54 protein-coding genes (2 of these 54 cut by a window edge) are annotated in these 57,671 nt (G+C 43.0%); 26 read left to right on the forward strand and 28 right to left on the reverse strand.

All coding sequences use genetic code 11. The annotated features are described in order from the left end of the window. The 5 genes from mrdA to L1D55_RS03120 form a co-directional block, all read right to left on the reverse strand. Window positions 1–78: the 5' portion of a penicillin-binding protein 2 gene (mrdA, locus tag L1D55_RS03100; protein ID WP_239916477.1), read on the reverse strand. It extends 1,821 nt beyond the left edge of the window; the window shows 78 of its 1,899 coding nt (coding positions 1–78); its start codon is at window positions 76–78; its stop codon lies off the left edge, out of view. Window positions 79–347: 269 nt separating this feature from the next. After that, complete coding sequence (locus L1D55_RS03105; RefSeq protein WP_239916478.1) at window positions 348–2,003, reverse strand: ABC-ATPase domain-containing protein; 1,656 nt, start codon at window positions 2,001–2,003, stop codon at window positions 348–350. Window positions 2,004–2,123: 120 nt separating this feature from the next. Then, on the reverse strand, window positions 2,124–4,031 hold the full coding sequence (locus L1D55_RS03110) for an EAL domain-containing protein (RefSeq protein WP_239916479.1): 1,908 nt from the start codon (window positions 4,029–4,031) through the stop codon (window positions 2,124–2,126). Between the two features lie 179 nt (window positions 4,032–4,210). Next, complete coding sequence (fabV, locus tag L1D55_RS03115; protein ID WP_239916480.1) at window positions 4,211–5,410, reverse strand: enoyl-ACP reductase FabV; 1,200 nt, start codon at window positions 5,408–5,410, stop codon at window positions 4,211–4,213. Between the two features lie 81 nt (window positions 5,411–5,491). Then, window positions 5,492–6,115 carry an arylesterase gene (locus L1D55_RS03120; RefSeq protein ID WP_239916481.1) on the reverse strand — a complete coding sequence of 208 codons (624 nt, stop codon included), beginning with the start codon at window positions 6,113–6,115 and terminating at the stop codon, window positions 5,492–5,494. Between L1D55_RS03120 and L1D55_RS03125 the strand changes: the two genes are divergently transcribed. The 3 genes from L1D55_RS03125 (at window position 6,114) to L1D55_RS03135 (ending at window position 11,215) form a co-directional block, all read left to right on the forward strand. Then, the gene (locus L1D55_RS03125) at window positions 6,114–6,788 is read left to right on the forward strand and encodes an ABC transporter ATP-binding protein (RefSeq protein ID WP_004738017.1); all 675 of its coding nucleotides are present in this window, start codon (window positions 6,114–6,116) and stop codon (window positions 6,786–6,788) included. The genes L1D55_RS03120 and L1D55_RS03125 overlap by 2 nt on opposite strands. A 1-nt stretch (window position 6,789) precedes the next feature. Next, on the forward strand, window positions 6,790–9,228 hold the full coding sequence (locus L1D55_RS03130; RefSeq protein ID WP_239916482.1) for an ABC transporter permease: 2,439 nt from the start codon (window positions 6,790–6,792) through the stop codon (window positions 9,226–9,228). A gap of 532 nt (window positions 9,229–9,760) precedes the next feature. Further along, on the forward strand, window positions 9,761–11,215 hold the full coding sequence (locus L1D55_RS03135; protein ID WP_239916483.1) for an FAD-dependent oxidoreductase: 1,455 nt from the start codon (window positions 9,761–9,763) through the stop codon (window positions 11,213–11,215). Between the two features lie 82 nt (window positions 11,216–11,297). Here the strand turns inward: L1D55_RS03135 and L1D55_RS03140 are convergent, their stop codons facing one another. From L1D55_RS03140 to L1D55_RS03150, 3 genes are all read right to left on the reverse strand, one after another. Continuing rightward, a complete protein-coding gene (locus tag L1D55_RS03140; protein ID WP_239916484.1) occupies window positions 11,298–12,248 on the reverse strand; it encodes a biotin-dependent carboxyltransferase family protein in 951 nt (316 codons plus the stop codon). Further along, window positions 12,241–12,987 carry a carboxyltransferase domain-containing protein gene (locus tag L1D55_RS03145; RefSeq protein WP_239916485.1) on the reverse strand — a complete coding sequence of 249 codons (747 nt, stop codon included), beginning with the start codon at window positions 12,985–12,987 and terminating at the stop codon, window positions 12,241–12,243. Before L1D55_RS03145 ends, L1D55_RS03140 begins: the two co-directional genes overlap by 8 nt. 93 nt (window positions 12,988–13,080) lie before the next feature. After that, the gene (locus tag L1D55_RS03150) at window positions 13,081–13,824 is read right to left on the reverse strand and encodes a 5-oxoprolinase subunit PxpA (RefSeq protein WP_239916486.1); all 744 of its coding nucleotides are present in this window, start codon (window positions 13,822–13,824) and stop codon (window positions 13,081–13,083) included. 170 nt (window positions 13,825–13,994) lie between these two features. Here L1D55_RS03150 and L1D55_RS03155 point away from each other — a divergent pair, with 170 nt between their 5' ends. The 4 genes from L1D55_RS03155 to galE all read left to right on the forward strand — a co-directional run bounded on the left by L1D55_RS03155 (window position 13,995) and on the right by galE (window position 19,640). Further along, window positions 13,995–16,058 (forward strand): TonB-dependent receptor, encoded by a 2,064-nt coding sequence (locus L1D55_RS03155; protein ID WP_239916487.1) that lies wholly within the window; start codon window positions 13,995–13,997, stop codon window positions 16,056–16,058. 49 nt (window positions 16,059–16,107) lie between these two features. Further along, on the forward strand, window positions 16,108–16,569 hold the full coding sequence (locus L1D55_RS03160; RefSeq protein WP_239916488.1) for a YfiR family protein: 462 nt from the start codon (window positions 16,108–16,110) through the stop codon (window positions 16,567–16,569). Further along, complete coding sequence (locus tag L1D55_RS03165) at window positions 16,569–18,551, forward strand: diguanylate cyclase (protein ID WP_239916489.1); 1,983 nt, start codon at window positions 16,569–16,571, stop codon at window positions 18,549–18,551. The genes L1D55_RS03160 and L1D55_RS03165 overlap by 1 nt, the downstream gene beginning before the upstream one ends. 75 nt (window positions 18,552–18,626) lie before the next feature. Next, window positions 18,627–19,640 carry a UDP-glucose 4-epimerase GalE gene (gene galE / locus L1D55_RS03170; RefSeq protein ID WP_239916490.1) on the forward strand — a complete coding sequence of 338 codons (1,014 nt, stop codon included), beginning with the start codon at window positions 18,627–18,629 and terminating at the stop codon, window positions 19,638–19,640. A 339-nt stretch (window positions 19,641–19,979) separates the two neighbouring features. On the opposite strand, the gene L1D55_RS03175 is transcribed toward galE, so the two are convergent. Continuing rightward, a complete protein-coding gene (locus L1D55_RS03175) occupies window positions 19,980–22,127 on the reverse strand; it encodes a TonB-dependent hemoglobin/transferrin/lactoferrin family receptor (RefSeq protein WP_239916491.1) in 2,148 nt (715 codons plus the stop codon). 226 nt (window positions 22,128–22,353) lie between these two features. Between L1D55_RS03175 and L1D55_RS03180 the strand changes: the two genes are divergently transcribed. Continuing rightward, window positions 22,354–23,241, forward strand: coding sequence for a LysR family transcriptional regulator (locus tag L1D55_RS03180; protein WP_239916492.1), 888 nt, complete (start codon window positions 22,354–22,356; stop codon window positions 23,239–23,241). On the opposite strand, the gene L1D55_RS03185 is transcribed toward L1D55_RS03180, so the two are convergent. Then, entirely contained in the window at window positions 23,230–25,914 is a 2,685-nt protein-coding gene (locus tag L1D55_RS03185) for a bifunctional acetate--CoA ligase family protein/GNAT family N-acetyltransferase (protein ID WP_239916493.1), read from the reverse strand. The two genes, L1D55_RS03180 and L1D55_RS03185, sit on opposite strands and share 12 nt — an antisense overlap. A 216-nt stretch (window positions 25,915–26,130) precedes the next feature. Here L1D55_RS03185 and L1D55_RS03190 point away from each other — a divergent pair, with 216 nt between their 5' ends. Together L1D55_RS03190 and L1D55_RS03195 are read left to right on the forward strand one after the other, a co-directional pair. Further along, window positions 26,131–26,694 carry an SPOR domain-containing protein gene (locus L1D55_RS03190; protein WP_239916494.1) on the forward strand — a complete coding sequence of 188 codons (564 nt, stop codon included), beginning with the start codon at window positions 26,131–26,133 and terminating at the stop codon, window positions 26,692–26,694. A gap of 179 nt (window positions 26,695–26,873) precedes the next feature. Beyond that, on the forward strand, window positions 26,874–27,869 hold the full coding sequence (locus L1D55_RS03195; RefSeq protein ID WP_239916495.1) for a D-alanine--D-alanine ligase: 996 nt from the start codon (window positions 26,874–26,876) through the stop codon (window positions 27,867–27,869). A gap of 98 nt (window positions 27,870–27,967) precedes the next feature. On the opposite strand, the gene L1D55_RS03200 is transcribed toward L1D55_RS03195, so the two are convergent. Beyond that, window positions 27,968–28,936, reverse strand: coding sequence for a tyrosine-type recombinase/integrase (locus L1D55_RS03200; RefSeq protein ID WP_239916496.1), 969 nt, complete (start codon window positions 28,934–28,936; stop codon window positions 27,968–27,970). A 100-nt stretch (window positions 28,937–29,036) separates the two neighbouring features. On the opposite strand from L1D55_RS03200, the gene L1D55_RS03205 reads away from it, so the two are divergent. Further along, window positions 29,037–29,405 (forward strand): DUF3319 domain-containing protein, encoded by a 369-nt coding sequence (locus L1D55_RS03205; protein ID WP_102425134.1) that lies wholly within the window; start codon window positions 29,037–29,039, stop codon window positions 29,403–29,405. Window positions 29,406–29,408: 3 nt separating this feature from the next. Then, complete coding sequence (gene yciH / locus L1D55_RS03210) at window positions 29,409–29,720, forward strand: stress response translation initiation inhibitor YciH (protein ID WP_008221404.1); 312 nt, start codon at window positions 29,409–29,411, stop codon at window positions 29,718–29,720. A 170-nt stretch (window positions 29,721–29,890) separates the two neighbouring features. Here yciH and L1D55_RS03215 read toward each other — a convergent pair whose 3' ends face one another. Next, window positions 29,891–30,259 carry a DUF3693 domain-containing protein gene (locus L1D55_RS03215; RefSeq protein ID WP_239916497.1) on the reverse strand — a complete coding sequence of 123 codons (369 nt, stop codon included), beginning with the start codon at window positions 30,257–30,259 and terminating at the stop codon, window positions 29,891–29,893. A 130-nt stretch (window positions 30,260–30,389) separates the two neighbouring features. On the opposite strand from L1D55_RS03215, the gene L1D55_RS03220 reads away from it, so the two are divergent. The 11 genes from L1D55_RS03220 to L1D55_RS03270 all read left to right on the forward strand — a co-directional run bounded on the left by L1D55_RS03220 (window position 30,390) and on the right by L1D55_RS03270 (window position 37,922). Beyond that, window positions 30,390–30,686, forward strand: a complete 297-nt coding sequence (locus tag L1D55_RS03220) for a hypothetical protein (RefSeq protein WP_239916498.1) — start codon at window positions 30,390–30,392, stop codon at window positions 30,684–30,686. A 2-nt stretch (window positions 30,687–30,688) separates the two neighbouring features. After that, the gene (locus L1D55_RS03225) at window positions 30,689–30,889 is read left to right on the forward strand and encodes a hypothetical protein (protein WP_108167716.1); all 201 of its coding nucleotides are present in this window, start codon (window positions 30,689–30,691) and stop codon (window positions 30,887–30,889) included. Continuing rightward, window positions 30,879–31,991 carry a replication initiation factor domain-containing protein gene (locus L1D55_RS03230; RefSeq protein WP_116871527.1) on the forward strand — a complete coding sequence of 371 codons (1,113 nt, stop codon included), beginning with the start codon at window positions 30,879–30,881 and terminating at the stop codon, window positions 31,989–31,991. The genes L1D55_RS03225 and L1D55_RS03230 overlap by 11 nt, the downstream gene beginning before the upstream one ends. Beyond that, entirely contained in the window at window positions 31,979–32,320 is a 342-nt protein-coding gene (locus L1D55_RS03235) for a DUF1293 family protein (protein ID WP_239916499.1), read from the forward strand. Before L1D55_RS03230 ends, L1D55_RS03235 begins: the two co-directional genes overlap by 13 nt. 15 nt (window positions 32,321–32,335) lie before the next feature. Further along, a complete protein-coding gene (locus tag L1D55_RS03240; RefSeq protein WP_239916500.1) occupies window positions 32,336–32,563 on the forward strand; it encodes a transcriptional regulator in 228 nt (75 codons plus the stop codon). 19 nt (window positions 32,564–32,582) lie between these two features. After that, the gene (locus L1D55_RS03245; RefSeq protein ID WP_239916501.1) at window positions 32,583–32,801 is read left to right on the forward strand and encodes a hypothetical protein; all 219 of its coding nucleotides are present in this window, start codon (window positions 32,583–32,585) and stop codon (window positions 32,799–32,801) included. A gap of 355 nt (window positions 32,802–33,156) precedes the next feature. Next, a complete protein-coding gene (locus L1D55_RS03250; RefSeq protein ID WP_239916502.1) occupies window positions 33,157–34,146 on the forward strand; it encodes a hypothetical protein in 990 nt (329 codons plus the stop codon). Window positions 34,147–34,149: 3 nt separating this feature from the next. Beyond that, window positions 34,150–34,494 carry a hypothetical protein gene (locus L1D55_RS03255; protein WP_239916503.1) on the forward strand — a complete coding sequence of 115 codons (345 nt, stop codon included), beginning with the start codon at window positions 34,150–34,152 and terminating at the stop codon, window positions 34,492–34,494. A 1-nt stretch (window position 34,495) separates the two neighbouring features. Then, window positions 34,496–35,920, forward strand: coding sequence for a zonular occludens toxin domain-containing protein (locus L1D55_RS03260; protein ID WP_239916504.1), 1,425 nt, complete (start codon window positions 34,496–34,498; stop codon window positions 35,918–35,920). 449 nt (window positions 35,921–36,369) lie between these two features. Further along, a complete protein-coding gene (locus L1D55_RS03265) occupies window positions 36,370–37,074 on the forward strand; it encodes a HipA family kinase (RefSeq protein WP_239916505.1) in 705 nt (234 codons plus the stop codon). Continuing rightward, entirely contained in the window at window positions 37,071–37,922 is an 852-nt protein-coding gene (locus L1D55_RS03270) for a DUF3037 domain-containing protein (protein ID WP_065608076.1), read from the forward strand. The genes L1D55_RS03265 and L1D55_RS03270 overlap by 4 nt, the downstream gene beginning before the upstream one ends. A 139-nt stretch (window positions 37,923–38,061) precedes the next feature. Here L1D55_RS03270 and L1D55_RS03275 read toward each other — a convergent pair whose 3' ends face one another. Beyond that, the gene (locus L1D55_RS03275) at window positions 38,062–38,673 is read right to left on the reverse strand and encodes a hypothetical protein (RefSeq protein ID WP_239916506.1); all 612 of its coding nucleotides are present in this window, start codon (window positions 38,671–38,673) and stop codon (window positions 38,062–38,064) included. Between the two features lie 196 nt (window positions 38,674–38,869). Beyond that, window positions 38,870–39,238 carry a phage protein gene (locus L1D55_RS03280; RefSeq protein ID WP_065608080.1) on the reverse strand — a complete coding sequence of 123 codons (369 nt, stop codon included), beginning with the start codon at window positions 39,236–39,238 and terminating at the stop codon, window positions 38,870–38,872. Window positions 39,239–40,452: 1,214 nt separating this feature from the next. Between L1D55_RS03280 and L1D55_RS03285 the strand changes: the two genes are divergently transcribed. Further along, window positions 40,453–41,718, forward strand: a complete 1,266-nt coding sequence (locus L1D55_RS03285) for a GGDEF domain-containing protein (RefSeq protein ID WP_239916507.1) — start codon at window positions 40,453–40,455, stop codon at window positions 41,716–41,718. A 701-nt stretch (window positions 41,719–42,419) separates the two neighbouring features. Here L1D55_RS03285 and L1D55_RS03290 read toward each other — a convergent pair. The 9 genes from L1D55_RS03290 to L1D55_RS03330 form a co-directional block, all read right to left on the reverse strand. After that, window positions 42,420–42,572 carry a YoaH family protein gene (locus tag L1D55_RS03290; RefSeq protein WP_004739134.1) on the reverse strand — a complete coding sequence of 51 codons (153 nt, stop codon included), beginning with the start codon at window positions 42,570–42,572 and terminating at the stop codon, window positions 42,420–42,422. A gap of 41 nt (window positions 42,573–42,613) precedes the next feature. Further along, window positions 42,614–43,762 carry a conjugal transfer protein TraF gene (locus tag L1D55_RS03295; protein ID WP_239916508.1) on the reverse strand — a complete coding sequence of 383 codons (1,149 nt, stop codon included), beginning with the start codon at window positions 43,760–43,762 and terminating at the stop codon, window positions 42,614–42,616. 50 nt (window positions 43,763–43,812) lie between these two features. Then, window positions 43,813–44,700: a DUF2861 family protein gene (locus tag L1D55_RS03300; RefSeq protein ID WP_239916509.1), complete on the reverse strand. Its 888-nt coding sequence runs from the start codon at window positions 44,698–44,700 to the stop codon at window positions 43,813–43,815. Then, a complete protein-coding gene (gene vxrB / locus L1D55_RS03305) occupies window positions 44,700–45,359 on the reverse strand; it encodes a response regulator transcription factor VxrB (protein ID WP_167480352.1) in 660 nt (219 codons plus the stop codon). The genes L1D55_RS03300 and vxrB overlap by 1 nt, the downstream gene beginning before the upstream one ends. Further along, the gene (vxrA, locus tag L1D55_RS03310) at window positions 45,334–46,812 is read right to left on the reverse strand and encodes a sensor histidine kinase VxrA (RefSeq protein ID WP_239916586.1); all 1,479 of its coding nucleotides are present in this window, start codon (window positions 46,810–46,812) and stop codon (window positions 45,334–45,336) included. The genes vxrB and vxrA overlap by 26 nt, the downstream gene beginning before the upstream one ends. Window positions 46,813–47,088: 276 nt before the next feature. Then, window positions 47,089–48,486 (reverse strand): Re/Si-specific NAD(P)(+) transhydrogenase subunit beta, encoded by a 1,398-nt coding sequence (pntB, locus tag L1D55_RS03315; protein WP_239916510.1) that lies wholly within the window; start codon window positions 48,484–48,486, stop codon window positions 47,089–47,091. Window positions 48,487–48,496: 10 nt separating this feature from the next. Further along, window positions 48,497–50,044: a Re/Si-specific NAD(P)(+) transhydrogenase subunit alpha gene (gene pntA, locus L1D55_RS03320; RefSeq protein WP_239916511.1), complete on the reverse strand. Its 1,548-nt coding sequence runs from the start codon at window positions 50,042–50,044 to the stop codon at window positions 48,497–48,499. Between the two features lie 387 nt (window positions 50,045–50,431). Then, the gene (locus L1D55_RS03325) at window positions 50,432–50,713 is read right to left on the reverse strand and encodes an HlyU family transcriptional regulator (protein ID WP_004739144.1); all 282 of its coding nucleotides are present in this window, start codon (window positions 50,711–50,713) and stop codon (window positions 50,432–50,434) included. Between the two features lie 40 nt (window positions 50,714–50,753). Beyond that, window positions 50,754–51,122, reverse strand: a complete 369-nt coding sequence (locus L1D55_RS03330) for a late competence development ComFB family protein (protein ID WP_105023500.1) — start codon at window positions 51,120–51,122, stop codon at window positions 50,754–50,756. Between the two features lie 390 nt (window positions 51,123–51,512). Here L1D55_RS03330 and L1D55_RS03335 point away from each other — a divergent pair, with 390 nt between their 5' ends. After that, entirely contained in the window at window positions 51,513–52,754 is a 1,242-nt protein-coding gene (locus L1D55_RS03335; protein ID WP_239916512.1) for a GGDEF domain-containing protein, read from the forward strand. An 88-nt stretch (window positions 52,755–52,842) separates the two neighbouring features. Here L1D55_RS03335 and L1D55_RS03340 read toward each other — a convergent pair whose 3' ends face one another. Together L1D55_RS03340 and L1D55_RS03345 are read right to left on the reverse strand one after the other, a co-directional pair. Beyond that, the gene (locus L1D55_RS03340) at window positions 52,843–53,853 is read right to left on the reverse strand and encodes a Solitary outer membrane autotransporter beta-barrel domain (RefSeq protein WP_239916587.1); all 1,011 of its coding nucleotides are present in this window, start codon (window positions 53,851–53,853) and stop codon (window positions 52,843–52,845) included. Between the two features lie 78 nt (window positions 53,854–53,931). After that, window positions 53,932–54,882, reverse strand: coding sequence for a diguanylate cyclase (locus L1D55_RS03345; RefSeq protein WP_128165245.1), 951 nt, complete (start codon window positions 54,880–54,882; stop codon window positions 53,932–53,934). A gap of 152 nt (window positions 54,883–55,034) precedes the next feature. Here L1D55_RS03345 and L1D55_RS03350 point away from each other — a divergent pair, with 152 nt between their 5' ends. After that, window positions 55,035–55,472, forward strand: a complete 438-nt coding sequence (locus tag L1D55_RS03350; protein ID WP_128164338.1) for a DUF3069 domain-containing protein — start codon at window positions 55,035–55,037, stop codon at window positions 55,470–55,472. A 290-nt stretch (window positions 55,473–55,762) separates the two neighbouring features. Here the strand turns inward: L1D55_RS03350 and modC are convergent, their stop codons facing one another. The 3 genes in view from modC to modA are tightly spaced (each overlapping or abutting the next) and all read right to left on the reverse strand, a layout consistent with a single transcriptional unit that may run on beyond the window. Further along, complete coding sequence (modC, locus tag L1D55_RS03355) at window positions 55,763–56,869, reverse strand: molybdenum ABC transporter ATP-binding protein ModC (protein WP_239916513.1); 1,107 nt, start codon at window positions 56,867–56,869, stop codon at window positions 55,763–55,765. Further along, a complete protein-coding gene (modB, locus tag L1D55_RS03360) occupies window positions 56,866–57,564 on the reverse strand; it encodes a molybdate ABC transporter permease subunit (RefSeq protein WP_105023504.1) in 699 nt (232 codons plus the stop codon). Before modB ends, modC begins: the two co-directional genes overlap by 4 nt. Next, window positions 57,565–57,671, reverse strand: partial view of a molybdate ABC transporter substrate-binding protein gene (gene modA, locus L1D55_RS03365; RefSeq protein ID WP_239916514.1) — the end only. Its footprint extends 652 nt past the window's final position; 107 of the gene's 759 nt are visible here — the last part of the coding sequence; the start codon falls outside the window, past its right edge; the stop codon is at window positions 57,565–57,567.

The following is a 57,671-nucleotide window of genomic DNA, read 5'->3' on the forward strand; positions in this document are numbered from 1 at the left end:
GAATGCGACAATAACACGGTTTCTAAACAGGTTTACTTCACTTTTATGATCACGCATTTTTACGCGTTTGTGGTACATCAAATCTTAGCCTGTTACATTTAGTTACACTTGTTTAGGCGGACTTTACCATAGCTTCGTAAAAACAATGTCATGTTTTATGAGCTTCTCAAAGATAACCAGAGTTCTATAAATTATGGAAAATGGATTGTAGGGCGCATCACCCGCTTATTTATCGTGCACAAAGTTCGTTACTTAACATTTGTGGCTCGATAGGGTGCTGTTCTAAGATTCGTAGAAATAAAAACGGCCCCCATTTTTGGGAGCCGTTATTTGTTATTAAATAGAACTTAGTTCGAAGGCTTGAACTGAGACTTACGCATGCGGTTAAGAGCCGCCATAACATCCAACGTTCTTGGTTTCGCTAAGTCACCGTAGTTAGGCATGTTTTGGTGCCAATCGTTACCTAGAATCGCGTTGAACTCTTTTGCTGGATTATTCGTCCAGCCAGGCGTTTGTGCAAACTGGAACCAAGCCCAACCAATCGCGTTGACTTCAGACGTTGATTCAAGTTGCTCTAGTGCAGACAAGTCTGCAAACTCTTTACCAAAACGCAGAGACTCTTTGCCTTTAGCACTTACACGGAACTTACCATCAGTAAGGATGTTCATCAGTGAAGCACGGTTCAATGAACGAGGAACAAACATCTCTAATGGCGTTTCACACTCGTTAGTACGCTGAGTAGGGTGCTGGGCAATCACGTCTTTTGCTTTCTCTGTCACATCTACCGCTTGGTAGTCGTGCATTTGGATCACAGTGTCTGCAACGTCAAGGTAATCACCAGAACCGCCCATAACGACGATGGTAGAGATTTCCATTTCATCACGTAGTTGGCCAATACGGTCTACAAGAGGAGTAATTGGCTCGTCACCTTTTGAAACCAATGCCTGCATGCGCTCATCACGGATCATGAAGTTGGTCGCAGATGTATCTTCATCAATCAATAACGTTTGAACACCAGCTTCAATCGACTCTTGTAGCCAAGCCGCTTGAGAGGTAGAGCCCGAAGCGTCTTGAGTACTGAAATCAGACGTACCTTTCTTCATCGGAAGGTGATTGATGTAGTTAGACAGGTTTAAGCTATGTACACATCGGCCATCTTCAGCGCGAATCTTCATGGTATCAATGGCAGTCACAATGCCTTCGCGGCCGTCACCAGGAATATGGTTGTAGATAGAACGCTCAACCGCATTCAATAGTGTCGATTTACCGTGGAAACCACCACCAACGATCAATGTAATCCCTTTAGGAATGCCCAAGCCTGTTACGTCGCCTTGGTTTGGCGTGTTTAACGTAACGCTCAGTGATTCTGGTGCTGTGAAAGGAACCGCATCTTTCATTGGAAGGTCACAGTTACCCGCGATACGTGGTAATACACTGCCATTTGCCACAAATGCCGCTAAGTTATGCTCATCTAGCTGTTCACGTAGCGCTTCTTGGTCTTCGATCGTTTCACAGTGTTTGATCATTGCATCAATGTTCAGCTCACGCTCTAGCGTTGCTCGGCGGATAAACTTCGGCAGGTAGAAGGTGATGATATTGTTCGCTTTCTTCGCAAGAATGCTACGACCATCAGCAGGTAGGTTAATACGGAAACGAATTTCGATACCGTGCTCAGTAAACACAACGGCGGTGTTGTCGAGTACTGTTTGACCCGTTAATGCAATAGAAACGGTCGCTTCTTGTTTTGCGAACTCAGCAAAACTACGTGCAATAAAGTCACGAGCCGCTACTTGGTATTCATAAGACTTTTCTTTCAGCCAATCTAACCCAGTTAACGACCACGCGCGTGTTGCACGAAAACGAGAAGCTGACGCGTATGGGTCACCTTGAATGTGGTCGATGTGTAATTCGAAATCAGCAAAGTCGTATTGACCTTTAATTTGTTGATATGCACGGTAGTTTTGTTTTTCGAGCTTTTTAAGCTTTGCAGTCAACTGATCCATAACGAGGAATGCCTATATAAAGGGGAAGATAAAAACAGAAAGGCGGCGATTATAAAAATCACCACCTATAGAGTAAAGAGAAACTAGGCCTAAATCCAAAACTAACTGTGCTTTTCTGCTTTAAGCGTAACGAGTTGTCCCTAAATAGTTTTGATTGACTAAGCTATGCTCGAATTCTTGGCATGGCATCGGTCTGCCATAAAGGTAACCCTGGCCAACGTCACAGCCCTCATCAATAATAAACTGCTCCTGAACTTCTGATTCAATCCCTTCAATCATCACTTTCAGATCCAACTTTTTCGCGATCTGGACGATGGAACGGACAATCTCAGAGTCTTCACTCGAGTCGAGCATCTGGTCGATGAAACTCTTATCAATCTTGATTGCATCAAATGGGAACTTCTTAAGATAACTGAATGACGCGTAGCCGGTTCCAAAGTCATCCAGTGACAATGTCACGCCTATGTCATGCAATGTTTCAAGCGTGTTCTTTGCCACCACTTCATCTGCAATGAGTCCGCTTTCTGTCACTTCGAGCTCTAAGAAATGAGGTTCAAGGTGATAGGTTTCCAGTAAATGGACGACTTGCTCAGCAAAGTGCGCGTTCTTGAGCTGCACCGCAGACACATTAACCGCCATCTTGAAGTCTTCAACGTATTCAGACCATTCTTTGGCTTTTTCAATCGCATTACGCAGTACAAAGCTACCGACTTCGAAAATCAATCCGTTCTGCTCGGCCATGTGTATTAAGGTTTCGTTTGAAATGTCGCCTAAAACTGGGTGTCGCCAACGAAGTAGAGCTTCAGCTCCCACCCAGCGGTGAGTTAACGGGCACACTTTAGGTTGGAAATAGAGCATCAAGTCATCGTTACGTACCGCTTGTAGCAAATAACCTTCGATCTTGTTGATATGACTTTGTTCATCAGTATGAGACTGAGAGTAATACGCAAACTTTTGTCCGGAATCTTTGCATGCGAGCATAGCTTCAGAGGATTTCTGGAGAATGCTCTCAGCATCATCTTCATTGTTGGTGGTCGCAATGCCAATAAACGCGTGCAGGTGAACTTTATCTTTATCAATGTCAAATTCGGAGTGGCCAACCTTTACTAGTGTTTGACAGAGCTCTTCGAGACGATGGTGCAAGTCCTTATCGCTGAACGCTAATACCAAGTCAACAGAAGTAGGGCGTGCTGTTAATACGTCGATATCAGAAATGCTGTCGATACGTTTTCGGTACTCCACCAAAACTTTGTCTAGCGCGTTGTAGCCGTATCGCGCTTGTATACGCCTGCCATTAGTGAAGCCGATATGAATGACGGCGAATGAACAATCAGTGAGTCGACGTTGTGATGATAGTTTGTGATTAAGGCGCGACTCAAACGCATTGCGGTTCAAGAAGCCGGTCCCGAGATCGTGGTTCTTTTGAAAATTGATTTTTTGTTCAGCCGCTTTACGCTTATCAACTTCTTGATTCAAAGAATAATTCAGACTAGCGAGATCTTTAGTTCGTGTGTATACGCGATTTTTTAGGTCGCGATTCATTTGAGCTAACTTTGCATGTTGGAAGAGGGTTTTAAGCTGAGATTCTATTGAGGTACGAAAGCTCTCAAGTAATTTGATATAAGTGGGCGTATAGTGATTTTCCTTCGAGTCCAAGATACAAATGGTTCCGAAGATTTCTCCATTTGGCCAAAGGAGGGGAATACCACAATATGAGACCAAGCCCAGTTCAATGTCGGGGTTGTTTTCCCATGATGGATCTTTGAGCGCATTCGGTACGAGTAGGCGCCGTTGCGATTCCATTACTGTTTCACAATAAAGGCCGTTGCCTAACTTTTCTGAGTCACCTTTATTGTAAGGATTGTTCTCGCTATGACTGGTTGAGAATACTTCAATGTAATTTGAGTGAACACGCATAATAAGCGCAGCTGGCACTTGAGTAATTTGAGCTAAGAGATCGACAATATTTTGCCAACCGTGCTCCATATCGTCTGGGATATCTAAATCGAGTGTTTTTATTTTCTTCATATGACTCCGAGTCAATTATGCTAAATGCATCAACACATCCTGTGTTAATTATGATGAACCAAATAAAACTGTGAATCTTACGTTAATTAAGTATAAGAAATGTTGCACAAAAAAACCTCGGCAATTTTGCAGAGGTTTTCAAATGTGAATATGGGTCTCAGTAATGAGATAAATTTCGACTAAGGCTCTAATTTTATAAAGTCTTCACTATTCAGCTTCTTAGTGTAGTCGACTGATGGTTGTGCAAAACCGTTTAGCTGCAAGAATTCATCTTTAAATCCTTGGTAATCACCTAGGGTTTGGAAGTTGTTTTCATCCATATTATCGAGCAACTCTGTCACATGAGCTTGCGTCTCTGGATCTAGTTCCCAGTCGTCCATTCGTATCAACCGCTCACCATCAAGCGGTACTTTGGATTGACCGTAGAGCTTAGTGCTAAACAGGCGCTGCATTTGCTCGATACAGCCTTCATGCGTCTGTTTCTCTTTCATCACTTTGTACAACGCAAGCAAGTAGGGGCTTAAGCCTGGGATAAATACACTTGCTTTGGTCACCAATGCCTTACATACCGTCGCATAAGCACTGCCACCAAAGTTAGCTAACTCAAGGTTAAGCGCATGGCTGGTTTGATGAAGATCGATTTTTGCGCGACCTAAAGTACCGTCTAGATAAATAGGATGTGTCACTTCAGGGCCAACGTAAGAAAAGGCAATAGTTTTACAACCAGGAGCGATAGATTCGGCATTAATGAGTTCATCTATCCAGCTTTCCCAGTCTTCGCCACCCATAACTTTGAGAGTACTTTCTTCTTCCTCAGCTGTTGCGGCTTCAAGGGTGTTAGTAACCCAGCTATCATTTTCAAGTGAGATGGTCGCGCCTGTCACGCTTTCGCCAATAGGTTTAATAGCAGAACGCCAAAACTCATCGGAACCAGGTTTAGGGCGAAGACCTGCAGCCAAGCTATAAATAACCAGGTCAACTTCACCTTCGAAGTAGGTTTCTATCGCTTCAACAACTTGAGCGCGTGTTTCTTTAGAGAAGGCATCACCTACGATATTGATAGCTGTGCGCTGTTCGCGTTCCGCTTCTTTTTTAAAGTAGATGTTGTTGTACCAACCAGCACTGCCAAGGGATTTCTCGTTGGGACCACGTTCGAATGAGACGCCAATGGTGTCGGCTTGTGCACCACCAAAGGTTAGAGCGATACGAGCGGCAAGGCCGAAGCCTGAGGAAGCGCCGATGATTAAGACTCGTTTAGGGCCATCTTTGATTTGCGGCGCACTCTTAACGAATTTAATTTGTTGCTTAACGGCTTCTTGACAGCCAAGAGGGTGAGCGCTTTTAGCTACCACACCCTTGATAACAGGTTCGATCAGCATAAATAACCTTACAGTTAACGGTGATATGCATTCAGGCTAACGTAAAGCTGTGTAAAATTTATTGAGCTAGACCATTAAAACTTAAAGATACTGATATAATTCTTCGGCGACAAATTCAGCAATCCAAGGTTGAGCTTCTGGTTTTGGGTGTAGCCCATCGTTCATCATCCACTCCGGTTTTAGAATGATGTGCTCTAGGAAAAACGGCAGCAGCGGCACATTTTGTTGATCAGCCAACGCTGCAAAGACGTATTCAAACTGTTGGTTATAACGCTTGCCGTAATTTGGCGGAATTTTAATTTGCATCATGATTGGTTTGGCACCAGCGGCTTTAACTTGTTTGATGATTTGATCCAAGTTTGAAGACATCAGCTTAGGTGGGAAACCTCGAAGACCGTCGTTCGCACCCAGTTCGATGAGAACCGTATCTGGAGCATGATCTTCAAGCAATTGTGGCAAACGAGCTAAACCGTTACCCGTTGTATCACCAGAAATGCTGCCATTGACCACGATCACCGCTTTGTCGTGTTTCTCTAGAGCATCTGGTAACAGACTTGGCCAACTCTGTTTGATATCCATGTTGTAACCAGCACTCAAACTGTCGCCAAGTATGAGTAACTTAGACTCTTGGTTTGGCGCTGAGTCTTGAGCAAGAGAAGCGGTAGAAAATAATACAAAGAACAAAAAGGAAATTAGTTGAGTCATGCATACATCCATCATTAAAGCAGAAGCTGTTTCCAAGACAGTGTCTACTAATCAAGAACATTTAACAATCCTAGAGCATGTCGATATTGATATTCGTGAAGGTGAGACAGTCGCGATTGTCGGCACATCGGGAGCCGGTAAATCGACCTTGATGACATTACTTGCAGGGCTTGATGTGCCTACAAAAGGCGAAATTCATTTGCTAGGGCAACCGTTATCTCAGCTTGATGATGAAGCGAGAGCGAAAATTCGAAGCGAGTCGGTTGGGTTTGTTTTTCAGAGTTTTCTTTTAATTCCTAGTTTGTCTGCACTACAAAACGTAACACTTCCATGTTTGCTGAAAGGCGAAGACGAAGATATAGAACGCGCAACAGCCTTGCTCGAATCGGTTGGTCTAAAAGACAGGCTCGATCATTTGCCATCTCAACTATCGGGCGGCGAGCAACAACGTGTGGCTTTAGCTCGCGCATTTATGATTAAGCCAAAGATTCTATTTGCTGATGAGCCAACGGGGAACTTAGACCAACAAACCGCAGCAAAAATCGTCGAATTACTGTTTGAGCTGAACTCTTCTCATGGCACCACACTGGTATTGGTGACACACGATCCTAAGCTAGCACAACGCTGCCAACGAACGCTTAAGATGCATGTCGGACAGATAGAGGAAGTCTAAATTGAACTCATCAAACGGACTGAACAAACGCCTGTTTTCATGGAGCATTGAAGAGATTCGACATGGTCAGCTATGGCCGGTATCGATCGCTTTAACACTGATCATTGCCTGTGTTTTTGCGCTATCAGCTTTGGCTGAACGCATGGAGCAGGTCATCGTAAAACAGGGGAAAGATGCACTTACTGCTGACAGTGTGTTCATCTCAGCAAACCCAATCCCACAACCACTGCTAGACACTGCGCAACTAGAGCAACTAGAAAGCTCTCAGTTAACCCGTTTCTCAACCATGGCATTTAGCGATAACTCGATGCAGTTGGTGACAGTTAAAGCGGTGGAGAGTAATTACCCATTACGCGGTGAGATGGTTCTAGAGGGTGCAGACAATGCATCGAGTAATCACGTTAAGCCCGGTGAGTTGTGGCTCGACGAACGCATTTTCGCGCAGTTGGAAGTCGAAATAGGTGACAATGTCACTATCGGCGACGCTGACCTAACCATTACAGGGCGAATAACTCAAGAACCGGGGCTAAGCTTTAACCCATTCCAACAGATGCCTGCGGTACTGATTCATAATGATGACATCGACGCGACAGGGGCTATTCAACCGGGAAGCCGTGTAAGTTTCAGACTGTTCTTAAACGGTGATGATGCAAAACTTAAAGCAGCTCAAGACAGTATCGAATTAACTCCAAGCGATCGTTGGCGTACGCAAGATTCAGCAAGCCGTACTAATGATATGTTTGAGAGCACCACTCAATACTTATCACTAACGGTCGCGATTGTCGTGATTATGGCAGCGACTACCTTGGTATTGACGTGCCAACATTATGTAGCGAGCCGCCGCAAGACCATCGCCATGCTGAAAAGTTTAGGCGCAAGCAAACCGTGGATCATTAAGTGGCTATCAGTACAAGTTTCACTACTGGTCGTTATTGGTGCCGTCCTCGGTATCGCGATTGGGATCGGACTAGAGTTTCTTCTTCGTATTCCACTTGGTGACTTATTGCCTTCTCCGCTTCCTAGCTATGGTATCGAGCCTGCTATTCTTGCCATCGTATCGAGTATTCTAATCGGTGTACCAGCACTTGGCATTCCATTGCTTGGACTAGTCAATACCTCGGCGATCAGCGTCATTCAATCAAGTCACAAGGTACAAGATAGCTATAAGAAGTTCGCGTTGTTGTTAGTGCCTATCATCCCAATGATGTTGATGTATGGTGATAACCTGTTGGTGTGGATTGTTCTTGCAGGAATCGTTGGCTTGTTCTTGATTCTCGCTTTGGTGAGCACTGTTGTCTTGCGACTGTTTAGTAAGTTGCCAACATCGACCTCAATGCGTTTGGCTATCAGCCGCATCAATCGCACACCGTTTGCGACGGGCATTCAATTTGGATCTTTGGCACTATCATTGATGCTGTTGTCTATCATCTGGTTGGTAAGGAGTGATCTGTTGTCAGATTGGCAACAAACCTTGCCCGAGGATGCACCGAATGCATTTGCGCTTAACATAGCCAGCTATGAGAAAGACAGTTACCTTGCAACTATTGATCAAAACCAAGTTGAACGCACGCAAGCATTCCCAATCATTCGTGGACGACTGACGACAATCAATGGTGTCGAAGCCTCTGAATACAGTGATACTTCAGAGCGTACCGACGCCCTCAGCCGTGAAATTAACTTCACTTGGGGCGAATCGCTACCAGAATATAATGAAGTACTTGAAGGCAATTGGACGCAAGAGCAGGGCGTATCGGTTGAATCTGATGTTGCCGAGCAACTAGGTTTGAATATTGGCGACGAGCTTGTTTTTACTATCAACAGTCAAAATGTATCAGCTAAGGTCAATAGCATCCGAAAAGTGGAATGGCGTGAAATGAAGCCAAACTTTTACTTCATTTTCACCCCAGACGTACTGAGCTCAATACCTTCTACTTGGCTGGTTAGCTTTAGGCTAGAAGATCAACACAATTCTATGCTCAGTGAACTCTCTCGGAACCACCCAACCGTAAGTTTGATGGATATCCGAGTGATGGGCAGCAAGATCCAAGAGCTACTCAAACAGATTGTTTGGTCTATTACCGTGCTGGCTGCACTTGGTGTTGTCGCTGGGCTATTACTTATTTTTACGCTGTTACGTCTTAGCTTATCTCAAAGACAACAAGAGATACGTTTGTATCGTACGCTAGGGGCAAGCAAGAAACGTATCCTCAACACCATATGGTGTGAATATGGATTAATGGCATTGGTTGCGGGATCAATAGCAGCACTCGGTTCTGAAATGAGTGTGGCCGGTGTGATGAATTTTGGATTTGAGTTAGAACCGTCACTGCATCCAATATTGTGGGTTGCTTTACCTGTACTCACTTTCATAACCCTCGCTGCTGTGGTTAACAGCTTAATCAAACGTCTATTAGCGCCTTTAAATAAGGATTTTGGATAGTTAAGATAGAAACGCTCAAATAGCTTGTTGAAGCGGTCTGATTGTGAATTTTTATACCAAGGTGCCAGCCAAGGATAGAAGCCACAGTTAGGCCGCTTTTTATTTAACCAGCGACCGGGTTAAATTAGGGATTGGGTGCCTTAAAATCGACATTTCTTAGCATTAAATGAAACCTAATGTGTCTTTATGTCGATTTAATAAACAGAGGTTAGTCCCTGTAAATAAAGGGTTTGCGCAACTTAGCGAGAACGTTATCAACAGTTATCCACAAAAACGGTGGATAACTTTAGGGATAAGTTAACATCTTTGTTTTACAAGTACTGAGACAGCCTTTGTGTGGCGTCACTTAGGACAAATTTGACTGTTAGAATAACCTCGAAATTAGGATTCGGAGTTATTGAGTCAAGAGATTATTTAAGTTTTTTACATAGATTCGAATATCAAGGAGCCTAAGACCTTGATAAAAATGTGTTTTAATTCGTCCTCGAACAAAAGTAGAATAGCGTCAGTTAATCTTATTCTACAGAACACGATGAACCACAACAAAACGGATATAAATCAAGCTTCTATTGCCATTGTTGGTGGTGGTATAGCCGGAACAACAAGCGCTATTCACTTCAGTGAGTTGGGTTTTAAGGTCACAATCTTAGAAAAAGGGCCGAGTTTGGTTAATGGTCCACCGATTTGCCACCTACACGCTGGCGGCAATTTGTATCGAGATATTTCTGTAGAGCAGTGTCTTCAGTTACTTACTCAGTCTATTGATACTGTTCGTCTGTTTCCTCACACGATCAATATTCGTCCTACTATCATTGCTGTACCACACAGTGATGGTGGTGACCCAATGGACTTGCTTCCTCGCCTCAAAATAATCAAAGACGCTTATGCTGAGCTTGTTAAACAAGATAAAAGCAACCAAGTGCTTGGTGATCCCGAGGAATACTATAAGCTCTGCAGCAAAGAAGAACTCATCGCGCTTGCTAAGAAAACACAACCACTGAAACCGACATCACTTGATGAGTGGTGCATTCCTTTTGCGAAGCATACCGACTTAGACACGCTTAAATATCCTGTCGCTATGGTTCAAGAGTACGGTTGGAGTGTATTCCGACTGTCTGCGACCGCTCAGCTCTCGTTGGGGCAACAAGCTAACTGCACCGTGCTGACTAACAGCCGTTTACAATCGGTTCAATCAACGGGGCAAGGTTGGTCTTTGACTTATACCGACGTTGATAATCAAAGTCGTAAACTAACCACTGATTATTTGATTAACGCCAGTGGCTTTGAGACCGGCATCGTGGATGACTTTGTTGGTTCGAAGCAGCAGCGACTCGTTGAGTTTAAAGCCGCTTACGTCACAGAGTGGCCATATTCCCAAGAATGCAAGGAAGAGTGGCCGGAGGTTATCTTTCATGGCCCAAGAGGCACACCGCAAGGCATGGCTCAATTAACACCATACGCAGACGGTGTATTCCAACTTCACGGTATGACGGAAGGGATCACGCTGTTTGAGGGCGGGTTAGTATCATCTTCGACAGACTCTTCTCAACCGCAGTTACCATCAAAACTGCTCAAGAAGATTGTATCTGGTTGGAGTGAAGAACAGCTCGAACTGAGAACACGTGCGGCAATTACACATATGTCGCAGTTCATTCCGAGCTTTAGTTCTGCTCAAGTTGGCGGAAAACCTCTGTTCGGCGCTCAACAAATTCCAGGCACAGACCCAAGCCTAAGAGCCTCAGATGTCTCTTTCTGTGGTGAACGCTATGCAAGGCTTGAAGTAGTAAAGGCGTCTTCAACATTAGAAGCTGCGCAGAAGGTGGCTCAACACTGGTTCAATATTCCAGAGTCTGACTCGATTGAAGAGACACATTCAGTGACAATGTCACTTGAGTTAAACGATATTGAAAACAAAGCGATAGGGTTAACCCAAGAACGTGGATACCCAAATGCGCTAGCGAAAGTTTCAGGCCAAGACCACCACTAAAACGAACAATCGGCTTACTTAGGTAAGCCGATTTTTTATTCTTTAACAGCCATAATTATCAACGGTGGCTGAAAGCTCAGTATCAATAGCCGAAGAACCTTGCCCACTGACACCACACGTCTTGCAACCCCAAACGGTCACCCTTACTAAATGAAATCTTATGCCCAGGCTTTGCTTGCGCTAAACGTGGCAAGTCAATTCTTGCGACACACCCGATCTTTGGATAACCGCCAATGGTCTGCCTGTCATTGAGCAGAACAATAGGTTGCCCATCTTGTGGTACCTGTATAGCACCTAGCGCAATGCCTTCGGATAACAGTGATATATCTGGAGAGTGAACCGATTCACCACTAAGACGATAACCCATACGGTTCGAGTTTTGGTCCACAATATAGGGTGAGTTGTAAAACGTCTCCTTGGCTGACTCTGAGAATAGCTCACTCTGGTAGCTCTCAATAACCCTTAAGTTAACCGGCAAATTGTAATCAGGTGTATAACGGAAGGTGGCACTAATAGGTTTAAAGTGCTTGGTGAGAGCTTGCTTAGTGAAAATTAATTGGTCTCCAACTTGGCAAGGCTCACCATCTTGAGTTAATCCGCCTATCTTTTCACGCGTTATTGTTGCACTGCTATTGAGGACTCTAGGAACAACGAAGCCACCCTTAATCGCGAGATAAGCCCTGAGTCCATTCTTCGGTAAGCCAAACGAAAGCATTTGCCCTTTAAACGCTTGAAATGTACTCCAGTTGGGTAAAGGTTTCCCATCCAAAGTTGCCTGTAAGTCACCACCACAAATCGCCATCTCACAGTCATCATTGACTTGCAGAGAACACTGACCAAGAGTGATTTCTAGCGCCGCTTGATTAACGGGATTGGCTAATAAGTGATTTGCCCAACTATAGGAGTAGTCATCTACAGGCCCCCCTTGTGTTAAACCAAGATGAGAAACGCCAAAACGTCCAAAGTCTTGAATTATACTTAAAGGCCCCGGCTTCACGATGCTTAGGCTCCCTTTATTGACTGATTTAACCATGGCCTACATCTCCTCCAAGCTCGACAAACTCTTGTTTTGATATTGCTTTGAAGCGCACAGAGTCACCCACATTCAGAAGAGAAAGTTGGTCGTGCATTTGGTTAGCCTGAGTCAACTGAGCGTGATCAAACAACGAAATAGGGCAATTACCGATGATATTCCATCCTCCTGGAGAATCTGACGGATAAACCGCAGTCTTTGAATCTGCAATTGCGATACTTCCCTTCGGGACACTGAGCCGTGGAGTAGAGTGGCGAGGTAAAACTAACTGTTCAACCACGTCTGACATAAAGGCGAAACCAGTAATAAAGCCAATAGCGCTGACACTGTAAGTCTGAGAAGTGTGATAGTGAATGATATCGTCCAGCGATAAACCTTTAGCCTGATATCTATCTAAATCAAGGGCCGTTTCGTTTGAGTAATAGGCAGGCAACTCGATAATGTTGCGAGTATTGTTCTTACTTGAAAATGTCGCCATTGCCTCTGTCAGTATCGACTTGAGTTGAGAAATAAAGTGCTCTTCCGAAATTCGGTAAGGCAGATAATCAACCAATATTGTGTTATACGCAGGAGTGACGTTCATCAATACTGTGGCTAAGCTCTGGCGAATAGCATCTGAAAAGTGGGCCATATATTGTGCATTGCTCTCGCTAGAGCCTGCGGGTAATGGCTGTAGTGTCACAAGTACACTGCATTCAGCAACAGGCTCGACATTAAGTTTTATCTCGTTTTTCGTCATTTGCTTTCCATACGTTTTATTCCAACTTCCGTGTTCATGCGTCATGAGTGTTTCCTCCTGTTCTTGTGTAGGGAGCAGAGGATTACGCCGCTATTAATTAAACGCGTTGAGATCTTGTCGGATTTTTCTAATGAGTGCGATGGATTGAGGATTGTCACCATGAACACAGATGGTGTCAGCTTCGATAGGTAGCCTTTCACCTTCAATGGTCGTGACCGAACCGTAATTAACGATCTGCATCACTTGGTTGTAGATATCGTCTTGGTTCACATACACCGAGCCTTTCTGCGAACGTGGCGCAAGGTGACCATTGTTTAAATAGGCTCGATCAGCGAATGCTTCGAACAAAAGGGGTAAGTCGTGATCATCAGCGATGTCTAAGTATTGTTGGTTGTCAGAAGAAGAGAGGATCATAAGAGGGATGTTAAATTCCGCGACGGCTTGCGCGACGGCATTAAATACATCTGTATTTGCCATCATATCGTTATAAAGCGCACCGTGAGGTTTCACGTAGCCGACACTAGTATGGTGATAACGGCACAGGGCTTGTAATGCACCAATTTGATAACAAACGAGTTCACTGATTTCGTCCATACTGTGGGGAATTGACCTGCGACCAAACCCAACGAGATCCTGATAACCGGGGTGGGCACCGATTTGCGTGTGATAGTGCTGGGCCAGTTTAATAGTCTTTGACATCACGTGGGGATCAGACGCGTGAAAGCCACAGGCGATATTTGCCATATCAACCCATTCCATGACCGATTCATCATCGCCCATCTTCCAGTTGCCGAAACTTTCTCCCATGTCGCAATTAAGTAAAATCTTCGTTGTCACGTGGTGCTAATCCTTTACGTTAAAGTTACTAATGACGGTCTTATAAATGCCATAAATAAACCGTGATCTAATTCAAACTTTAGATGCCGAAAAATCAACGGTATATCATTTCGTATATAGTTTAATTATTGATTAAAGGATTAATATCTATTTGTATATTAGGTGAGCACATGATATCCCGCCAGGTTTGCTTAGGACTAGCATTAACAACGCCTGTTTTTGTATTTGCTCAAGAAAACTCGCTAGATCAATTGATGTCAATGAGTCTTGAAGAGTTATCTATGTTAGATGTCGAAATGGAAACGGCATCAAAAGTGACGCAGAAACTCACCGACATTCCTTCCTCTGTCTATGTACTTTCTAACGAGCGCATACAACGTAGCGGCGCAAAATCTATTGCGGAAGTGCTAGCACTTGTCCCTGGGTTAAAAGTCACTAAGTTCAATGAAACATCGTGGTTTGTCTCAACACGTGGCTTTCATGATGGCCTGTATAACAAAATGCTGGTCATGATGGATGGCAGAAGCCTATTCAGTCCAGTCTATGGCGGAACGTATTGGAGCGATGTTGACTATGTGCTTGCTGATATCGAGCGAATCGAAGTACTAAAAGGGCCTGGAGGCACGATTTGGGGAGGCAATGCCGTGAATGGTGTGGTGAACATCATTACTAAGTCTGCCAATGATACACAAGGAACCTATCTTTCTGGCGTCGCTTCTAATACCGATAATTACGAGTTTAGTGTCCGTCAGGGCTTGAGCTTAAACGACAATGTCAATGCTCGAGCATTTTACAAGTATCGCGAAGAGCCACCGTATCGTGTTGGCGAATCTGAAAAGTGGAAAGCACAAACCGCGGGCATGGTGTTTCAGCCGAGCAATGTCGAAGAAAACTGGTCCTTACGCATCGGTGGTGAAAAGAGCTTTCATGAGTCAGAGTTATATAGCGTTCAATATGACCAAACAGGAGCGTTTGTTAGTTCGCAAGCAAACGACTTCGACAACAAAAGTCAATCTGCCTACATTCAATTTAACGACTCTCGTCACTTCGATGAAAATTCGACGCTCTCTTATTCCCTATGGGGTGAGTATAACGAAGACAATGCTCCGGACGCCCCAGGTAGCTATTCGACAATAGATTTTGATTCAACCTACATCAGTCAATTATCAGCCAATCATCAAATAACGCTCGGAGGTGGTCTCCGATACATGTACCTTGATTTCTCATCAAGCCGAGTTGCTGATGTAGATTGGTATAACCCTGATTACTACGGCCGTGCTTATAACATTGAATCAGCGAACGATTATATCGCCAACGCGTTTGTTCAATCTCAAATTCAAATGACACAAGCGCTTTCTATTACCATCGGCGCGAAAGTGGAACACTTCACCCAAAATGATTCAACAGAGATCTCACCTCAAGTGCGAGGTTTATATAAGGTAAATCCTCGTCATTCTGTATGGGCAGGGCTCAGCCGTGCGGTTGTTGCGCCATCTTATATGGATTCAAACTCCACATACTACTTCAACAGTTATTCAGCTGATTCTAACAACAGCTACCTAGATGTTTATAAGTCCAATGCGGACCTAGACATTGAGAATGTTGTAACGGCTGAGATGGGTTATCGCTATTCGAATAATGCAAATTTGGAACTCGATGCCACAATTTATCTCAGTGAGCACGACAACCTTCGTTTCCACAGTTATGACTCGACCGACATCCCTGCAAGCCATATTTATGTTGGTGCACTGTCTGATGACTATAAAGCCAAAACATACGGTTTAGAGTTAGGGGCAAGCTATCAACTCTCTGAGGACCTAACCAGTTACCTAAGTTACGCCTATGCAACGTTAGAAGGTGAAAACAAAGGCGGTGATCCTAAAGCCAGTCCGCAGACGAGCGTGTATTACGATATTGATAACGAACATCTCGCTACAGCACAAATTATGTGGAATATCACCGACAGCTGGCAATTTGACCTCATCGGTCAATACATTAATGTGAACTATCCTGAATACTGGACTGCCGCAGACGGAACTCAATATGAATGGCAGCAATACCCACATGAAATTACCTTCGATGCTCGTTTAGCATGGAAAAAATCGTCAGCAGCACCTTTGATAGAAGTTGTGATTGAAAATATTGGTAAAAGTAATGGTTATCAAGCCGAGCGAACCTCCCAAAAAAGTGTCAACCAAGAGTCGGTTTATGTGAGGGTTTCTCATGAGTTTTAATTGGGTTAGAGGCCAAATTACACTCTATATCTTCACACTAGTGCTGCTCATGAGTTCCACGACTACGTCCGCGGCTAGCTTTAAGTCGTATGAAGTCAAAGCCGTATATCTGTTTCGAATTGCCAACTTCATCCGTTGGAACGACGAAAGCACAATGGATACCGTCAACTTTTGTGTGATTGGCGACAAGAAAGTAAGTCAAGTACTCACAGAGATCACTGCGGGGAAGTCGATACGTTCACTCGCCATTAACGTTCAGCAATCAATTACGTCTCTGTGTGATATAACTTATTTTTCTGAACTCAGTAATAGTCAGTTCACGCGCAAGGATCATTCACCCCATACTGTAACGATAAGTGACATTCCCAACTTTACTGATATGGGAGGCGTTATCGAGTTAACACATATAGATAATAAGCTTAAGCCAAAGATCAACTTAGCTAACGCCAAGCAAGGTGAATACGTTATCGGCTCAAACTTATTACGTATCGCTATTGTGGAGGACAAATAATGCTGTCTTTCATTAACAATATGTCGATAAAAAACAAACTGATATTGCCAATAATCACCTTTATTGTGGTCACCTTTGTCACGATTCAATCAGTAAATTACACTGTCACTTTCGAAAGGGAAAAAGAGAGTCTCATCCAAAGAGTTAAGGTACTGGCTCAAGGTGTGGCTTATAACCTTCAAGCTGCAATACTATTCGAGGATAAATCGTCGGCTCAGGAGATCCTTTCTGCATTTGTCGCAGATAAAGATATTGTTCGAGTTAAACTCTATGACGTGAACGAACAGTTATTTGCTAGCTATCAAGCGAGCGATAAGACTATACCTAGACCAAATGCCGAAGAGCTCGATGATATCGCTGATCATCAGTTTGCGATCTCTGAAAGTTACATATTCCTGCTCGTTCCGGTCACTTTAGACGAAGCGGTAATAGCTAACTTGAGGGTGACGATATCAAAGGAAACGTTCAATACGATCTTAACCAACATCTTCAAAATCGCTATTGTCTACCTTCTGTTTCTTTTGATTTTGGGTGGTGTGCTCGTCAAATTGATTCAGCGCTTCATTATTGCACCTATGTTTGAACTCAACGAAGCAATGCAAGCCTTCGTAGAGCGACGTTCTGACCAACCTAAACTCGTTGCAAGTAATCGTGATGAGATAGGGGATCTCGTTCGTGCTTTCAATACCATGCAAGAAAGGCTGCAACATCGTGACAACCAAATCAATTTCACGCTAGACAAACTTCAAGAAGAAAAGTCCTTTGCGAATGAGGTGATTGAAACCGTTCAGCACTCATTGCTCGTCGTTGACGAAAAAGGACTGATTGTTCATGCGAATGCAGCCACTCGCGACATATTCAAATGTTCAGAGTCTTTCCTTGAAAACTTATTAATCCAAGATTTGATAGCAACCAAGCAAACAGGCTTCCTACAAGGCGTGATTGACTGCAATATCGAACTGAACGATGAGTTGTTAGAGACTACGGATCTTTTTCAATCCAAACGTTGGCTCCGTGTGAGTAGTCGTTCGTTGTCAAAACATGGCCGCATTCTTTATGCGGTGCAAGATGTAACGGATATCGAAATCGCGATGAGTAGCCAGCGTATTGCCGCCGGTGTGTTCGAAAACAGCAAAGACGGGTTAATCGTACTTAATTCATCGAATGTGATTACTATGGTTAACCCCGCAGTCACTCAACTCCTCGGCTATCATGCAGATTTGCTGGTGGGCAAAACACCGTTTGAAGTCTTTTCATGGCAACAGTTCTCGTCATTAATGCCAACCATTCGTAGCTCTTTAGAGAATTACGGGCAGTGGCAAGGAGAAGTGTGGGAAAAAAGTGCATCTGATGACTTAGTCCCAATGTTTGTCAAAGTTAACCTAGTTTCATCGGACGAAGAGAAAGATGAGTTTGATATGGTGCTGACGCTATCCGATCTATCTAACGTCAAAGAGATGGAAAGGCTCGAGTACTTAGCACATCACGACGCGTTAACAGGGTTAGCGAATAGAGCACGACTGTATAAGGTGATGGATGAAGTTGTTTCCTCAAGCAATTACGCCAATCAACAATTTGCCGTTATCTATTTGGATCTAGATGGTTTCAAACACGTCAATGACAACTACGGCCATGATGCAGGTGATGCCATCCTTAAGGAAGTATCAAACAGGCTGTTATCTCAAGTAAGAGCCGGAGATCTAGTCGCGCGTTTGTCGGGAGATGAATTTGTTCTTATTATTAAACAGACAAACAAAGTAATGCTAGCGAGGCTCGCTGAGCGCTTATTAACACTTATTGGACAAACAGTGCATCACAAACAGCGATCTCTCAATGTTGGGGCTAGTTTGGGTATCCACTTAGTCGATAACTCTGAGCATGACATCGACGCGACTCTCAAAATAGCCGACGAAGCGATGTATCAAGCGAAGCGCAAGGGTAAAGGTCAATTTGTATTCTCTGACGAAAATGAGTACCTCTAACAGTTTGTTAGCCAACCCTAAGTTGTTGTATCATAAGTGATATATTGAGTATTCATAATAAAAGGTATACTAAACATGAATGTTTTAGTTACAGGTGGCATGGGTTACATCGGTAGCCACACAAGTATCCAGATGATTAACGCAGGCATGACGCCTGTCCTTTTTGATAACTTATACAACAGCAAACCAAGCGTATTAGAGCGTATCGAGAAGGTATCTGGTGTTCGCCCAGTGTTCGTTGAAGGTGACATTCGCAATAAAGCTCTGTTAGCGGAAACAATGAAACAACACAACATCGAAGCAGTTATCCACTTTGCTGGCTTGAAAGCGGTAGGTGAATCTGTAGAGAAGCCTCTTGAATACTACGATAACAATGTTAACGGCACTTTAGTGCTTGTGGAAGCTATGCGCGAAGCGAATGTTAAAACGTTAGTCTTCAGCTCATCAGCAACCGTGTACGGTGATCCTGCAAGTGTGCCTATTACTGAAGACTTCCCAACCAGTGCGACGAACCCTTATGGCCGTAGTAAGCTAATGGTTGAAGAGTGTCTAACGGATTTCCAAAAAGCAAATCCAGACTGGAGCATTACGCTACTTCGTTACTTTAACCCAGTAGGTTCACACCCAAGTGGCGAACTAGGTGAAGATCCACAAGGTATTCCAAACAACTTGATGCCGTTTGTTTCTCAAGTTGCCGTTGGCCGACGCAAGTTCTTGTCTGTATTTGGCAGCGACTATCCAACCAAAGATGGTACCGGTGTTCGTGATTACATCCACGTAATGGATTTGTCTGACGGCCACATCGCAGCACTTGATAAAGTAGGGCGCAAAGATGGTCTTCACATCTACAACCTTGGTACTGGTAACGGTTCTAGTGTTTTAGACATGGTTAAGGCGTTTGAACAGGCAAGTGGTAAGGAAATCCCTTATAAACTGGTTGAGCGACGCGCAGGTGACATCGCAGAATGCTGGGCAGATCCTGCTAAAGCTCAGAAAGAACTTGGTTGGAACGCGACACGTACACTAACTGAAATGACAGAAGATACATGGCGCTGGCAGTCCACAAACCCTAATGGTTTCCCAGGCTAATCTAGTTGTTTCATGAATGGTTAACTTATAAAAAAATGCTCTAGGGCATCTTTTTTGATCTAAATCGAATAAAAAGTAAATTAGTGGTTAAAAAGTATCATTCTGTATTCATTGTGTTACTATGCTCGCGAATTATATGTTTAATGTTAATTTTCTTTGGAGTTAATCATGGAACTAGGCCTGATCATCACTTTCATCGTTGCTGCAGCAGTAATGGTTAAGAAAGAAATGGCAGAGAAGTAATTTCACTTTATTCCTTTTTGATACAATTTTTAGTGAAATTGAAAAAGCCAGCTTACAGCTGGCTTTTTAGTTTCTGTAGTTCAGGCTTGTAACGAATTAGAATTCGTATTTAGCTGAAATACCGTAGTTTCTCTCAGCTTGAGAGTTTTCTTTGTAAAGCTCATCATCGCCGCGAATGTCATTCCAACGGTAGTACTCTTCATTAGTTAAGTTGAACACACCACCACGAATCGTCAAATCTTTCATTGGTTTGTAGTAAGCCGTTAAATCAACAACGGTTGCGCTTGGAAGCTCAGCTTGACCAGCGTTACCCCCATTCTCGTCATCGAAGTTAATGTCTGACCCTGATTTATCAGCAGTGTAATTTAACTTAAGACTTGTACCCCAATTTTGGTTCGGTGCATCGTAGTTCAGACCTAATACAGCATTCCATGGGTTAACACTGTTTAGTGCATTGCCGTTTCCATCTTCACCTTCTGTGTATGAGGCAACAAAATGCGTCGAAATACCCTCTGGCGCACCCACTAACACATCCCAAAGCAACGTGTTAGAGAACTCAATACCCTTAATTGTTGCCGATTCTAAGTTAACGTTAGAGTAATGCGTTGTACCACCGACTTTTTTCGTTACTACGGTTTCAATGAAGTCATCGTAATCACTGTAGTAAGCTGCAATCTCAGACGATGAAGCCTGTGTATTGTGACGGTAACCTAGCTCGTACGAGATACTTGTTTCTGACTTAAGGTCAGGGTTCGGATCATTTACGTAACCGTGACCAGGGTTGTCGTATGTGTAGTAGAGTTCATCAAACGATGGCGCTCTAAAACCTTGGCTTATTTGACCGAATACAGTGCCTGTATCAGTTAGCTTATATGTTGTACCTAAACGACCGGTTACAGCAGAATCTGAGAAGTCAGTTAGAGATTCGCCAGTGTTTTTACCAGGGTCTGTAGAGAAGTAGTCGAAACGCACACCTGGAGTCACTACCAGCTTATTGTTCATTAGGCTGATTTCGTCTTGAACAAACAAACCAAACTTCTGCTCTTTCGCATCAGGCGTGTACACGTATAGCTGATCGTCAGTCGCTGGATCTGAGTTGTACTCCATATTGGTGTTGCTGATGTCGCTATGCGTATAAGTCGCACCATAAACTAGGTAGTGATTGTTAATCTCTTTGTCTAGTTGAGTCTCTATCTCAAGCTTATCTTCGGTGTAATCATAATCTTTGGTTTGAAGATTGTCGTTATTGGCAGGAACGTAAGGAGGGAAACCTGGACCTGCAGGTTTAAAGCGTTTCGTAACACCGTTCTCTTCTTTAGAAATGTACGATACTTTGCTCGTCACAGTGTCAGCAATCGCGCCGTCTGCAAACCAAATGTGCTTGATTGCGAATCGGTTTTGTTTAGTGTCATCTTCACCAGTGTAGCTATCATAACTAGAGTGATAGATGTCTGAATCAGAGGTATCTTTAATGAGCTCTGCTAGAAACTCAATGCGATGGCTTTCATTCAGTTGGTATTGAAGTTTTACCAATAGGTTATCTGCTGATGTGTCTTGATTTTCTACTGCGTAGTTCTCTAAATCGCCCGAGTTACGGAAGTTTTGAAGCTCTTCACCATCTCGGCGAGTATAAGCAACCAGAGTTTCTAAATCGCCAAAACGATTAGCTAATGCAACATGTTCGCTGAATGAGTTGTCTTCAGAAGAGTAGGAAAGCTTAGCTTGACCACCGAAGTCTTTGCCATCTTTCAAGAAATCCGAAGGATCTTTAGTTTCAAAAGCAACAACACCGCCAATTGCGTCACTTCCGTGTAAACTTGAAGCAGCACCTTTGATGATTTCGACACTTTTTAACATATCAGGGTCGATAGAAATACCGCTAGAATTAATGAAGGCGTAAGGACCACCATCAAATGAACCAGGTTGCGATGAACCATCTACTAGAATCTTAACGCGTTTACCTTCCATGCCACGGATATTAATCGTTTGGGCACCTTGGCGAGAGCTTGAGTCCATCGTAACGCCTGGCGTGTATTCGAAGATCTCATTAACGTCTTTTGCCATATTCTCTTCGATTTGCTTGTCAGAGATGACGGTGACAGAAGCAGCAGTATTGATAAGTGTTTGATTCGTACGAGTCGAAGATACAACAACCTCGTCAAATAGGGCATAATCTTCAGCTAGGGCTGAGGTTGATGAAAGCGCTAAAACGATTGAAGCAGAGAGTAGGGATTGCTTATACATCTGATAGTTACCTTAATTCCATAGTATTATCTTGATTTCGCGGAAGATAATATTGGATCTAAATGATAATTACTATTATTTGCATTTCAATTTATTTGTACTTTTGTCATTAAAAGCTCGCTTAAACCGTATAACTCATTGTATTAAAAGACCTTTAATGGTTCCATTTATCTGGTGAATGCTTCCATTTTTGTGATTAACCTCTCATTTATAAAGTAGGAAACTGATGCATAGCCCAATAACACTTGAAGCGTTACACATCCTAGACGCCATCGACAGACGTGGAAGTTTCGCTGCTGCGGCCAATGAAATGGACCGCGCGCCTTCATCACTCAGTTACCAAATTCAAAAGCTTGAACAAGATTTAGATATCATGATTTTTGACCGCTCTGGCCATCGTGCAAACTTTACAGAGGCGGGTCAGTTGATACTTGAACAAGGTAGAGTGATCCTTGGTGCGACAGAAAGGCTCGTCAACGAAGCCAGCATTCTAGCTAATGGATGGGAGTTGGATTTAACCATCGCTTTTGATGGCATTATCCCAATTGCTAATTTCTTCCCACTTGTTGATGAACTAGGAAAAATCAGTAAAACGCGTGTTCGTTTACAAGAGGAGATCTTAGCGGGATGTTGGGAGTCACTGTCAGATGGCCGCGCCGACCTTCTTGTTTGCCCGAAAGTCGACACCATTCCGAATGACCTAAAAAGTGACGTGATTGGTAAAATGGAAATGGTGTGGGTAGCAGCATCCAATCATTACGTTCACAGGCGTTCTGGCGATTTTGACCAAAAGGCTAGGGAAAGTTACAGGGTGATTGCGATCGCAGATACGGCACGTGATCAGCCAGCATTAAGCATCAATATATTAGAGAAGCAGCCGCGTTTAACGGTGACGAGCTTTCCGGCAAAAGTCGAAGCATTAACCAGCGGGTTAGGTATTGGTACATTACCTTGTAGTGTTGCTAATCCACTAATTGAATCTGGTGTTTTAAAGCAAATCGCAGGTACTGAGCCCCAGCCAATCGACATCGTTATGGCTTGGCGACGCAATAAAATGGGTGACGCCAAATCATGGTGCATCCAACACCTTAAAAAAACATGGTCACTCAAGTAACGGAAGCACCATATCTGCTGTGCCGTCTTCAAAACAGATATCTAGCTTGAAACCAAGTTTTTGAGCTAGTGTCAGCATTCCTCTATTAGTTGGCATCGTCATTCCCGACATCTGTTTAGTCTGCTTGGCACGGCAGTAATCAATAACCTTAGTCATTAGAATTCGACCTAAACCTACACCTTTAAGATCAGAACGAATCAATATCGCGAATTCGGCATCCGTGTTCTCTGGGTTGATCAGAGCCCGAGACACGCCAATGATTGCAGGTGCACCTTGTTCTTCACGCACCACAACAAAAGCAATCTCTCTATCGAAATCAATCTGAGTGAAATTGGCTAACGCTTCATGATTGAATTCACCCACATCACTAAAGAAGCGTTTATAGAGATCCTCTTTAGAGACTCGATTAATGAAGTCGGCATGAAGTGGTTCATCTTCAGGAAGAATAGGGCGTAGTAACACTTCTGTGCCATCTTTTAACTGGATACGTTCCTCAAGCTCTACAGGGTAAGGGCGAATCGCTAGTCTTTCTTGCGGATCTCCCTCGTATGCTTTCAATATGATATCGGCATCCAGTATCGTGAACTTATCGCCATTCGCAAGCACTGGGTGTATATCCAGGTCGTATATTTCAGGGCAGTCAACCACCATTTGAGAAATACGAACTAGCAACTCAGACAAGCCTTCTATATCAATAGGATTAGGGAGCTTTTGTAGGCGAATCTTGCCACTCTTTATCGCTCGAATGATCAAGTAACGAGCCAGTGTCATATTAAGCGGTGGGAAAGCAGCTGCCGCGTCAATCGACTCATCCCATTCGGAACCGCCTTGACCTAGTAGAATAATAGGACCGAATGTTTCATCGGTTGTCACCTTAACGCGAAGCTCTTGTCCGCCAGCCAGTTTCGCCATACCTTGAACCAGCAAGCCATGAATATGCGCAGTAGGGAACGATAACTGAGAGCGATCCAAAATCGCTTGTGCCGCATTTGCGACCTCATTACTGTTTCTTAAATTAAGCATTACGCCTTGAACGTCAGACTTGTGCGCAATGTCTGGTGAACGGAGTTTGACTGCAACGGGATAGCCAATGGTTTCTGCAATATGCACCGCTTCACTGGGGTCAGAAGCGATCCAAGTAGGTAACACATCCAAGTTGAAGTGTTTGAAAAACTGACTGTTTTGATGGGTATCAAGGCTAACTGTTTCTTTATCCAGTAGTTGGCGTTCTATCCAATTTCTCGCATCCGCTAAGTCTTCAATATGGACTTTCTCAGCCGTAGTTGGCGTCTCCATAAGCTGACGTTGGTTGCGTCGGTACTCAACCAGGTGCATGAATGCAACTACTGAGCTTTCCGGCGTTCGATAGGTTGGAATACCAGCCTCTGTGAACAACTTTCTAGCAGGCCTTGCCGTCAGTTCACCGGACCAATTGGTAAGAATATTGAATCGCTTGTGGCGAGGATGCTTTTTAATCGCGTCGATAATGCGCTCTGCAGTTTGAGCAGAATGTGCGATGGCAGAAGGGCTATGCATGATGAGAATGGCATCCGCTTCATCACCATCAAGTAGTGTGTTGATAGTATCGATATAACGCTGATCACCCGCATCACCAACAATATCGATAGGATTGCTATGTGACCAGCTTGAAGGTAACACCTTATTGAGTTTTTCGCGCGTCTCTTCCGATAACTCAGCGAGTTTGCCGCCACGTTCGAATAACGTATCAACAGCCATAATCGCAGGGCCACCACCATTCGTGACAATCGCTAGTCGCTCTCCCCGTAATGGGACCGAGTGAGTTAGGGTTTCTACCGCAGCAAACAGTTCATGCAAGTTTTTAACTCGCAACATGCCACTACGACGAATAGCAGAGTCGTAAATAATGTCGAGCGTATCTGCACCACCAGTATGTGCCATTGCTGCTGCTCGGCCTTTGGCGGTTCGGCCACCTTTTAATACTAGTATTCTCCGGTTACGTGAAGCTGCACGGGCAGCCGAAATGAAGCGTCTGGCGTCTTTAATGCTATCTACATAAAGCAATATAGCTTCGGTGTGAGAGTCGGTACTCAGGTAATCCAATAGTTCAGAAAACTCGATATCCGTGCCGTTACCGATTGAGATAAATGCAGAGAAACCGATCTCTTTATCATTCGCCCAATCAAGTATCGTGGTGCACACTGCTGCAGATTGAGAAACAAACGCAATCTTGCCGGGCAGTGCGGTCACAGGAGAGAATGAGGCATTGAGATTAAGCCAAGGAATGATCACACCTAAGCTGTTTGAGCCAAGCATCCTTATGTTGTGCTTTTTCGCGATCGCTAGGCATCTTGAGTCGTACGTTTCACCGTTATCACTCGGCTGTTGCATGTCTGAAGACAGAACAATGACAGACGCAATGCCTTTCTCCGCTAACTCCTCAAAGATCGCTATATTGCGAGTCGCGTTGGTACATAGAATCGCTAGATCAGGGACGATCGGTAGCGACAAAATGTTTTTGTAGGAAAGTACACCCGCCACCGAATCGTATTTGGGCGTAACTGGCATTACCGCCCCCTTAAAATCCCCATGCAACAGATTATTCATAACAATGTAGCCTGCTCGGTTTTCTCGCTGAGAAGCGCCAACAACAGCAATCGAACGGGGTTTCAGTAGGGGATCAAGATGATTCATAGACATATCCTAGCAATGCACGTAAGTTCATCGTAACTTACTTTTCGATGACAGGTTGATGGCAAATTCACCGAATTAAGATGAATAAGCAAACACTGCATTAAGTTTGTGAAATAGGTCACCCACTAATGGTGTATAATCTCAAAGTTAACTTGATTCTAAACCGACGTATCGGCATGATTTATAGTAATTATTATTAAGGATATAGAGCTTTCCATGAAAAAAATTGCAATTGCGACTTTGCCACTGCTCTTGGCTGCGTGTGTATCTGAAAACTACATCACGGATGTGACTTCAGATAGTTATCAAGAAGAGTACAAAACTGCCAAAGTTGAAGCTCCAGTTGTGTCTCAATCACAGCAATCAGGCGTTGTTGAAGAGAATGTTGTTAACGTTATCAGAACAGAACCTGTTGAGCAGAAAGTCACTCAAACAACTCAGGCTAAGCCAGTTGCGGCAGTGAAAGGTCCAACTAAGAAACAACAAGACATGAACCAGCGTTTTGGTTACACAGTTCAAGTTGTTGCGGTTGGCAGTCAAAGTAAAGTCGACTCTTTCGTGAAAATGCTACCAACGACTTCTCAACCAGTTTGGGAAAACTACAAGATGGTTAATGGCACTAAGTGGTTCACAGTACTTTACGGTGACTACGCAACACGTTTAGAAGCAAAAAAGGCTATCTCAACACTACCTAGTTCACTTAAAAACTTGAAGCCATTCGTGAAGAGTATTGATGACATCAAAAACTCTGAATACCCAAAGCTTAACAAGTTAAACTAGGTTTTGAATCATAAAGAAGGAGCAAATGCTCCTTCTTTTGTTTTAAGACGAACCGTTTTGTCTAATAGTTAATCGCTCGATCTTTCGGACGCAATTTTAACAATCAAAACACTGTACCTATTTCGACTTTTGTTTATCATTGAAGTCAGTATTCCTAGTTTCAAGGACCGAATTTACCCATGAACACCACAAACATTCTTCTACTATGCGGCGGTGGATCTTCAGAGCACGAAGTGTCTTTAGTTTCAGCCAATTACCTTTTTGATCAACTTAAGAGCGTTGAAGACTTTAACGTTGTGAGAGTTGAGATTAAGAGCGAAGGTTGGTGTCTAGATTCGGGCGAATTGGTTTATCTTGATATCAATAATCAAACGCTACGAGGCGATAACCTAGACTCAAAAGTCGACTTCATTGTTCCTTGTATTCATGGTTTCCCAGGTGAAACCGGTGATATCCAATCACTGTTTGAAATGGCGAAGATCCCTTATCTTGGCTGTGGTTCTGAAGCTAGCAATAACAGCTTCAACAAGATCACCTCTAAGCTTTGGTATGACGCATTGGGAATTCCAAACACGCCATATCTATTCCTATCTGACAATACAGATGAAGCTCATTCACAAGCAACTCAAGCTTTTGAAAAGTGGAGCAAAGTATTCGTAAAAGCGGCACGCCAAGGCTCTTCTGTTGGCTGTTATCAAGTCAACCATATTGAAGACTTGAGCGAAGCTATCAACAAAGCATTTACTTATTCAGATCAAGTGCTTGTTGAAAAGTCAGTGGTGCCAAGAGAGCTGGAAGTTGCGGCTTATGAAATCGACGGAGAGCTGCACATTAGCAAGCCAGGCGAGGTGATTGCACCGAATGGCGCATTCTACTCTTACGAAGAAAAATACAGCGCAGATAGCCACTCGATCACAGAAGTTGAGGCAACTAACCTTACTGATGAGCAACGTCAACTGATTGCGGACAGCGCTCGCAAAGTGTTTACACAAATGAAGCTTCGTCACTTGTCTCGTATAGACTTCTTCTTAACGCAAGATAATGAGATCTACCTAAACGAAGTTAATACCTTCCCAGGCATGACACCAATTTCGATGTTCCCAAAAATGGTTGAACACGACGGACATAAGTTCGCTCAATTCCTAGAAAACTGTGTAAGAACGAGCCTTTCTTAAGCATATTTTCTGAGAATTCGTATAATCAATTCACAATAAAAAGCGGCTTGGATAACTTCCAAGCCGCTTTTTTACTTCTATCTTTTTTGTCTCTTGGCTTATTGCCATGGTGTTAGTGCCTTAAACTTCATTTTTTCACTTTCTGCCGTACTCGAATAACCAACATACTGGGCAGGCATTGCAGGGCTAAGCCAGCGTCCAAAGTCCTGAATCTCTCTGATCTTAAGCCCTTGTTTAGAAAGCTCTTGCGCCGCACCAACTCGTATAGAGTTTCCTGAAAAGTGATGATTTTCTGCCAAACCGAGTAAGTCACTAGCACGCCTTAGTATTCGATAGATGGATGAATCATCTAGTGGTTGAAGGCTGATGTTTTCATGCTTATCAATTGCCCGAAACAGAGTTAATTCACCTTCCAGCCCTGTATAGCTTAGCCAGCGTTCAAGTGAAGAGCTTGCAACGGGTGAGAGCTTGTAACGCGAGTCCTTGATCGCGATTTCATAAACACCATCGACACTCTCAACATCACCCGAAGATAAGGACTTAAGTTCTGAGCGCTTTAAAACACACTCGAACATCACGTTATAAATTGCTATGTCACGGATCTCTTTTAGCGTTGCCTTATCATGTGCGAGCAAGGTGTTTAATTGACTAAGGTGTGAAGATGTCATCGCGTTTGTTTGTTTAGCGTCACCAGCCATTTGAGCTTGTAAGTGGAGCAGGGTGAATCGAACTTGCCTATGCTTAATAGGGTTGGGGAAGTTAAACACGGTGTGTAATAAGCTAAGCGTTGCAGTGTAACGTTTTAATGACGCAAACTTTCTATTACTAGACTCGGTTTCTAAAAAACGACGAACTGCAGTAATTGACGCAGGGAGTGTATTAATGCGGAACTTGGCGCAGAAAGCATGGTAGCGGTTCCAATCACTGTAGATACCCAACAGTGAATTACGAGAATATTGGTAGCCTGTTAACTCGTCGATAACATCAACCGAAGATTCTCTGTTTAATTTTTCAACAAACGAATTAATTATCGCAGAGTCGGTTAAAATAGGGACATTTTTTCTCAAATTACCGTACCTCGACAGGTGTTTTTGCCATATTATGCTTGCTATCGTTATTAGTATACTTATGATTAATGCAGTGAAAACAAAAAGATGATCAATAGATATGGCTAATTCAATTTACCGTGGGATCCATCTGCAATCGACCGATTCCACAAACACAATTTGGCGTACTAAATTAAAAAACCACGTTATTCAAGGTAACTTAGCTGCCGTAAAAAAGAGTATCGATTGGTGGATTGATACTGCATCTATTATTGACCCAAAAGAGTTCACAGCATTAAGTAAGTCTAGAGGGACTGGTGGCCAAACTGAAAATTTCAATGGTTACCAAATCAAAAATGACACTGGTGAGCCCAACGCATGGTATTGCATGTTTAACGGCCGTCTTATCAAAGGCGGGAAAACGGCCATACAGCGTCATATCGAAGCTTACTTAATCGCTAAACAAAAAGCCGAGCAACAAAAGAAGTAAATTATGAGCCTAGTATATTCAACAGAAACAGGTCGTATTAAACCTGAAGAAGAGAAAGTCCAACGTCCAAAAGGCGATGGTATCGTTCGAATCCAAAAAGAAACCAAAGGCCGTAAAGGCAAAGGCGTTTCTGTCGTAACTGGCTTAGATCTAGATGACGCGCCATTAAAATTAATGGCTGCAGAGCTTAAGAAAGTTTGCGGCTGTGGTGGCTCAGTAAAAGATGGCAACATCGAAATTCAAGGCGACGCACGCGATAAGATTAAAGCGCACCTTGAAAAGAAAGGCTACAAAGTTAAGTTTGCTGGCGGTTAATCTCTAACTAATACCAGGGGTAAAATCGAAGATTATTATCACTGAATATTAGGTATTTTATGGTAAATAACCACTATGGTTAAATACACAGTATAATTTAAAGAATACCGACACAATACAAAGGCAGGGCATCAGACATAGAGTCCTGCCTTATAAACAGCAAAACCAATTTAACATAACGTACATAATACGCAGTTGGCTAGTGCTTTATTTGGGGTGGCTGCCATCAACGCTAATCCTGCGCAAGTCATTGAAATACTAGTTAAACCAAGCCCGTTATACTTTTTTGCAATGCTGTTCCAAAGCGTTTGTGCTTCGTACGTTTTCGCTTTATCTAGCGCCAAACCAACTAACGCCTTTTCTTTATCTTCACCGACAACATCAGCAAGCATAAGTACTTGATTCTCTTTAAGAAAAGCTCTGTCTTTTCGAATATCCGTTAGCATTTGAGTGCTAATACCTAAATCAGATGCGACTTGCTTATATTGGACATAATTCATGTGCTCTTTATAAGCGTCTATGAGTTTCTTTGTGTACATTTTGAAAACCTCGTTTGTTTCCTCTAGCTCGATTCTAGCTCATAAACACGAAAATTATCGTATTGCCACTACGAGATTTATCGTATTTACTGTACGGAAATTATCGTACTTACTTCTTCTGGTGGCTTCTATGTTTACAATTGAACCTATCCAATACGGCTCTGTTTTAAAATCTGAACACGTTAGCTTCTCAAGCTATCCAGATTTCATACACGCGTCCGTGTCTCTTCATAACTCACCATTAGAAATCTGCTTTGAGTTCCTTGTTAGTGAACTTGAGTTCGGCCAACACACAATTGGTGAAGAACTGTTTCACACTGTCAGCTACAAGAATCCACTTTATAACTCTAGTGACGCTTTCACGTTTACGTTTGATAACGACCAAGAGCTTGAGCAGTTTTGTTCGTTCTACGGTGTGGAACGTTAATCATGGATTCAATCTACTTCGACAATGAACCTAATCACGGTATCAACGCCTATTTCCCTTGGGGTCATAATTTCTTTAAAACTCCGCGCGATTTCTTCCAGTTCATGGAAGCTCACTATGGAATGGTGTCATTTCAGATTGTTGAAATCACAGACGAAAACTACCAAGAGCTTTTGGTTAAGGGCGTGTTCAGTGCCATCTAAAAAACCACATAAGTTTCATGATGAAATTCGTCCGGTTCAAGTGGATCACCTAGCTTTTTCATTTTCGTATGGCTCGCTGAGACATTTGGATAGCTCTAACGAACAAGACTTTATCAACTTGCAGTTTCCTGAGTTTAAGAAGCAAACCGTTAAAGGCCGCCTTAACTCACCAGAAGCTATAGAAAAATCAATTGAGTTACACCGTAACAAATGCCGTAAAGTTTTGGCTGATAGGTTTGATGAGTTTATGGCGAAAGTCTTTAACTTCCGTTTGTCTCCTATGCGTGGTCGTGGCTTGCATGGCTACGAAGATTCGATGGTGATTTACGACTCTACCGGAACCGTTGAATGTGGCTTGGTCGGTGTTGGCGGTAACAATGACACGGTCTATGTACAGATTAATGGTACTGGCTGCTCTAAGTTATTCGACTTCACGACACACAAAAAGCTGCACTGGTGGCTGTCTCTTTTGGGTATCACTCGCCTAGCCCGTTTGGATCTCTGCGTGGATGACTACACCGGAATCTTTGACTGTAAGTATGCTGAGAAATGTTTTTATGAGGGAGCATTTCGCACTGCTTCTCGTGGTCGTGGCCCGACAATGGTTCCTCATAAGCGCGTTTCACAGTCTGGTGAATTATCAGAAGAAGCTGTACTTGTTGGCTCTCGTACGTCTTCAGTTTACTGGCGTATCTACAATAAAAAGTTTGAGCAAAACATCGCTGACCCTGAAGTCATTTGGTATCGCAACGAAGTGGAATTGAAGAAGTGTGATTTAGCACTACTCGCCTCGCCTGCTTCGGCCTTTGCTGGTCTGTGTGACTTCGCCGCCAGTATCGACCCTGCTGAACCAATGAAACTTGAATTGAATAAGAAGAAAGCCGGACTTGAGTTTATGGCTCGTATCGCTTGGGTTCGCCGTCAATGTGGTAAGGCTCTATCTGAGGTCGTTGCTATGACTGAGGGAGACTTGGGGGAAGCGTTTGGAATGCTCATTCCCACGCATCATCGCCGCGCTAATTTCAATACATCGTTGGGCATTCCTGACGAATACACTAAACAGAAAATCGAAATTTTGGAGTCAAGAATATGCCTACAATAACTGGTATCTCTATCAAGCGTTTCCCTAAATCTGGCATGGAGTTCGCGGAGCTGTCTGTACTTCGTGCCGTTGAAGAAGTCGATAACGAGAAGTTTCAACAAACGGGCATCGGCTTTTCAACTGACATTCCATACAACAAGCAAGCACTGAAAATTGATGTGGAATACGCACGTCAGCTTATCCAATCGCGTGCTTTTGTGGCTAACCGTGAATACGAGCTGAACTTTGGTGCTAACCCAAATGACCCGCTCGATATCTTGGTCAACAAGCTTGTTCCTGTCGATGAGGAAATCAAAAAGCACTTCGATAACTTCATGAAAGCTAAGTAATTAGGTCTTAGTGCTATGTCTATTTGCGTGACTGTTATTGATGGGGTTTTGCAGCAATCGTCCGGTGATGTTTGTGAATATGTCTTGGTCTCTAAAGAACAGTTATCGCACTTGGTTAATGGCCAATTTGATTGGTCATTATTGGAATTCGACAAAGCTCTTTATGAGTTCGTCGTACAACAAAGCTTAATCACGTTCATTGGTGGACATGTATTAGGTCGAGTATTAAAACACTTTCGTTAATCCTTTTAGGAATATTATTATGAATAAACTACGTCAAATGGCTAACAATAAAATCCTTCTTGCGTCTATCGCTCTTACGTCAGGCTCTGCTTTTGCTGATGCTTCAGCGAATGAAACAGCTATCACTTCTGCGGTTAACGCAGGTAAATCAATGGTGCAACTGACCACATCAGGTGTAATTGGTATTGCTGCACTTGGTTTCGGTCTAGGTATGGTTGTCGCTTGGCTCCGTAAGTAATGATTGTCTCCGTTGTCCTTGGCTCTCTAATGTGTGCCTCATTCCTTTATGGGGTTTACACGGGAGTCATAGCAGGTTGATTGATTGGGAGCTTCGGCTCCCTTTTTATTGAGGGCTACTTGTGTATTCTAAAAACTCTATATCTTTGCTTTTACTCGCTTTGACAATGAGTCCCTATAGCTTTGCATACTATAAAGTGAGCAAAGTCATCACATTTGGTCATTTCTGCAAGGTCTCATATTCCGTAGGTCAAACTTACACGGAGGGGTCCAACCCGTGTAACGGAGACACATCTAGAAAATGGCATTACAAAGAGAACTCATGGGTTACAGCAGGAAAGATCTATGCAAAACAAGTGTATAACACTACAGGTAACTCCAAGAGCGTTGTTGTCGCAAACGTAATTTGGGTGGATGAACCTAACTGTAAAACGATGGAAGGTGAAAGCTTAGGAACAGTAGCATTCCCAGTTGGTACGTCGTCAGTCTCCACTGTTTGTCGCAATAAATGTAAAGCGAACTTAATGCAAGGAACTTGGGTTTCTGGCGGTGTTCAAGACGACCCCCGTCCTTTTGGTCACTACAACTATTCAGGGCAACCCTGTGATGGAACGGAAGGCTCTGGTGGTGATGGCTCCACTGGCGGTGACGGCTCTACTGGTGGCGACGGTTCTACTGGTGGCGACGGTTCTACTGGTGGTGACGGTTCTACTGGTGGCGACGGCTCTACTGGTGGCGACGGCTCTACTGGTGGCGACGGCTCTACTGGTGGCGACGGCTCTACTGGTGGCGACGGCTCTACTGGTGGCGACGGTTCTACTGGTGGTGACGGYTCTACTGGTGGCGACGGCTCTACTGGCGGTGACGGCTCTACTGGTGGCGACGGTTCTACTGGTGGCGACGGTTCTACTGGTGGTAACGGTTCTACTGGTGGTGGCAGTCCCAATAACGGTGATGGTCTTACCAAAGGTGATATCAAAGACGTTCTTGAAGATGTCTTTGGGAAATCAGGCCAATTTAGCGCTCCAGGACAAGGTGATGGTTACGCTACTAATACTGTACTCACAACAGCAGTTGATGATCTAAAAAATGAAATTGATGACTTAGAAAAATCTCTTGAACGTAAGCTCCAGCAATCACCATTAAAGCTTGGACAAATGTCGTTTTCTAACGGTTCTTATGACAGTACCAGTTTCTCTTTGAGCAAATGGAATGTTGAAGTGGGCTTTAATTTGTTTAGCTCTTTAGGCTCTGCCAATACCAACATGATTCGAACCGTTATCTTATTTATCGCCACCCTATTAGCTGGCTTTATCTTGCTTTCTTCCGGTCGCTCTAAGGTATAAATCATGGAATATTTCTACAGCGCGCTTGATTACCTCGTTTCTGTTTTCGGCAGCATTTACGACTTTTTCGCTACCATACCGGAACTGTTTGTGGACGTGTTCACATACGCATGGTTTTGGTTCATTAAGCTTTATATCTACTTAAAAATCCAAATGTTAGAAATGGCCTATAGCGTTGCCTCTTTGCTACTTTCTGAATATGAAGTCTATACGGTGCTGAACATGGCTTTTAACAAGCTCCCTTCAGACTTACGCTTTGCTTGTTACCAGTTCGGTATCGTTGATTCAGTTCGGATTGTGGTTGATGCGTTTGCTACGGCATTTGTACTTAGAATTATGGGGTGGTGATATGGCTGTTTCCTTTCGTCATGGCTCTAATGGAGCTTATAAAACCGCTTATGTCACATGGTTCGAAATTCTCCCTGCCTTGCGTGAGGGTCGTATCGTTGTAACCAACATTGAGGGCTTGAAACCTAAAGAGTCTATAGAAGAGTTATTGGGGGAAAAATTCCCAGAATCTGCACGACTGATTAGGATCTTTACACGATCTTCTGAGGGCGTGATGCTTTGGCAAAATTGGTTTAACTGGATGCCCATTGGTGCATTCATCGTTATTGATGAGTGTCAGGATTTGTATTGCCCTGAAGCAGGTTTTAAGCGTGAGAAGTTTTTACAAAGACCGTTTTCAGAGTTCGTAGATTATCTACCAAAAGACTTTTCTGAGCTGTTCTATTCTCGTTGGCTTCCAGTTGACCCTGACTCGTTTGAAGTGGGAGATGTTGATGACTGCGAACGAACCCAACTCGACGAAAATAACAGACTACTCTACCCGTTCGACTTCTATGGTGCATTTACGCGACATCGTAAATACCAGTGGGATATTGTCATGCTCACGCCCGACTACACTGCAATCCCTACTTGGTTGAAAGGATGTGCCGGTGAAGCCTATTCGCACCGTTCAACGGATACTTTCTTTCAAAGTCGTAAGCCTAGGATTTTTAACCACCCTCCCAAATCCACAAAAACAGCTCCATCGACAAAAGCCGACATGGCCAGTAGCACCAATAAGAAAATTCCTGTTGATGTGTTCGCGCTTTATAAGTCCACGGGAACAGGAGGCTTTAACGCTACCAAATCTGACATCTCGATTTTGAAGTCACCCAAATTCATTCTCGCGATCATTATTGGCTTCGCGGCCATCGGCAAATTTCTATGGGATTTATCTTATGTACTATCTGATTCTGATGTGGGTGAAGTTCAAACGGTTGATGCGCCAGCTGCCCCTACCAACTCGCCTACTCTATCTGCTCCGGCTAACGTTCCAGTATCTGAAAATGTTTCTATCCAAGATGGGCAAAGTTCTGTTCGGGTGGATTCTAGCGATGCTACTTCTCAAGCTTCTCCTGAAAGTCTTCCTGATGCTGTGAATCCTTTCTTTGATGCCTTTCCTGTATTCAATGGCTCTACAGCGGTCTATCTTACGTCAGTAAATAGAACGATTTATCCAAAGGGGTTTGGTGAGCATTCAGAGTTTGTCTTTAGGATAGATAAAGGCGTGGACACCTTTTATGTACGTTCGGCTATATTGAACCGCTACGGCTACCGCTTCGAATTGATTGATGATTGCTTGATTCAAGTGCGTTCTAAATCAGTGTCTAGGGTTCTAACGTGTCCACCTACATCGAGTGGCGTTGCTATCGCTTCTGAAAGTAACGATTTGATGAGTGGTAGAGTTGAAGACGTTCAAAGGTCTGTCGATATCTTCAGCATGTGACGAATGACATACTTGAACGGAGGTCTGTCAAAAAATGACATACTCGCCCCGCAGGGATAAGGGCACTCGATACAGTTCTTGGGTATGACTTTCCCAAATGCCCGAAAAGCAGCGAAGCGTAGCTGGCTCAATGAAACCACCTTACTAACCCTTCACATTGCTAAGATCACCCTAGCAGAGCCTCACAACATCAGTGGGGCTTTTTGCTACTGCAACCCATATGACTCTTAACTCTTGGTATTCCGCTCACAGCTTCGCGTGAGTCGTGAGAGCTGAACAGCGAGCGCGACGCTGTGGGCGGCACAACCCCCGTGTTGTATCACGGGGGTAAATTCGACCTATCTATCAACAATCGCTAAACTCAAATACACAATCAATTAATTCATACAGTTAGTTGTGGTAATATCCAATCAAGCACTTATAACCTCACTATATCTGGTGACACTATCGTGATAGCAATAGAAACAATAACTAGAAAAATGGCACAAGGGAGAACCAACCCATACTTGTGCAAAGGTGATGATGGTAAGCAATATGTAGTAAAAGGCAGTAGCGCAACATGCGCTGGACTTGTAAAAGAGTGGATTGTTGCCCATTTAGCAAAAGACTTTGGCTTACCCATCCCTGACTTTAAGATTGCTTGGCTTGATCATGACCTTGTTGAGTTTGGGACATTTGGCTTAGAAGCAGGTTATTGTTTCGCGTCACTATACATGCCGAACCTCCAAGAAATAACCTACAATCAAGTTAAGGGTGTACATAACCAGTTACTACGAGATTTATTTATTTTTGACTATTGGATAAAAAATAATGACCGGAATCTAACTAGTAGTGGCGGAAACCCCAACTTTTTCTTAGAGCAACGGACTAGAAACACTTGTGTTGTTGATCATAATTTAGCGTTTGCTGATGACTTTAAAGCAGAAGAGCATGTAACTGAGCATGTTTGTTGTGATTACTGGGAAGGTTTAGATCTAGTCGATAGAGAAATCTATACACAAAAGTTTCAAGGCGCTCTAGAAGGTATCGATGCAATCATCGAAAAGATTCCAGATGAGTGGTTAGAGTTGTATTCTAAAGATACTATTCATCGTGAAATTACGTTAGTATTGCAACAATTTCTAGATGAGCCATTTTGGGAGGACATATCATGAAAATAGCATTACAATTCGCGATTGTTCGCTTTATGCCATTCGCAGAAACATCAGAGTTTGCCAATGTTGGTATCCTTGCGTTTGCTCCAAAAACAGGTTTTGTTAGTTATAAGCTGGCCCCTGCACGCTTTAAAAGAGTTACAGACTTTTTTGATGACCTTGAAGGACAGCTTTATAAACAAGCTATAGCTAATTTTGAAGATGAACTTTGCTATGTTCAAAATTACGCGAACAATATTAGCGGACAAGAGCTCGTTGATATAATGCAAGAAGTAACAAGAACTCGAGAAGGCTTGATGACCTTTGGTGATCTTAGTGTAATGATGGCCGAAGATGCTGAACTTGCCGTAGAGCAGTTATTTGACCGCTTTATTGGTAGAGATTTCAAAGACACGAAAGAATACCGTGAACAGCAGATGGTTAGAGTATTACGGAAAGAATTGATTAGTAATTTAACTGTTCGTTATAAAGAGCAAAGTCTTAATACTGGATTCAGCCAATTTAAAATGCCTTTAGTTGCTAAAGAAGCAGATGTGATTAAGGCAATAAAACCTTTGGCATTCGACCAAAAAACTCCATTAGCACTTGTTGATCATGGAGACCGTTGGATTTCTCGAGTAAAACACTTATTACAAGCTCGCACTGTCCAACAAGATGATTTTTTGTTTACGATTGAAGAACCAAGAAGCAAAAAAGATGAGTTTTTAACCGCTTTTGAGACTGTTCACAATGGTATGAAAGAACTCGGTGTTAAGGTTCTTCCTTACAAGAACAAACAAGATATACTGAAATTTGCAGAGTTCGATGTCGAACATATGATTGATGATTTTCAATTAGTAACAAATTGATCAAAGAGGCTACTTAACAGTAGCCTTTTTTTTATCTAACCTTCAAGACTACTCAATTTGATAATTCATAAATTAAAAAAGCCGAACTCAATGAGTCCGGCTTCTTTCTCCTGATATGAGCAAAAAGGAGGTTCGTCAATTAATGATATTGCGCTCTAACTTCAGCAATTTTCTTACTATATTCCCTTTCAATCCTTCTAATCTCTATATCTCGCTCCCTCTTAAGCTGCATAATTTCTCGATTTAGCAGAGAGTAAGAATCACTTTGATAAATGAGATCACAACGGCTACTCACTTCGTCAATAGCACGACTCGAACCACTCAAATTAAACGCATGTTCGTAAACCTTGCTACCGTACTTAAATGCCCGTAAATGTACATTGCTCCCAGCTTTTAACTCTTTCATTAAGCCTTTACTTGGTTTCTGAATGAAAACAAATTTGCTGTTTGAGTTAGACATTACGGCTTCTAAGCTATGTACCTTGCCCCTATCAACCCTAAGTTTTACATTTAACTTACTGTTAGCCCCTGCAATATAACTCCCTGTATCTTTGTTGCCGAATACAACATACATTTCGTTAGATCGTCTTGCAGAATCACACCTAAAACCAAACTGTGCATTATCAGAGTAAGTTTTTTGTACATACACCTGTTTATCACTAATGGGGTCAACATAGGAGCTAGGGAAAAATTTTGCGTGAACAGAAACAGAAGTCATTAAAATTAATGAGAGGAGCATTGAGTTTTTCATAAACAATACCTATCCAAGAAAATAAACCCATACTCTACACGAATCCATGGTCATTTTTTAAGACAGTTAACATCTTGTAGCGACCAACTCAATTTTACTCATTATTATTGATAATTCTAATAAAATCAGAAGATTAAAGATGAAGAAAATTAGACTCATCTTAGAACTCAACTGAGTTGTCCATGCTTTTCTAATGCTATTTTTTAATATTCGCTATCGCTCTGGCTAATCCAAGTAGATGGGTTGAGGTTTTAATCTCTAATTCAGATTGAATTCCCAAGAGCGCAATCCCTGCTAATATTTGTTGTGGCCTCACGACTTGGCCTGTCGGCAACTCCATACTGTCATATAACATTTTGAACTGTTCCCAATCATCACTTACGCTGAGTTCCCGACCTTTTGCCATACGCATAAGCCTTTTACACTCCGGAGGTATCGGTTTTCCTTCGTCCCAACCCGTGACAGTCCTCACAGTTTTAAAACACAGTTCAGCGACCTCTTCCTTTGTCATTTGGCACTCTAACTCTCGAAAAATGTAATTCTTACTCATTTCGCGATACTTCAATGATAAAACCTCTAAATACAAGAGGTTGCACTGAATTTATAAGATATGCACCATTAAACATAATCAGACATAATACGCAGTCATTATATGTGAAATCTGAGAGCTTTTCGAGCCTTATCCCTGACAGATTTCACGTACGCGCTGATTAAATTTATTCGTGTAATCACTTTGGTTGTTTGGTTACACGTTAAATCGAAATAACTAGTACCACCTTAATTACATCAGCTAAACACTCTTACTGGATCTTCACCGAGCACCTTTTATAATTCGCCTTTATTTCGTTACGGTTACCTGCCAGACAATTACGTTGCTTTGTTCACGAAAAATAACTTCTCAACTGATACTAACCACTGGATATTTTAAACGTTCAACTCCTCACAGCTTACAAACGATAGCTACGAGTCCTTTGTGTAGATTTTTCAGTAATCCTGCTGTTCTGTTTTCAGATTTCACACACGCGACCACGTCAACTAACTACACAAACAAAATCTAGATGCTTGGATTTATACGTTTCGAGTCTGTGCCTACCGAGATTGTTTTTCTAGCTTTGACTGTTTAGACTCCGAATACACTGTAATGCCCACATTTGATCTCGCTTTGTAGCAACCTGTACTTGGTACTAGCTTTGCCTTAGAACCACCAAAATTTTAAGACCTTAAACCTAGCCATTACCATATCCTGTTTATCACTAATGTAAGTTCAACTTGGCCAGTGCTCAAAGCTATTAAGCTACAAAGAAATCAGACTCTAATCATGTATTACCTGAAACAGTTCAGGGGTTAGTTTGAGGTTATTTCCTCATGTTCTCGCCTTACCCACTTAAGAAACGCACCAAAAAGTGACAGCGTAATGCTATCGAATTAAAGAACTGTTTGCTTTTTCGGCCCGCTACTTAGCGAACTCATAAAGGCCTCAGATTCGCTATAAAGACAATAAACAAACCCGCTTAAAATTAACTGTGCATTTATACAGTCAATTCCCCCCCCCCCCGTAAAAACGGTACTTACTGACTAAATTACATTCAAAATCAATGCTCTGCGTTCAGTTCTTAAACTTCTATTTGGTTTAATAGCTAGCTTTCCTGTATAAACATCAGCTAAGAACTAATTTTTAGGGTATGGCGATTCTACGAATACAAATACTCTAACATCTGATTGAACCTACTCTAAAATAATGCGGCATTGGGTTCAAATTACGTGTATGGGTTAAATATCATGAGCGACAAAGCATTCCGCAAACTCAACATATTCCTCTCGATTTTTTGCCTAGCAATCACCCTATTGTCGTTACTCTCTTTTGATAAGCTCATGAACAAGAACTACGTCATTGGGCCAGGCAAATACCCTACGTTGGTTAACACAGACCGCATCCATAATGGCGGAACAGTTGGCTCGTTACGCAGATTAAAAGATGCTATAGAGTTACAGTGTGACTTTAAGCGTACCTACAGCAAGCCATTTTGTGAGATTGAATTCGTGCTATCTGAAGAAGGCAAAGGTTTAGATCTTTCCACGTATGATTCGGTAACCATTAACATGGATTACGAAGGACAAGATAACCCAAGGTTTCGTTTTTACATTCGTAACTACGACGAGCGCTACAGTGTGAAAGGCGATGCAATGTCGAACAAGTTCAATCGCTTAGACTTTTCGCTACCAGATGCAAGCCACATCGACTTGGACTACTTCAACGTCCCATTCTGGTGGATTGATCATTATAACCCCCCTGTTTCTGATAGCGCGGTAGACATCACGAACGCGGTATCTGTTGAACTCGGGCTTGGTGCGAGCACGCTTGCCGGGCATCATTCACTTAAGATCTCTAGTATCGTCTTCCACGGTAAAATAATCAGCAAAGCTTTGCTAGGTGAGCTTTTGGTTGGACTATGGGTAATGTACTCCGTCTACTATGTCTGCTGTGCTCTACATATCGCTCGACGAAATAAAGCTCGTTCTGCACAGCAACAACGCTATTTAACCCAAGAAATTGAAGAACTAAAGGTGAAAGCATCGACCGATCCATTAACTGGCTGTAGAAACAGAACCGAAGCACTAGATACCTTCTATGATTTTGAAAGACTGGCGCAACAAGAGAAAATGATTCACGTCGCGTTGTTTGACTTAGACCATTTCAAACAAATCAATGACCAACACGGCCATGAAGTAGGCGACAAAGTTCTCATTCATTTTGTTGCTACCACCTACGAAACCCTTGGTGAACAGTATTTACTTTATCGCTGGGGCGGTGAGGAGTTCCTACTTGTTTGTCTAGAACAAACGACGCTACAGTGTCACGAATCAATCGATAACTTATACCTTGCAATGGACACAAAGGCATGGCCGAACGGGCTAACTGTGACAGCTTCTACCGGTGTCACACAGCTTAAGCAGAACGAGTCGATACGTTCTGCAATCAAACGAGCAGACAAAGCACTGTATGAAGCGAAGAACAACGGACGAAACCAAGTCGTGACGTTTTGATTCCACGTCTTTGTTTTTCACCTGCACATTTCTAAGCCCCTGTAAGATGGCTACTCAGTCAGCTAAATCTCTTAGTATTCACCGCTTTTCCATAGCAATTTTTAATCTCGTTGCTCATTCGAGCGACCATGAATTAACTTCCTTCAAGCTCAAGCCACACACTTAGGTAAATCACCATCCACCTCAATACGGACCTTGGGCTTGCTGCACTAATATGCACTCAGCAACTACTTTCTGCTGCGCTTGAAGTATGCGAACTCTGTTCTAAGCACCGTTAGATACGCAGCTCTGTCCCTGAGTATCTTAATATCGTTGCTTGCCACGAACACTCCTGCATTTAAACCATAAAACCTTACCCATTGATTAGCTTAATTAATTCGCTAATCATTGAAGTCACAGCGTCACGATCGTTAAAAAAGCTCTGATATTGAACAACTTATGGCTGGTGACACAAATGTTGACACCAAAACACCAGAATGTTTAACTTTCAACTTGCCTTGTAATTTAATTACAAAACAAAAGCTAATGCACCCCAAAAAGTAGATTACTCCGAGGTAAACTGTTGAATATATGTGGATTTACAGAATATGGAGGTGTGTATTTTAGAGCGGTATTAAGGTTGTGATTGGCGAGATAATATATTGGTGTGTAAGTATTTTAGTTATAGTGCGCTAAGGTGATAAAAAAGAAGGGCTGACGCCCTACTCTTCTTTGTTACTCATTTCTTCACGAATTTGCTCTGCAACGATTTTGATAGCTTGTGCTGTGCTAACACCTTGGCTCATCATTTCTTGGATTCGTTCAACAGCTTTTTGTTGTTCTTCGTGAGAAAGGGTTGGTAAGTCGTTTAGCATGTTCTGCTCCTTTATTTAGGAGCAGAACTATATAAGGACTATTAGTAACTAGCAAGGAAATTGACAGATGCACCCATTGCGTTTTCGTTTGTGTAGTTAGCACTTAGATCTAGCTGGAACAAATTAAGTGGCGACAAGCCAATACCGGCGGTGATCGTTCCTTCCGAGTTAGAGTAAGCTAGGTTCTTGTAGTACCCTGCCCTTAGCTGCATTTGACGCAACAGATCAACTTCAGTACCGACACGAATCATCTGCTCATTGTCTTCAAACGAAGTAAACTTTTCTGTCTCATTCAAATCATAATCAACACTTAACGAGAAGTAGTCAGACACGATACCTGCACCAACGGTATAAACTGGCTCAAGTTGATAAGCGTATTTACCACCAACTTTATGTGTAGCACCGCTTGTGCTGCTAGTTAACGTTCGGGTTGTATCTTTCGTCTCAATATCTCTTGAGAATAAGTTGGTCGCAGCAACACCCACTCGAAACGGCCCAAAGAACCAAAGCGCACCCGCATCCATGTTAAATGCAGTTTCACCATTGCTGTTTTCTCTTACGTCAGAAAGATCGTAATCGTTAACCGATGCAATGTAGTTGTACGTGTAGATACGTTGAATCTTAGGTGTGATACCAAATGAAATGTGTTGACCCATAAAGGTTTGGTATTTCGCAAGTGAAAGGCCAACTTCAGTTACACCGATTGACACAGTTTCAACGGTAGACAGCTCGACTTTGTCCGTGTCGGAACCGGTCGTGTAAACGTCAGGTGTTGCAAAAGATTCTGTGTAAGCTTTAGCAAAAAGGTTCGCAGCAACAAACTGGTTAGGAAGTGCGAATGCCACAACACCACCAAGTTCTACGTTTGCTTGGTTGCCATCAAGTTTACTAAGAGCGGCATCTAGGTCTGCGGTATTTGAAGCGTCAATAACACTATCGATATTTGATTTCATATCGTTAGGATCATTGTAGTTACCACCAAAGCTTGGGGTTATCATACCCATGTCATCGTTGCGGCGGTAAATGGCAACCAATGCTGGGTTATAGAATGGAGCAGTTAGGAAGTTTGCAGAAACAACACCAACACCACCCATTGCATCACCACGCGCTTCAATGGCGTAGTTTGCTGCTGAAATAGGAAGACTGGCGAATGCAATGGACGCTGCGAGTAGTTTAGTAGTTTTTTTCATGCCGTTTATCTTTGTTAGATCCCTTACATAGTTAACGGCACAATTTTAAATTACTTTATCTCTTCTTCGCTAGAAATATCATAAGTTTTACTGATAGTTTGTGCTTGTTCTATCGCTATATCGCCTTGCCAGCGTGAATGCACCATAGAAACAGCCAGAACATATCGGTCATTGGGTAAATCCTCACCAGACAAGCTCATCGGATAATCCGACTCATAACTCTTACCCCAAACTTGTTCATAGTGCTCGTCGATATAGTCGTATAAACCGACTTCCAACTTAGGTAACGGACAATATGGGTTGAGTAAGTCTTTCTTATCAATTCGCCATGTATCTTTAGATGCCCAACGCACTTGCTGACGCATCGCTACTTCACCAAGAACAATCCATGTGCTCCAAGAGTTACCACCATCACCTTTCACGTTCAGACGATACAAACCAGAATCCAACTGCGACGCTAGGTTGTAACGCTTGCGGTACAAACTAACTGACGCATTGTTGACCACTTCACTTTCTTTCGTGAATTCACTATCGGAAGAGACAACCTTGTCGACCCACTTTTCGAAGGTGATATCTTGAATGCCTTGCTCAGATTCAACATCAATTGAAACTCGGAATGTGTCGCGGCCAGGGCTTTGAATTATGTGCCTTTTGACGACGACCGAACTTATCCAATCGGGCAAAGTTTTTTTGGTGAGGGTTTTACCACAATCTTTGTTCAACGCTTGGTCAAACAATTCGTTGAGGTGATCTTCTCGGGATTGAGAAGCATTGATTTGCCAAACTTCCACTAAAGAATCAAACATCTGCGGTAAGTCGTTATCCAACAAATGTTTATGTACTTGAGTCAGAGCATCACTGCTTTTAAACCAATCTGCTGCGTGTGCGGTGTTAACGACACTCGACAGCATTAATAGTGGAAGTAAGGCTTTTTTCATTACGCTTTCATCTTATAGCCAACGCCACGCAGCGTTTCGATCTCTAGACCTGGCAGCTTCTGTCTTAATTGCAGAACATGCGTATCTACGGTACGAGTTGTTGGGAAGTGGTTGTATCCCCATACGTGATCAAGTAGTTCGTCACGTGTAAATACTCGGCCAAGGTTACTTGCCAGGAACAACAACAGATCAAATTCAGTGCGCGTTAGCGTCACTTCTTGCTCATTGAAAAACACTTCACGTGTTGCCTTGTCGATAACAAGGTTTTGAGCGATAACTTTTGATGTGTCCTGCTCTTCAGCGTCTGGCAGACGAAGCTGCGCACGAATACGAGCAAATAGCTCGGCTTCTGCGAATGGCTTCGTTAGATAATCGTTCGCGCCTGAATCTAGGCCCGCTACTTTGTCTTTCACTGTAACCAATGCTGTCAGCAAAATTACAGGGATATCTTTCTTCTTCTTCCAACCTGGAAGTGAATCTACTGAGTCACCATCAGGAAGTTGACGGTCTAGGATAACTAGATCCGCTTGTTCCCAATAGCCTTCAACTTCAGAGATCAGTTCAGCATGTAAACATTCATACCCAGCTTGCTCTAGGCTAACTAATAGGCCATCAGCTAAATTCTTATCATCTTCAACGAGAAGCAATGTCTGTTTCACAAGGTATCTCCAAAATAAATGTTGTCGGGGGGCCGATTAGCGTCATGTGACCGCCCATTTTTCCGACCATAGATTCTACTATCGTCAGACCTAAACCTAGTCCACTCTTACTAACGAATGGCTTTCTTAGTTGCCCCCAGTCTTTGCGGGACAAGTCTCCATTATCTATAACTTTGAATGTCAGCTTCTTGTCAGAAGTATTCAGTTCTAGTATCACTGGTGCGACACCGTATTTAACAGCGTTCCTGATCAGGTTATCGATACAGGTCCCTAACCAATATACGTTCACTTTTGCAGCAATATCTTGGTTGATGCGCAGTTCGATTCCAGGTGCGAAATCTTCTTCAACTTTGTACTCTAACCACTCTTGTACACTTGGTACCCACTTAGTTGCGAGTGGTTGATTGTCCGACTGTAAGTAGTCTTTACTTGCCTCTGCTAACTGTCTTAAACGACGCGTGTCTTCACACAGTCGACGGAATTCATCATAAACCGATTCAGGTAAGTGTTCGAACTCTCGTCTGAACCCTTCAACGGTCAATGATAAGCTCGCAATCGGCGTTCTCAGTTCGTGTGTTAAGATCTGAAGAACCAACATACGACTCTTCAATTCCTGTTTCTTACTATTCCAACGGTATATCGCCCAACCTAGCACAAGCATGATGTTGGCAATCACCAGAATAAACATCGCGACTTGCAGAAGTTCTGAATGGTCTTCAATTTCCCAACACACGTTACCACGTTGGACGAAACAACTCTTACCTTCTGACGATAAGCTGAACGACAACCCTGCTACCGTGGCGTTTTCATGCCAATCAGATTCTTTGTATAGATAGTATCTGTCACCACGTTTGACCCACATTTCGTCAAGCTCGACAAACATGCTAGCACCGGCCAATAGCGCAGTGATGGCTTCGTTATCCATCTGTTGCAAGCGAGACAGTAGCTCATCATTTTCAGTATTCGGACGCTCTTGAATATGCATGTAGCGCTTCAGAGAGTCGAACTTTTCTGGGTATTTCTCAACATAACGCGCCGCATAAGAGCCACCACCTGGGTGAATCAACCCACTACGACTAAACCAACGATCTGACAGTTTAGTGCCCTTACACATCGCTCTCGTAAACACTAAAGGTTCAGTGATCAAAGGGCTCAACGGCAACTTACCACTACAAGTTTTTGATAGCTGGTATAGGCGCTGAATATCTTTAAGTGGGTACTCTGCTGTTTGCGGCAGCATTGAAGAAGGCGTGATCAAACGTGTCGGATAATCAGCCTGAAGCAATCGAATATCATAAGATTCGATTGCCGTTTCATGATCAAATAGTTTGGTGAAATTATCGATACGCTCAGGCAAAGAATCAGCAAACGCGTTTACTGATACTGATACTGATAACGTAGCGATAAGAAGAGTAAATGTTCTTTTGATGATCACAAACCAGCGCAAATTCATATAGATCAAACAAATATATACCATTCGCTTTCAAAGATAAATTTTAACCGCATGAAAAACAGCAAGAATGACGACTAACTGTCATTAAATTGACTTGATTGCGCTCAAAGCAAGCGGATGTACTAGTCTAACGCATTAGAGCTAAGCCATTTCATCGTCGCTATGGGAAGCAATTAGTGCGCTCATGTTCTCTCGCATTCGCACTATTTCCCCCACTCTGTAGGCACAAAAAAGGAGCTCAATTGAGCTCCTTACTTTTGTTTCTAGAACCGACCTCTATAGGTGCTCTAGAATACCTAGACAGCTTTGTTTAGCATCGCCAAACAGCATCTGTGTGTTGTCTTTAAAGAACAATGGGTTTTGTACGCCTGCGTAACCCGTGTTCATAGAACGCTTGAAGACGATAACGTTTTGAGCGTTCCAAACTTCCAGTACTGGCATGCCAGCAATTGGGCTGTTTGGATCTTCTAGAGCTGCTGGGTTTACGGTGTCGTTCGCACCAATAACCAATACAGTATCTGTCTCGTCAAAGTCATCGTTGATTTCGTCCATTTCAAGAACGATATCGTAAGGTACTTTTGCTTCAGCAAGCAGTACGTTCATGTGACCCGGTAACCTACCCGCTACTGGGTGGATACCAAATCGAACATTTACGCCCTGTGCACGGAGCTTTTCAGTAATTTCGTGTACTGGATACTGAGCTTGAGCTACTGCCATGCCGTATCCCGGAGTGATGATTACTGACTTAGAGTTCTTAAGCATGTCAGCAACGTCTTCTGCTGAAGTTTCACGGTGTTCACCTTGATCTTCATCGCCTTCAGACACTTGAACTTCCTGACCGAAGCCACCAGCGATAACACTAATGAACGAGCGGTTCATTGCTTTACACATGATGTAAGACAGAATCGCACCCGACGAACCAACCAGTGCACCCGTTACGATAAGCAAGTCGTTTGCAAGCATGAAACCTGCCGCTGCCGCCGCCCAACCAGAGTAAGAGTTAAGCATTGAAACAACCACTGGCATATCTGCACCGCCGATTGATGCCACTAAATGGTAACCGAATGCGAACGCGATAAGTGTCATCACCATCAGTGCGAACATGCTGCCATCTGCTTTAACAAACATGATCATAAGCAGTGTAGAAATCACAATAGCCGCCAGGTTCCACTTGTGCTTATGAGGAATGTTCAATGCAGATGAAGAAATCACGCCACGAAGCTTACCAAACGCAACAATCGAACCTGTGAACGTCACAGCACCGATAAATACGCCAAGGAATACTTCTACTAAGTGAATAACGTGCTCTGCATGAATATCAGCAGGGTTAAGTGACACAGCCGCTGGTGGATCGATGTAGCTGTTGTAGCCCACCAATACCGCTGCCATACCCACGAAACTGTGCAGAATTGCCACCAGCTCAGGCATTTCCGTCATTTCTACTTTTCGTGCGTAGTGGATACCGATACCACCACCGATCACCATTGCTATGATGATCCAAACAATACCAGCCGAATGAGGGCCGAAGATCGTTGCGATCAACGCGATAGCCATACCAGTGATACCGTAATAGTTACCTGCACGTGCAGATTCCTGTTTCGATAGTCCAGCCAAGCTCATAATAAAGAATACTGCAGCAACAATATAAGCTGCTTGTACTAATCCTTCAGACATCTATTACTCCTTAGTCTTTACGGAACATTTCAAGCATACGTTTGGTCACGGTAAAGCCACCAAAGATATTGATACTTGCAATTAACACGGCAATGAAAGATAGGAAAGTAACGACACCGTTGCCTTGTCCAATCTGTAATAGAGCACCTACCACAATGATCCCTGAAATCGCATTCGTAACAGACATCAAAGGCGTATGCAGAGAATGGCTAACATTCCAAACTACGTAATAACCCACCACACAAGCAAGAACGAAAACGGTAAAGTGAGATAAGAACGCAGCAGGCGCTACCGACGCAACCCAAGCGAAAGCACCAACCGCAACGGCCATTCCTGCGGCTTTTTTGACTGGAGACGTAGGTTCTTCAACTTTAGGCTCAGGTTTCGCTGCTTTTGGCTTAGCCTGCTGAGGTTGAGCTGAAACTTGAATTGGTGGCGCTGGCCACGTGGCTTCACCCTCTTTGACGACTGTGACACCGCGAAGTACAACGTCATCAAAGTCGATATTGATGTTACCGTCTTTCTCTTTGCAAAGTAGTTTCAGTAAGTTCACTAGGTTAGTCGCGTACAGTTGCGAAGATTGAGTTGGCAGACGACCAACCATGTCAGTGTAACCGACAACCTTCACACCATTTGCCGTTGTGATCACTTGATCCGCTACAGTGTATTCACAGTTACCACCGTTCGCGGCTGCAAGGTCGACAATCACGCTGCCTGGCTTCATGCTATCAACCATCGCTTTAGTGATCAGCTTAGGCGCAGGGCGGCCTGGAATCAGTGCTGTTGTAATAATGATATCAACGTCTTTTGCTTGAGCCGCATAAAGCTCTTCCGCTTTCTTGTTAAACGCGTCAGACATCTCTTTTGCGTAGCCATCACCAGCACCCGTATCTTCCTGGAAATCCACTTCCAAGAATTCAGCGCCCATCGACTCTACTTGCTCTTTTACTTCAGGACGAACGTCGAATGAACGAACAATTGCACCCAGGCTACCTGCAGCACCAATAGCCGCCAAACCTGCAACGCCGGCACCCGCAACCAGTACTTTCGCTGGTGGAACTTTACCTGCCGCTGTAATTTGACCAGTGAAGAATCGACCAAATTCATGCGCTGCTTCAACCACTGCACGGTAACCCGCGATGTTTGCCATAGAACTTAACGCATCGAGTGCTTGAGCTCTTGAAATACGAGGTACAGAATCCATCGCCATCACATTGATGTTTCGGCTCGACAGATGTTCCATTAATTCAGGGTTTTGAGCAGGCCAAATAAAGCTGACCAATGTTGCGCCATCTTTAAGTAGGTCTATTTCATTTTGAGTATCGTCAACGATTGGAGCGTTAACTTTAAAGACAATATCGGATTTCCAAGCTTCATCTGCACTTACAACTTTTGCTCCAGCTTCTTCATAAGCTGAATCCTCAAAACTTGCTAGCGCACCTGCTTGTGATTCAACACAAACTTCAAATCCTAATTTTAGAAGCTGTTCGACCGATTTCGGCGATGCAGCGACTCGCGTTTCACCCGCGAGCGTTTCTCTTGGTACACCTATCAACAAATTAGACTCCTTGTGTATCAATTTGTGATTATTATTCTTACCAAAGACCAGTTAAAGAGATCGCAGCCATTGGATACACCAATTTGCATAACTACTCTTTCACTATTGGCACACGACTTATTCGTTTGTATCTAACGACAACTAATACTTCAAGCGTTTTGTTCAAAGAACAGAAAAAGTTATTACTTATAACGATTTGGATGGATTTTGAGCGGTTATTTGAGTTTAATGATGCACGCCTCGAATAAAGAGGTCAAACCACTTGCTAATAATCCTTTTAATAACAACCGACTAGCTGTTCTTTGTCCCTAAAACTAAAAAGAGCTTTCAGCATATACACTGAAAGCTCTCTAAATTATGACTAGCATCAATTCTAACCCTAATTGGTTAGCTAAATATGCTGTCACCCATTTGGTCGATGAACATTTGCGATTTCTTGAGCATCAATTCGTTGGCGTCTTCTTTGTTTGAAACAACGTCTGAACGAATAAAACGATGCGTTTTAAGTTCACCGTCAATTTCTTTCTCAATGCGCCCAGCAACACGGTATTGACCAGATTCAGCAATGGCATCTTGATAGATATTGAAACCCTTATATTCGACTGGCTCAATCTCTACTTTTTGTTCGGTTTTTTCTTTGCCACCAAATAATCTAGAAAAGAATCCCACGTTTTTTTACTCCTTCAATGATGGTACTACGACTAACCTATCACGACTGTTTAGGATCCAACAATGGCTTTTCATACCATTGCAATTCTACGTCTTCATCAAAATTGTGTTGACTAAATATGATCGGCATATTGTCGTTACGATCGCGTCTTCTATCGTCAATAATCATACTTTCTGCATTTTTGACCGCGATCTCACTATTTCTTTTGTACAGAACGAGTTTGTCTTCAGGTAACGCGGAAAGAAAATCAATATCGAACCGAATATAGATGGGTTTTAGCTGCCCTAGTGCTAAACATGCGAGATCAGCCAGTTGCTCGCTAGTATAACTAGACACATACTCTTCAGTGGCTAAAACTTGCCCCACCAGCGTTTCCATATAGTTATGTACATCCACACTAATTTGCATACTACACCTCCATTCGTAGTCCAATGTAATGTTCAAACTCAAATTATTGAGCGACATTGAGATAAGTGTTTTTAACCATAGAAAACACTTTAACGTTCATTTTTAACGCAAATATTACACCGTTTTATAACCCAATATACTGGGCACCAATTAACAAGCTCAGTTTTGTTAAGTATCTATAACGACTAATTAATTTCTCATATATACTGTGTAGTTCGTTCTGCGGTTAATAGCAACTCAAACACATATAAACATAGTTGCACCAAAAGCGACTTATGACCATGTTTTCGCTCTCAATTAAGCAAAATGCTTGGCAATCGCTTATATAACCGTATCCTACGTACAGTATTAATTAACAAGATCATCATTATAGTTAGGCTCACCACGTAAATGGCATCTTCTTTTGTAACGTCGAGCATGTTTCGATTTTGCTTCCCCTTATTTCTCCTAGCAATATTACTTGCAGGCATGAACAACGTCATACTGGTGACGGATTCAAACTTAGGGTTTGCTAGCAACCTGCCATACATTCTATTGAGTGTAGCCGTATTGCTGTGCCACACGTTCAGACAAGGGCGCATGGCGATGGTTTCTGTCACTATGCTTGTTGCCTATCTTGTTATACAAGTCCGCCTACAAACACCATTGAGCACGGGAACCACATTATTAGAGCTCTCTCTATTGGCCGCCTTAGTACCAGTTACTTGCTTGCTTGTGTATGCCTTCCCCGATACCGGTGTAAATTCCAAGTCAATGTTCTTATACACGCTCGTTTTAGTCCTATTTATGATATGGGCGCAGCTGATCGTTTCTCACTTCCATGCCGGAGGTTTTGAATCATGGAGTGAAGGACTACTGTTTACCGTTAGAGACTTTTCCAAACTGCCTTTTGTGTTGGTGTTGTACAGCCTTTGCTTAGTTGGCTTAACTGCGATTTTGGTGTTGGTTTACAATCGCTCTATTGATGTCGTTGTCTACAGTGCGATTTTGTTGGCTTCCAGTACCTTCATCTTTTTCGATGTTCAGTACATATCAAGTACCATGTTTTCGTTATCTGGCACCTTAATCATTATCTATGTGATGTCTGCTAGCCACGATATGGCATTCAACGACCAATTGACGAATATCCCCGGTCGACACGCGCTAGAAGTAGATATGAAGCATTTAGGGCGCAAGTATTCAATGGCAATGGTCGATATTGACCATTTTAAAAAATTCAACGATACCTATGGTCATGACATTGGTGATGATGTGTTGAAGCTTGTAGCCAGTATTTTGAAAGAGACCAGTGGCGGCGCTCGCGCTTATCGTTACGGTGGTGAAGAGTTCACAATCATTTTCAAAGGTAAGCATGCAGAACAAGTAGAAGAGCACCTACAAACACTTGTCTCTGAAGTACACAACTACGATATGACGATCCGTAATGCCAAAGAACGACCGGATAACCATGATGAAGGAATTAAAAAGCGTGGGAAAAACGGACAATCGGCTGAAGTTGTTAACGTCTCTGTGAGTATAGGGTTGGCAGACAGCACAACCACAAAACACCCTGAAGAAGTATTGAAGCTTGCCGATCAAGCATTGTACAAAGCCAAAAAGACAGGCCGCAACAAACTCTGTATTCGTAGCTAAAAAAACAAAGCCAAGCTCTATACGTGATTGGCTTTGTTTAATTGGATATTTAGTGCTTAATGCAGTGCGCTTTTTAAAGAGCAAGCAACTAGTCTTGGTTGAAGAACAGTACGAGACTACCGCCCTTTAAGCTACTCCCGTAATTGATCGTAAAACCGATACCTACATTGTCGACCCAGTCATTAAGCAGGTTGGGGTTCAACAACCAACCTACACTACCCTCATAATACGAGGTCGTTCCCATCGGTACGACGGTATCGCCACCAATATCAATTCTCTTGATACTTGAGTACATGGAAGTAATGTTCTTGTCCCAACGTACTAAGTCATAAAAAATCTTTGCTTCATTAGCAATATACCAACCTTCTGGGTGACCGATATCGCCACCATTGGCTTCTCCCCACCCCACACCATTAAAGTAATGCCAGCTGGTACTCAGTTTGTATTTACCCCAGTTATTCTTGTCTTCGTAGATCAATTTTATCTTGGGCTCAACGATATAAGCCCAAGCGTCAGTATTGAGATATACCCCTTCAAGTTGATCTACTATGGGTCTAGGTACGTTACCGCGGTATTCATAGTCATTCCGATAATATGATATGTGGTTACCAATCCCTGAATGAAAACTCCAATAATCATCAAGTTGGGTGACATTCGAGAACTCAACATATCCAGAAATGACTGTCTCTTTTTGAAAATCGGTCACAGATGTAGATGAATAATCAACTTCATTCTCTGTGCGCAACGCAGACAAACGAAGCGTCACCTCTTGATGGTTATCTTCAATAGTGGCAGGCAATTTGAAAGTATAAGGGAGACTGAGCGAAGCCATATTTTGTCTTCGGCTTACCGAGTCACTCGAACCAATATCCTCATTGTCCAAACGAAAGACTTCGTTGGGATCAAAATTATTGATACCAAAAGTGAACACGTCGGTGTCGTTAAGCAGCACGCTGGCTGCAAAATTTCGTTCAATCTCCTTCTGGATGAGATCAGATACCTCATTTGCAGAAGCAGTACCGGGACCGGATAAACAGAGAGCAGGGACAACCAGTGCCCAACATGAATTAGCCATAGAAAATGACTTTGATCGTGGCATGTCTTTAATCACTTAAAATACTTCCTAACTCAAGTGCTACTGGAAGTATAAATTCAAATTACCAAAAGAGCGCATCAGCTATCGTGAGTGCTCTAAAATATTACGCTGTATATAGGTGTTTCTGCCGCTTTGCTTAGCTTGATAGAGCGCTTGATCGACCTTTTCATAAATAGACGCTAACGATTCATCGCCACTAGGCACGAACGACAACACACCTTGTGACGCTGTCACTCTATCAGAGATATTCGAGTATTCATGTGCATAGTTCATGTCATAAAGCGCTTCTTTAATTCGAATCGCCTGCTGCTCAGCCGCATCGCTGTCAGTATCGCTGAGGATAAGCACAAACTCTTCACCACCGTAGCGGCCTACATACTCTCCAGCCCTTACAAACAGTACCTTCAAAGTATTGGCAAGGCCCTGTAGACACTTATCCCCTTGAATATGGCCGTAATTATCATTGTAAGGCTTAAAGAAGTCTACATCGAGAAGGATGACAGTCATGGATATATTACGTCTTCCATGCCACGCTATGCTCTCCTCAAGCTTAGTATCCATATATCGACGGTTATATAATTTGGTGAGGCCATCTTCGTTGGCTTGTTGTTGCAGAAGTATATTAAGTTCTTCGAGCTTGGCAGTACTTTGCTTTAATTCTCGCCTCATGTGCGCGATACGCTGCATGGCTATCAACTTTGAGTTAAGCACTACCTTGTTTACTGGTTTGATCAAATAATCATCCCCACCAGCATCAATGGCTTTAGCGATCATTTCAGGCTCTTCATGACCACTCAGAAAGATAATAGGCACCCATTCAGGGAAACGCTCACGGACCTCGTTAGCGACTTCAAATCCGTCCATATCAGGCATACTTATATCAAGTAATACAAGCTCAGGATCAAAACCAGAATAAACGTTTAGGGCTTCTTTACCACTACCGACAGCTTCAACAATATGACCCAGTTGCTTGAGTCGAATGGCAAGTTGCATTCTGTCTAGCTGAACATCATCAACTAGCAATATGCGCATCGAAGATCCCTTTTCTATCATCAGATCACCTTTATCTAGTGTTGAATATTCAAAGTAGCTCATTTTGGGGCTTAAATCATGCCCTAATCTCTATATTATATTGACTTTTTTACAGATCTTTTTAGCATTGTTTCTTTTTAAAGAGAAATACTATGTCAGACGCTACAAACACAGAACAACAAGAAATCGATTTAACCACAATCTCTCCAGAGCTTCGTCAAGTTATCGAATTTGATGAAGTGCCAAAAGAGATGCACTTTATGGTTACTTCTATTCATGAAGTGTCTGAAGAAGCAGTACGCGAAGCTTGGAACAGCCTTCCAGCAAGCGCGCAAAACGTTTTGGACAACTTCGAGCAATTCCACGCTCTAATCACTGTTAGCCAAGCTTTCGCTGGTGTAAACGTGATGGAAGAGTTCCCTACTCTTAAACTTCCAGAAGGCATGACTGACGAAGAGAAAGAAGAGTACCGTGCTCAATTGCTAGACCAAGTTCTTCACAACTGTGTGAAAGACATGGTTAAACAAATCAAGAAAGCTCGTCGTGATGCTATCTTGAAGCGTGATTTTAAAGAAGTTTTCACTAAGTAAGCTAGTCATCGACCTGTATTAGGTTGAAGGCAAACAGTGATAGTTATGAACAAGCCGCTTGTTGATTTAAACAAGCGGCTTTTCTATACCCGCTGCTTTTTCTAATATTTACTTATCTGTATTACCGTCACTACATCATCACGAGCTACTACTTCGCAAATAATATGACTTTGCACTCATACAGTGTGGATTAAAACCGAGGTTTATACCGTATAAAAATGACGCATGTTTCCATTCATGGAATCAAGATCGAGTTTTACAGTACCTTAAACTAAAAAATTCATAGTCAATTAGTGAGTAACCGCAATATCTCTCTGAGCAACACTCACCCCCTTAATTTGAGCGAATACATGTTGGCCTACTTTTAGATTCAGCTCATCCAACGCCCACAAAGTAATGGTTGCCCATAGATAACACCCAGATTCTAACTCTAACTCTACCGCGACACTTTGCTTGTTCGTACCTTGTTGGTGAGTCTCTACGCTTTTAATCGTTACGGGGAGAATATTACGTATTGACGTACCTTGAGGCTGTTCTAGCGTAATCGAGACATCATTTGCCCTGACCTGAAGCCTCACAGCTGCCCCAATATCACTCGACACCTTCTGAACCCAAAGTGACGTAGATTTTCCCAGTGTTAGTCGAGACAAGGCATAATCGTCGTTATGCTCCACCAGCTTCCCTTCGAATAATGAGCTTTGTTCAGAGAAAGATTGCCATGGCTGCATTGCACGTGACGCCCATACCTGTTCTGTCACACCAGATGATACGACCTTACCTTGATCGATAATCACTAAATGGTTAGCCAAGCGTAGAATCTCATTAAGACTATGAGTCACGTAAATAATGGGGATTTGAACCGTTTCAGATAGATTCTCCAGAAACGGCATCACTTCACGCTTGCGTGGTAAATCAAGAGATGCCAACGGCTCATCCATTAACAAAATACTTGGTTTAGACAAGAGAGCTCGACCAATCGCGACACGTTGTTTCTCACCACCCGACAAACGCGCCGGATAACGATCGAGCAACGAGTCTAATGAGAGCAGCGACACAATCTGATCAAAGTGCGCTTTATCTGTACCTTTAACACCGTATTTAAGGTTCGCCGATACCTTCATATGAGGGAACAGTCTTGATTCTTGAAATACATAGCCCACATTACGCTTGTGCGTCGGTAAATTAATGCCTCGCTCGCTATCAAATAGGGTTGTGCCAGAGACACTGATCAAACCTTTATCCGGCTGTTTAAGACCACTAATCGCGTTAATCAGAGACGTCTTACCCGCGCCTGAGCGACCAAAAATCGCCGTGATGCCACTGCTTGGAAGTTCTAAGTCGATATCAAAGAAAGTCTCACCAAGCTGTTGCTGGTATTTCAGGACTAACGCGCTCATGCGTTACCTCCTAGGCGTTGTGCCGACTTTCTGTTTAACCACTCAGACAGCATCAATGATCCCAAGGCAATCACAATAGAAATGACACACAAACGCGCAGCTTCCATTTCAGCTCCTGGAGTTTCGATGAAAGTGTACATAGCAAGAGGAATGGTTTGAGTTTCACCAGGGATATTGGAAACGAAGCTGATGGTCGCACCAAACTCGCCAAGGCTTCGCGCAAATGAAAGCATAGTTCCGGTAATGATTCCGGGGATCATCAAAGGCAAGGTGATGGTAAAGAAAACTCTGACAGGAGAAGCACCCAACGTAGCAGCCGCTTCTTCAAGCTTGCTATCAACCGTCTCTAAACTTAAACGGATTGAACGCACCATCAATGGTAAAGCGACGACGACACATGCCAGAGCCGCGCCTTTCCAACTAAAGCTGAATACAATACCAAACACATCGTTAAGCCATGCTCCTATCAGTCCTTGCCTACCCATCATCACAAGTAGCAAATAGCCTATAACCACGGGAGGAAGCACTAAAGGGAGATGAACGATGCTTTCAACAATGCTTTTGCCCACAAACTGCTTTTTCGCTAGCAGCCACGCTAAACCAATCCCGATTGGGATAAGCCACAAGATGGCAAAGCCAGCCACTTTCAAGCTAAGCATTAAAGCTTGGTATTCGTATTCCGATAGATACATCATTTAACGCACTTCAAAACCAAAACTATTCAAAATGTCCTTCGCTTTCTCACTAGTAAGGAAAGTATAGAAGTCTTGTGCGACAGCTTGGTCACTCATCTTCGCTACAG

Origin of the sequence: Vibrio sp. Isolate22, assembly GCF_022398115.1 — a bacterium.
In the GTDB taxonomy this organism is placed as follows: Bacteria; Pseudomonadota; Gammaproteobacteria; order Enterobacterales; family Vibrionaceae; genus Vibrio.

Excerpts from the sequence above, each read along its gene's own strand:
- L1D55_RS03105 (WP_239916478.1), bottom strand. The coding sequence starts at position 2,003 with ATGGATCAGTTGACTGCAAAGCTTAAAAAGCTCGAAAAACAAAACTAC.
- L1D55_RS03110 (WP_239916479.1), bottom strand. The coding sequence starts at position 4,031 with ATGAAGAAAATAAAAACACTCGATTTAGATATCCCAGACGATATGGAG.
- fabV (WP_239916480.1), bottom strand. The coding sequence starts at position 5,410 with ATGCTGATCGAACCTGTTATCAAGGGTGTGGTAGCTAAAAGCGCTCAC.
- L1D55_RS03125 (WP_004738017.1), top strand. The coding sequence starts at position 6,114 with ATGCATACATCCATCATTAAAGCAGAAGCTGTTTCCAAGACAGTGTCT.
- L1D55_RS03120 (WP_239916481.1), bottom strand. The coding sequence starts at position 6,115 with ATGACTCAACTAATTTCCTTTTTGTTCTTTGTATTATTTTCTACCGCT.
- L1D55_RS03135 (WP_239916483.1), top strand. The coding sequence starts at position 9,761 with ATGAACCACAACAAAACGGATATAAATCAAGCTTCTATTGCCATTGTT.
- L1D55_RS03140 (WP_239916484.1), bottom strand. The coding sequence starts at position 12,248 with ATGGTTAAATCAGTCAATAAAGGGAGCCTAAGCATCGTGAAGCCGGGG.
- L1D55_RS03145 (WP_239916485.1), bottom strand. The coding sequence starts at position 12,987 with ATGACGAAAAACGAGATAAAACTTAATGTCGAGCCTGTTGCTGAATGC.
- L1D55_RS03155 (WP_239916487.1), top strand. The coding sequence starts at position 13,995 with ATGATATCCCGCCAGGTTTGCTTAGGACTAGCATTAACAACGCCTGTT.
- L1D55_RS03160 (WP_239916488.1), top strand. The coding sequence starts at position 16,108 with ATGAGTTCCACGACTACGTCCGCGGCTAGCTTTAAGTCGTATGAAGTC.
- L1D55_RS03165 (WP_239916489.1), top strand. The coding sequence starts at position 16,569 with ATGCTGTCTTTCATTAACAATATGTCGATAAAAAACAAACTGATATTG.
- galE (WP_239916490.1), top strand. The coding sequence starts at position 18,627 with ATGAATGTTTTAGTTACAGGTGGCATGGGTTACATCGGTAGCCACACA.
- L1D55_RS03175 (WP_239916491.1), bottom strand. The coding sequence starts at position 22,127 with ATGTATAAGCAATCCCTACTCTCTGCTTCAATCGTTTTAGCGCTTTCA.
- L1D55_RS03180 (WP_239916492.1), top strand. The coding sequence starts at position 22,354 with ATGCATAGCCCAATAACACTTGAAGCGTTACACATCCTAGACGCCATC.
- L1D55_RS03185 (WP_239916493.1), bottom strand. The coding sequence starts at position 25,914 with ATGAATCATCTTGATCCCCTACTGAAACCCCGTTCGATTGCTGTTGTT.
- L1D55_RS03190 (WP_239916494.1), top strand. The coding sequence starts at position 26,131 with ATGAAAAAAATTGCAATTGCGACTTTGCCACTGCTCTTGGCTGCGTGT.
- L1D55_RS03195 (WP_239916495.1), top strand. The coding sequence starts at position 26,874 with ATGAACACCACAAACATTCTTCTACTATGCGGCGGTGGATCTTCAGAG.
- L1D55_RS03205 (WP_102425134.1), top strand. The coding sequence starts at position 29,037 with ATGGCTAATTCAATTTACCGTGGGATCCATCTGCAATCGACCGATTCC.
- yciH (WP_008221404.1), top strand. The coding sequence starts at position 29,409 with ATGAGCCTAGTATATTCAACAGAAACAGGTCGTATTAAACCTGAAGAA.
- L1D55_RS03215 (WP_239916497.1), bottom strand. The coding sequence starts at position 30,259 with ATGTACACAAAGAAACTCATAGACGCTTATAAAGAGCACATGAATTAT.
- L1D55_RS03220 (WP_239916498.1), top strand. The coding sequence starts at position 30,390 with ATGTTTACAATTGAACCTATCCAATACGGCTCTGTTTTAAAATCTGAA.
- L1D55_RS03225 (WP_108167716.1), top strand. The coding sequence starts at position 30,689 with ATGGATTCAATCTACTTCGACAATGAACCTAATCACGGTATCAACGCC.
- L1D55_RS03235 (WP_239916499.1), top strand. The coding sequence starts at position 31,979 with ATGCCTACAATAACTGGTATCTCTATCAAGCGTTTCCCTAAATCTGGC.
- L1D55_RS03240 (WP_239916500.1), top strand. The coding sequence starts at position 32,336 with ATGTCTATTTGCGTGACTGTTATTGATGGGGTTTTGCAGCAATCGTCC.
- L1D55_RS03245 (WP_239916501.1), top strand. The coding sequence starts at position 32,583 with ATGAATAAACTACGTCAAATGGCTAACAATAAAATCCTTCTTGCGTCT.
- L1D55_RS03255 (WP_239916503.1), top strand. The coding sequence starts at position 34,150 with ATGGAATATTTCTACAGCGCGCTTGATTACCTCGTTTCTGTTTTCGGC.
- L1D55_RS03260 (WP_239916504.1), top strand. The coding sequence starts at position 34,496 with ATGGCTGTTTCCTTTCGTCATGGCTCTAATGGAGCTTATAAAACCGCT.
- L1D55_RS03270 (WP_065608076.1), top strand. The coding sequence starts at position 37,071 with ATGAAAATAGCATTACAATTCGCGATTGTTCGCTTTATGCCATTCGCA.
- L1D55_RS03275 (WP_239916506.1), bottom strand. The coding sequence starts at position 38,673 with ATGAAAAACTCAATGCTCCTCTCATTAATTTTAATGACTTCTGTTTCT.
- L1D55_RS03285 (WP_239916507.1), top strand. The coding sequence starts at position 40,453 with ATGAGCGACAAAGCATTCCGCAAACTCAACATATTCCTCTCGATTTTT.
- L1D55_RS03290 (WP_004739134.1), bottom strand. The coding sequence starts at position 42,572 with ATGCTAAACGACTTACCAACCCTTTCTCACGAAGAACAACAAAAAGCT.
- L1D55_RS03295 (WP_239916508.1), bottom strand. The coding sequence starts at position 43,762 with ATGAAAAAAACTACTAAACTACTCGCAGCGTCCATTGCATTCGCCAGT.
- L1D55_RS03300 (WP_239916509.1), bottom strand. The coding sequence starts at position 44,700 with ATGAAAAAAGCCTTACTTCCACTATTAATGCTGTCGAGTGTCGTTAAC.
- vxrA (WP_239916586.1), bottom strand. The coding sequence starts at position 46,812 with ATGAATTTGCGCTGGTTTGTGATCATCAAAAGAACATTTACTCTTCTT.
- pntB (WP_239916510.1), bottom strand. The coding sequence starts at position 48,486 with ATGTCTGAAGGATTAGTACAAGCAGCTTATATTGTTGCTGCAGTATTC.
- L1D55_RS03330 (WP_105023500.1), bottom strand. The coding sequence starts at position 51,122 with ATGCAAATTAGTGTGGATGTACATAACTATATGGAAACGCTGGTGGGG.
- L1D55_RS03335 (WP_239916512.1), top strand. The coding sequence starts at position 51,513 with ATGGCATCTTCTTTTGTAACGTCGAGCATGTTTCGATTTTGCTTCCCC.
- L1D55_RS03340 (WP_239916587.1), bottom strand. The coding sequence starts at position 53,853 with ATGCCACGATCAAAGTCATTTTCTATGGCTAATTCATGTTGGGCACTG.
- L1D55_RS03345 (WP_128165245.1), bottom strand. The coding sequence starts at position 54,882 with ATGCGCATATTGCTAGTTGATGATGTTCAGCTAGACAGAATGCAACTT.
- L1D55_RS03350 (WP_128164338.1), top strand. The coding sequence starts at position 55,035 with ATGTCAGACGCTACAAACACAGAACAACAAGAAATCGATTTAACCACA.
- modC (WP_239916513.1), bottom strand. The coding sequence starts at position 56,869 with ATGAGCGCGTTAGTCCTGAAATACCAGCAACAGCTTGGTGAGACTTTC.
- modB (WP_105023504.1), bottom strand. The coding sequence starts at position 57,564 with ATGATGTATCTATCGGAATACGAATACCAAGCTTTAATGCTTAGCTTG.